Genomic DNA, 57,671 nt, shown 5'->3' on the forward strand with positions numbered 1-57,671 from the left:
GTATAGGTATAAAGGTATCTTCTTCAAGCACCTGTACTCTTAATCGGCCAACAGCCATAAAATAACTCCTTGCTATAATAATTCTTTATATTATATGCTGGAATTATTTAATGAGTTACTTGGTTTTCTAACATACATTCCCTGTACATAGTATTCCTCATATTCTTCATCTCCAAAGCCTTCTAAAACCGCTGCAGGCTCATAATCTGCATCTGTATATTTTATTTCTTCCTTCTCTTCATTTGCGTCCTCTCTTATATATGGTAAATATCTGATATTGTCAAATACCCCCTGTAGATTTAACTCTCCATACCCCCATTGTGGATTAGGGTAACTCTCTTTTTCTCTTTTAGTGGTTCCTCTGATTAAATAAGTTTTAACCTTTTGGCTGTATAAAGTGGGATCATTGCCATCTACTATTCCCCACTGAAGCATTAAAGCAATAGCACCTGCAGTAACAGCTGCCGCCACACTGGAACCGCTCACAGTGGTTGAACCTCCTCCTACAGCAGTAGTAACCGCCTCAACCCCTCCAGCACATAAATCCGGCTTTACTCTGTCATCCCTGGTATAACCTCTTCCAGAGGCAGCTACCATAACGTTATTATTTTGGTTGTAAAAGCCTATACTTATTGCTCCCCTTGATGTGGAGGGCAGAGTTAATGTAGTAAATTGGTTGGAATTTAAAAACTCTGTTCCCTCTTTTAAAAGTTCTCTTTGAGGAAGCCATGCATTATACCTTCCATCTATTATATTGTCTCCATAAAGCCTAAACTGCCATATTCCCTCTCTCACATTTACCATTCTAAGTCTTATAAGTTCATCCCCTGTAGCTTCCTCCGGCATAAAATATCTTACATTAATTATAGTTCTTTCATAAACAAATCTTACCTCTTCTGCCTCTCCCCTTTTGGCAGGAATTCTATCTATTATTTCACCGGAAGGTGAAACTATTCCTAAAGATACTCTGTCAGGTTTCTTTGCCCAAATTTCAAAAACTATAGTTTCTTCCCCTGGAGCTACCCTGAGTTCTATTACCTTAACCTCGCCGGTTTTTTCAAATTCTCCGCTTGCATGAGTATCGGAAAGTCCCTGATTTCCTGTGGGAACTGTAACAACCACGCCTACTGTTCTTACATTTTCGTCAATATATTGTGAAAGCACACTGCTTCCATCATGAGCTCCTAAGTTGCTTCCTACCGGTATCAGGATAGAAACAGGTGTCTGTAATTCTCTGGCGGTATCATAAATATATTTAAGGGCTAATACTATTGCAGTATCTCCGTATCTCACTATATTTGGATCTCTGCTTCCATAATACTCAGCGGTTTCTACATTTAACTCCTTCATTTTTACTATTATAAATCTGCTGTCCGGTGCAGCTCCCACTAAGTTTGGGTTCCGTCCCTTTCCTCCCATTAATCCCGCCATATGGGTTCCATGACCATTTAAATCCTTAGATGGTACAATGCTATATGGATCTCCGCCGCTTCTGGCAGTTTTTATCGCTTCATTTATCTGCTCTCTTGTATATTCAGTGCCAAAGGGTATATCCTTTGGCGGACTTCCCGTAGTTATATTTTGATCCCATAATCTTATGATTTTTGAGGTATCATCTTCATACATAAATTCTAGGTTCATATAATCTATACCTGTATCCAGTATTCCAAGCAGTACTCCTTGCCCTGTAAGAGTGAGGTATGGGTTATTGTGAAATTGCAAAATATGAGCAGTTTCCAAGGGAGAGATTTCACATAAGGTATAAATGCTTCCTGGATCTATATAGATTATCTCTTTTATTTTCTGTACTGCCTCTTCCTCTCTGCCTCTTAATATTGAAACTACCGCAAATCTGTCATCTACTATAAAGCCGCTGCCTAGTCCTGAAGCTTCTAAAGCCTGGATAATATTGCCCTGATATTCCGCCAAATAATTTGCATATTGAGGATTTAAATACTTTTCCCCCGCTGTCGTCTGTCTCTTATAAATTAATTTGCCATTAACATCATCTTCTCCATGGATAAGATTGTTTCGGCTTCCGGTGCCGAGCTTAACAGCGTTTATAGCATTCAAAGCACAGATTGTACCATATCCCCAGATAGGATTAGGATAATCCTCATTGGTTCTTAGCCTCCTTGCCCCTCTTAAAAGATAATATTTCAGCCTTTCTCCATATAAAAAGGGATCATTGCCCAATACCAAACCCCACTGCATTAATAGGGCGCATATTCCCGACACATGAGGCGCAGCCATGGACGTACCGGTTTTAGACCCAAAGCTTCCTCCCGGAAGAGTTGAGATTATATTTTCTCCCGGAGCCACAACATCCGGTTTAATGAAGCCATTCCCATATATACCTCTTCCTGAAAAAGGAGAAATAGTATAGTGAACAGGATTATAACTCCCCACAGATATAACATTTGCCACGGTAGCAGGTATTCCCAAGGTATTATACACATCAGGCTGCAAAAATCTCGTTTTTGGCTGTAGTCTTTCAGCTATGGGAAGCCACATATCAAATCTGCCTAAATAATCATTTCTCACTGATAGATTTATATTCCATTGACCTTCAGTTATAAAATTTTCATTTGAAACTAAGGTAAGTATTATTTCTCCGTCTAAATTAAAAGGCTTTGGGCCTGTATAATAAAAAAGCAGAGTATCCGGGCCTATGGGAATCTCTCTGTAGCCTTGATTCACCAGTATTTCTCCGCTTCTATTTCCTGCAGGATTTGTGATTTCTATACTTAAATCTGTCAACAGAGGTTTATAAAGCTGTACTATTACTCCCTTTTCTCTGGGACTGACGCTTAGTCCTATATTCATTTCTCTTCTAAGATCCCCTCCGGCATGATGATCCTTGTCTCCTTCATTTCCCGCCGATACCACAAAGCTCAGACGTTCTAAGCTGCATACGGTGCTTATATACTGCTCTAAAATGGTAGAACCGTTATGAGATCCATCATTGCTGCTCCAGCTCAAATTGATAACCAGAGGGAGGTTAAGTTCCCGGGATTTATCTAATAAGAATCTTATTCCTCTCAATATTTGAGTGCTCAAGGAAAAATTTAACCCTTCAGCACCGGTTATCTTCACCATGGCAATAGAGCTTTTATAAGCTGCTCCGTAGTTTAAAACATCAATATTTCCTCCGGCACAGGCTATTCCTGCTACATGGGTACCATGTCCGGTAGAATCCCTAAAATTTATAACACTATATGGGTTTTCAGCTTTCAGCGCCTGATTAATTTGAGCTTTATTCCATACAGTTCCTCCTTGGGATAAATCGTACAGATATTCTATTCTTGTTTCTCCTGTTTCTGTTCTGAAGGCGTTTAAGGTATAATCGATACCTGTGTCTATAAATCCAATTAAAATTCCTTCGCCGCTTAACTTATCTCTCTGCCATACCTCAATAACGCATGCTGCTCTGTTGCTTGCAACATTTGAGGTGTACACAACCTTAGGAACTTCTAAGTAATGTATTCCTGTAACCTTGGATATATCTTTAATTTTATCCACAGGCAGCGTAACAATTCCAAAGCCAAAGCCTAGATTTTCGAAGGTTCCTCCTATGTTATCCACAGCTTGTCGCACATTGTCCACATTTTCCCCAAATATCACTTCTAATTCAACTTTATCTGTTAAAAACTGTGAGTTGTTTGATAAATCAGCAATTTTATTAAATAGGTTAGGGGGAACGTTTGTAAGAAGATTTAGCAGGGCATCTCCCTCCATATTTAACCTCCCTGTTTTAATGGTTAACATCATGAATATGTTATTAATGCTATATATTATTCTAAAACTCGGCTATTGCTACACTTTGTTATATTAGGAAGGTCACTTGTAAATCTTCAAAACTCAATGCCTTCAAAAGAAAAAAGATGAACTTCTGCCTGGGCTTCCATTCATCTTTAAATCTTATTATTTTAAATTATAGCGTGATTTCCAGCTTAATAAGCTTCCCTATAACCTTTATCTCTTTAATGGATGCGGTTTCTGTTTTTACACTGCCGCTGTTGCTTATGATTAAAGCTTTTGTATTATCAAGCTTTTTAATCTGCCTAACCATTCTATTATTATTATATTCTATAAAGTATATAGAGCTTTTATCTAATTCCTTTACGCTGTGAACAAGGGCTATGTCCCCTTTTGCTATTCTATATCCTATCATATCATCATCTTCTATTTTTAAATAAAAAACCTTATCTGCAGGATAACCTTCTATTTTATTTGAATATACAGGAAGCTGCTTGGTTTCCTTTGGGGAATTAAAGGAATAATCATAAACCGGAACATTTTTAAGCACAGATCCGAAAGCCTGATTCCAAATCTCCTGAGTTCCCTCCTGAGGCTTTCCTGATTTAAAAGAAGGTACCTCTGGTTTTTTTGCCTCTCTTTCTTCTTTTAAATCATCATCTGCAGCAACCATGCTCACATCGTTTAAATCTACCTTTAAAGCTTTTGAAATCCTGTTAATCATATTTTCATTCATTATTTTTCTTCCAAGTTCTACATCAGCAATAAAGCTTTCTGCTACCCCAAGCTTCTTAGCCAGCTGCTTCTGGCTAACATTAGCGCTTATTCGTGCTTCTTTAACTCTTTCTCCAACTCTGCTCATTCCCATGTTTCCTTTCTGGTTTTTGTCAGGTTCCATTTTGTCAGGTGCCTGGCACCTGACAAAGGACATATTGGTAGCTTTTTCCAAGTGCCTGGCACCTGACAAGTGACATCTTTTCTACCTTGGTCTATTTTGTTTAAACCATTCTCTTTCTTCAATAAGGTGTTCTATTAAATAGTCAAAGGTCCAGTTTGCTGAGGTAGGTGTTACCACAGCAAGTATACCTTCTCTTCCTATTGAAGCCCTCACTGATTTTATGGCTTTATCCAATTCTTCATCAGGAAAATTATTAAAGAGTACAACCTTTTCCTGAGGTATTTTTTTATCGTGAATTTCAAACTTCAGTCCTTCAATTATCTGACCGATTTTCATACTAGCCATTTCTGTCGTTATTTCTTTCACCTGAAAATTTGTCATTTTTAAGGATTCCAATTCTTCGCTGCTTAGGCCATATGCCAGCATCATCTTATTATTATCCAACATTTTCACTCCTTAACTGCATTATATTATCTCATTAACTTAACAGGCTCAGGATACTCCTTATCAAAGGTCTCCACAGTAACGCTTTCCATGATTTCATCTTCATAAGGCTTATCATTATAATCTCTCTCAGAGTTTACTATTCTATCAGCAATCTCCATTCCTTCTGTAACCTTTCCGAAAGCAGCATACTGCTTATCAAGATGAGGGGCATCTTCAACCATTATAAAGAACTGGCTTCCTGCTGAATCCGGATCCATAGCTCTAGCCATGGATATAACTCCTCTTGTATGCTTTAAATCGTTTTTAAATCCATTTGCTGCAAATTCTCCTCTGATGGCATATCCTGGATTTCCCATACCGCTTCCCTGAGGGCATCCCCCCTGTATCATAAAACCTGGTATAACCCTATGAAAAATAAGACCGTTATAGAATCCCTTTTTAACTAAACTAATAAAATTATTTACTGTATTTTCAGCTATTTGAGGGTATAGCTCTATTTTTATCTCTCCACCCTGTTTCATTTTAATGGTTACTATAGGATTCATTTTCCTACCTCCTTAAATTTAAACACATATTATTATAATTTTATCCCAAAGGATTTACTCTAATACCAACCCATAATTTGTTATATAATGATTATATCTGATTTTAATATCTTTGAAAACCTTCGTACGACTTTATTATATATAAAACAAAGCTGGATGAAAGCTATTTCACCCAGCGTGTTAAGATATATTATTCATTTTTGAAAAATTCATTTATATAACCATCCTTTTTTATGGTTCCTCTGTAAATAGATAATTGTCAAATTTAATTTTTTAGATATTAATTAGTAAAACTTGTACCTAAAACTACTCTGTTGTAGTTATTAATATTTGATAAATTTTTAACATTTATATGCCTAAAAATATAATCTCTTCCCTGAGTATTTATTAATTCACTGAATAAGCAGCATAAAAATGTAGTAGGAACCTTGTCTATATCTGAGAAATCCAGCTGTATATCTTGTCCAATATTATCTAATATGAAACCTCTTAATAATATAGCATCCTCTACAGCAAAACTTTCTCCTAGAAAATCCTTAACTTTAACATTTAACATATCTTATACACTCCTTATCAATTTATAATTGAAGTAATTTTCATACAATTTACTTTCTACTATAAATATATCACCCTGCAAAGACATTGTCAATAGTTTAACAAACTATTTTCCAAAAATAAAAAGATATTTACTGTTTTTGTTTATGCTACCATTAAAACTCTATATAAATAAGCATAGCACCGCATCAGAATGCTAGTTTCAAAATACCCTTCAAGTTTTTTATTAACCATTACCCACTTTAATATAGGATAATTTTACCCTTCTGAAGGGTATGATTATGATTATTTATTATGAATGCCTAAAAGTTTATAGCTTAAATCAATCATTTTTTCTGTTTCCAGGGAATTATATATTTCTATTTTCCCCTGGGTATCAGAATCATTTAGCATACCCTGCTCTAAAAGTTTTCTATGAAGCTCTTTGGCAGTTCCTTCACTGCCATCTATGATTTTTACCGATTCACCTGCTATATCTTGAATTTTATCCTTAATAAAGGGATAGTGGGTACATCCTAAGACTATTGAAGAAATCTCTTCTTCCTTATAAGGTGCTAGTTTAGTATGAAGGTATTGAATAAGCTCCTCACTGTCTAAATCTCCACTTTCTATAAACTCCACAAGTCCCGGACATGGTAAGGGAATTATACTGCTGGTTTTACAAAATTTCTTCATCAGCTCGTTAAATTTCTTCTCCTTTAAAGTCACGCTAGTGGCCATTATAATTATTTTCCCTTGATTATATAAAGTAACCGCTGGCTTCAAAGCAGGTTCAATGCCTATAATGGGAATATTTTTATATCTTTCTCTCAGGTTCATTATAGCTGCGCTGGTGGCAGTATTGCACGCTATTACCACAGCCTTTACATTCCTTTTTAATAAAAACTCTACAGCTGAAACGGTGAGTTCCCTTACTTCTTCCGTTGTCTTTCCTCCATAAGGAGCATTTTTAGAGTCCCCAAAATATATATAATTTTCATTTGGCAATATTTCTATAGCCTTTTTTAATACACTTAAGCCTCCTACACCGGAATCAAAAAACCGATAGGATTATGAACATCCATTTTCATTATTATCACTCCATATAACTTATGTGTTTCCTATAATAATTAATTTTATTACTTTTCATCTTATAATTCTATATTTATTTAACTTTATTAAATAAATATAGCCTGCAATTGTTTACACAAAATTTAAAATGATATTAAACTTCAAATTTATGAAAAATGCTTCACTTTCATTGACACCTTAAATAAATGTATTATAAAATTTTTTTATGATTTATTTATGATAATTTTAATTTTCAGTATTTCTGCCTATTTTATATGGAAAGGATGTGACAAGTCTTATAATTTTCACAGGTTGTAAGGCTGTATATTATGTACGAAGAAATCATTTATACCATTCCCAAATCATTGCACAATAAAGAAGATTTAACAAAGGTTTTATCAGCTCACCCTGAAATTAAATTTGTTTCATTAGTAGGTGTTGATCTTGCCGGAAACGATACTGATGAAAAAATCCCTATGAAATCTTTCTTAGATGATTTAGATACATTTCTTACCGGTCCCGCCATCCAGACAGACGGTTCCTCTGTTTCCCTTCCGGGAATAGCAAGTCTAAATAATGCAAAAATCGACATGGCTGCTGACGTTAACTGCAACTGGTTCGTAGATTATAATTATGATCATGTAGATCCTGAAACCTCTAAGCCTGTTGGTACTCTAAGAATACCTTGCTTTCTTTATCATGAAAACAAAGCGGTAGACTCCAGGCATATATTGAGATCCTCAATAAGTACCTATAAAGATTCACTCCTTCAGCTTTTTAAAAGCTATCCTGAAGTATTATCTTCTTACGGTGTGTCCTTAGAGGATATAGAGGATATAGTGGCCACTGCAGCTACGGAATTAGAATTTTGGGTAAAAACACCTAATGATAAGGCTGAAACAGAAGAGCTTTCTACCTCTCAAGTATTAAAAGAACAGTATTGGACCCGAACAAAAGGCTCCGTAAGGACTGCTTTAGAGCAATGCATACTTTTAATGGACAAATACGGTTTTGAGCCTGAAATGGGTCATAAGGAAGTTGGCGGGGTTACTGCAAAATTAGATGAATCCGGAAGATATAATCACATCATGGAGCAGCTTGAAATAGATTGGAAATTCTCTGAAGCTACTCAAGCGGCAGATAATGAGCTTTTTGTAAGAACATTAGTTAAAGAAACTTTTAGGAGAAACGGTTTAGAGGTTACTTTTTTAGCAAAGCCTATAGATGGAGTTGCAGGAAACGGCGAACATGTTCATCTTGGTATGGCATTGAAACTTAAAAGCGGAAAAATTGTTAATCTCTTTACCGCAGTAAAAGATCATTATCTTAGCATTATAGGCTACGGCTCAATAATGGGTCTTTTAAAGAACTATGAAGTTATAAATCCCTTTATCTCTGCAACTAATGATTCTCTAAGAAGATTAAAGCCTGGGTTTGAGGCTCCGGTGTGTATAGTTACCTCCTTAGGTCTTACCACCCATCTTCCTTCACGAAACAGGACGATTTTAGCTGGACTTATAAGAGATTTAAACAATCCTTTAGCTACAAGATTTGAACTAAGGTCTCCAAATCCACACACAAACACCTATCTTGCCATGGCTGCATGCTACATAACCATGCTGGATGGCGTGTATTACGCTATTACAAACAATAAAACTGAAGATGAGCTATTAAATGAGTTATCTAAAAATCCTGGAGAGGAAGCTGGTTACCTTGAAACCTCAAGGTCTTACAGAACGGAATTAGATGTATTCGAAGATTTCACTGAAGAAGAAAGAAATAATTTCTTTGGAAAAGCACCAGCTACAGTATATGAAAATCTCACTGCCTTCGATAGATATCCTGACAAGCTTCAGGTGTTAAAAAGAGGCTCGGTGTTTACTGACAAAATTATAAATTCCTTTAGAACCACCGCTACAAACAGGTGGCTTACAGAGATTTCTAACAGAATTTTAAATAATTACATTGATGAAATCAGATCCTATAAGGCTCTCCATTCACTGGATAAGGCTTTAGACTTGGATATCTCCAGTTGGATGGCAATAAATGAACTTCGCCACTACATCATGAAGGATTCATACACTACTAAGAGCCTCTTCACAAAAATAAAGGAGGCTGCTGCTTCAGAAAACTACCACAAGGTTTCAGAGCTACAGCTGGAACTGGATGAAAAGATGACAATCCTCAGGAAGCTTTATGTATCCTACAAAAAGAATTTATTAGATATATAAGTTTTGAAAAATTTATTTTATTTAAATTTAAATCAGAAAATTCTCCGGAATTTCTATAATTAATTTACAAAAAAGAAAACTCCTTGCAGTAGTTTTCTTTTTTTTGCAATGGTAATTTAAAATTATATTCTCAAAGTTTGTCACTTGTCACGTGCCTGGCACCGTTTTTCATATACTGTAAGAAAGAGAAAATAGAGGTGTATATCATGGATTTCAGGCGCTCTTTATCCTCCATAGGAAGAGCATTAAAAAATAGCGGCGAAAGAACTTGGAAAAAATCTACAGTTTTACTGGATGTTTCACGAATAAATATATTGATAGCTTCTAAGGAAAAAGATATTGAAGATATATATATTATCATTGGAAAGAATATTTATGAGAAATATGGCAAAGATTTTAATAAGCACAAAGACTTAAGAGAATTAAATGATTTAAAAGAATTATTTACTGAGATAGCTATCATAGAAAAAGAAATTAAAAAACTTAAGAAAAAAATTTCCCATATTAAAGACCAGAGAATATGCCCTTATTGCGGCGAAATCACAGAAAATAAATCTAAATTCTGCTTAAAATGTGATAAGATGTTGTGATTTTCTTCTATTTTATCGGATTTTTAGAGATTATTTTCACAAAAGATAGTATAATTTTTATGAGGTGTATTGTATGAGACTAGTCCCCATAGAAAGTATCCGAGAAGGCAGTTATCTTGCACGCAGTATATTTGACGAAAATGGAAGAATACTTCTTAAAGAAGGAATCAAGCTCACTTCTGCCATATTAAATCGTCTTAAATGTATTCATATTTATTCTTTATATATTAAAGATGAATATAGTGAAATAGAAATTGAAGATATAATCAGGCCGGAACTTAGGCAAAAATCTATCAAGACTATAAAAGAAACCTTTTCAAGCATTGAAAGACTTCAGGATAGGCTCCACAGTAATAGCATCCCTAAAAGCAAACAATTTTCCTTATTAAAACAAAGAGAAGAATATTTTTCTTCTATTTATAAATTAGCTGAAGATCTCATCGAAAACGTTCTCTTAACTAAATCCATTATGGTTAATCTGGTAGATATTAAAAGCATGGATAGCTATACCTATCAGCATTGTGTAAATGTGGCGGTATTATCATTAGTTTTAGGCATAGGGCTCCAGCTTAATAAATATGAATTGAGAGATTTGTGCGTTGGTGCTCTCATACATGATATAGGTAAGGTCTTTGTATCCAAAGACATTATTTTGAAAGAAGGTCCCTTAACTAACGAGGAATATATAGAAGTAAAAAAACATCCCCTAAAGGGTTATGAATACTTAAGAAACATTTACAGCATAACAAGTGCGGCAAGAATGGTAGTGCTCCAGCATCATGAAAGACAGGACGGAAAAGGATACCCTGAAGGTATCAGAGGAGATAAGATAAATAGACTGGCAAAAATCGTTGCTATCGCAGATGTATATGATGCCCTTACTTCTGATCGTCCTTATAGAAGAGCATTACTTCCCAATGAAGCCCTGGAATTTATAATGGCTAATTGTGATAGTATGTTTGATTATAATTATGTTTATGCCTTTTCAAAGATAATAATCCCCTATCCCAGAGGAACTATAGTTAAATTAAGCAACGGAGATATAGGGGTTGTGGAGGAGACTCCTTTGAATTATCCCTTGAGGCCGGATATTAAAATAATTAAAAGCTCAGATAAATCTAAGATAGGTTCTCTTCTAAATCTGGTAAAAGAACTTTCAGTAGTTATTTCTGATATAGAGTATAATTTTTAGGGTAGATATTAATATCTACCCTAAAAGATTACAGCTACTGCAAGTCTATGGGATGAACACACCCACATATATTAAATTTACCCTTAAATATTAAATTATTATATTTATAAATACTGTATTTACATAAACTGATAGGATATTATAAAGAATTAAGAGCAATGGAATTTCTGCTCAATATTTCATAGGAGTAAAATCTATTATTAGTAAACGGATTGGAGCGTATTATCTCTTCAGCTTCTGTTAAGTCTCTTGCCTGGAATATCATAGTCCCGCCATTCTTGTCCAGTCTTCCGGCACATGCTAGATATTTATTATAAATTGAATTTCTCATGTCATTAACTTTTTTGTCTTTAATTATGTCACTAGAAGTTCTGTCCATCTTATAATTAATCTTAACAAATATACCACCGGATTTTTTCATCTACGGTTCCTCCTCGTTATTTTAGAAGTTCACTATAATCTATTAATTATTACGAATTATTATTACAATTTTTAATATTTTCCCTGAACATCTGTTTGTTATATTTATATAATACCGAACGTATGTTTTTTTGTCAACATTTTATTAATAAAAACTGTACTTATATATAGCTTTATTATTATAATATAATAAAGCAGGGAAAGGTGGTGAGAATATAAAAAGAAATATTTTATTGCTGGTATGTTTACTTATTGTTTTCACATTTTCAGGATGTTCCTTTAAAAAGTCTTACCATAGCGCTTATCAAACTGAAGATAAAACCGCTACGGTGAAGGAAAAAATTAAACAGGATATAGAAGTTGGAACCATTTTTAAAGATATTGTTTATAAAACCGTTGATGATTTGGAACTAAAATTGGATTTATATACCCCATTAAAAGTATTACATAATACTTCACCAGTGGTTATGTATGTTCATGGGGGTAATTGGTTTTCCGGGGATAAGTCATTGCCTCATAATTTAGAGCCTGTTATAAATCAGGTCAGGGAAAGCGGCTATACAGTTATAAGCATCGAATACAGACTGGTTAATGACGAAATAAAATACCCTGTTCCTGTTATGGACACGAAGGATGCACTTAGATGGGTTTATAAAAATTCAGATAAATATAACCTGGATACCGATAATATAGGAATTTTAGGAGTATCCTCAGGAGCTCATTTAGCTATGCTTTCCGCTTACAGCAAAAGCACTGATTTTATAGGCAGCAAAGAGCTTTCAAGCTATCCTTCTGATGTTAAATATGTGGTTGACTTTTTCGGACCTACCAAATTTGATGCCGATACCCAGCAATATTCAAAAAGTTCTGTTGAGCATCTTATGGGACCCTTTGCTAAAGATACAGAGAAACTTAAAGAAGCAAGTCCTATAAATTATATAAATTCAGCTTCTCCCCCTACTCTCATAGTCCATGGAGCTAAAGATACCGTAGTTCCTATACAGCAGTCTCAGGATTTATATTCTAAAGCAAGCTCTTTAGGATCAAAAGTGGACATGATACTCGTGGATAACGGAGAACATAACTTATCCGGAGCAAGTGCTATGGATATTCTTAAGACCCTTAAGTCGGTTTTTGACTTTATAAGCACAAATACCGCTAAATAGAATTTCACTGGCATTGTTATAAAAAAGGATAAAAGCTCATCTCTCTTCATAGGAGATGAGCTTTTTTGCATCTAATTTATTTATGATGATTTAATGAATCAATTGTTATATTTAAAATTAAAACTCTTTCTTATCCGCGTTTGTCAGGTATATAAAAGAATACACTGCTGTAATAATAAAAATTATAGAATTTATAAGGCTGTATCTTAGCAAAAAACCCTTATATGCAGCATTAATAAAACACAGCACACCGGTAGGTCCGGCTATGCCATATATACCTGCAGTTTTATTATGATAGCACAGGAAGGAGCTTAACAGTACCATACTGCAGAATATACAGTACATCACTGACTGTACTTCGGTATAATAAATATCTTTAAGGAATCCGGTTCTTATTAAACAGCTTAATATTATTAATATAGGAGTAATTAAATAAAGGTAAAGAAATCTTCTTATAAAAGCTTTGGTGAAAGAGTTTTTTCTCATAATAGCCCGCCTGACTATAGCTAATTAACAAGCCTCTTTTGGGAATTTTTAATTATCTCTTCTGGATAGCCAAGATATTTGAGAAGCTTAATAGCATTTCTTGTAGGAGATACCCCTTTCTTAAGCTTGTAATCGAAACTTATTCCCTCAGCATCATCCACTTCCTCACTGAAATAGTAAGGAACATAGCAATCTGAGGTCAATTCTGTAAGCTCCAGATCATGGGTAGCTACTATAGCATATGCATTATGCTTCATAATATAATTAAGTATCTCTGCTGAAGCTGCAATCCTTTCTGCAGGGTTTGTGCCTCTGAAAATCTCATCTATAATACATAGACATCTTATATTTCCCTTTACTTTATTTATTATTCTAAGTACAGCCTCTGCTTCACCTAAATAGTAGCTTTTCCCCTGAGAAATATCATCTCTAGGGCTTATAGAAGATACTATCTCCAAAATATCTGATTCATATTCCTCTGCTGTGACAAAATCTAAAGTTTGTGCCGTTATGGCATTAATTCCTATAGTTCTTAAAAATGTAGATTTCCCTGACATGTTTGATCCTGTAAGGATTATACCCTTGCTGTTTATTTCTATTGAGTTTGGTACCCCGCCTATAATTAGAGGATTAACCGCTTCCCTCAGCCTAAACCTGCCGTCTTTAGTAAACTGAGGAGCCGCATAATAATCTAAAGTATTTTTATAAACAGAGGTGGAAATTAAAGCATCTATTTCTCCTATGATATTGTAAATGCTTTTTAAATTCTTTTGAGATTTTTCTATTTTGTTCATTACTTTATAATAGCTTCTTACCTGAACAAGAAGCATAATATTAATATAATCTCCTATTACATCCAAACCCTCTGTTCTTCCTATAGAAGATGAATTTTCTAATATAGTATCACAGGTCTTTTTGTTTCTAAGGAGCTCCTCTCTATATTCTTTTAGCTCCTCCATGTCAAATTTACAAAAGGAGGTGACAAAGGTGGCAATGGAAGATAAATAGTTTATAGAAAGCACTCTTTCGTTTATTTTCTTGTTTATCCTCTTGTGCACAGACATGTTTATTATAAACATCAGCATAAAGGCAAATACAGCTTTATTTCCATATAAAAATATAAGTCCCCCGGAAAGCAATAGCAAAAAGGCAAGTATATCAAAAATAAACTTACTCATATATTTATGTTCACTTTCATAAATAAACTCCGCTATGTCTCCTTCATGCTGCCTCCCCAAAAGAGCTAAGGCTTTTCTTATCTTTTCCCTTGAATCCTCGTCCTTTTGAAAAAATTCTATTATCCTTCCTCTTTTACCAATTTCAACAGCGCTGGTCAAAGGCATTCTCAGCATTTCATAAAGCTTCTGCTCTCCAGGGGTTGTTAAGGTAAAGTCCACTTCCTTATAGAAACTGTCCATCTCCAAATCTCCCCAGGTCTGATCATCTATGACCACATTCTTGCCCTCATGGGTGTTTTTATCATAATTAAAAAGCTTGCTAATAGTTTTAAAGTTTCTCTTTCTGTTTTTCATTTCTTCTAAAGAAAGTTGAAGGCTGCTTAATTTAGCTTTTCTATTTTGATAATTTATAATTACTATAACGGACATAACTGCTGCAAAAAATACCGCACCATAATGCCATCCCTCACTGAACAAATAGTTTCCCACACCTATCTCCCCCTAAACATTTTACTTATCCCCAAGAATGTCACTTGTCAGGTGCCAGTCACTTGGGAATAATTGTATATACATATATAATTAAAATTATACACTTTACTTTAAGGTTCATCAATATAACCAGAAAAATCCGGGAAGGTTTGGGTTTAAGCCCTATCCTTTCCGGATTTTTAAGGTTTAAGTGGTTTGTTAATAAAGATTTATTCTTAAAGGTTTTTAAGGGTTATATATAGCTTAGTTCTCTAAAAAACCTATTTCTTAATAAACTTATCCATTTACAATTTCTCCACCGTTTACGTGGATTACCTGACCTGATATATAAGAAGCAGCATCTGAAGCTAAGAATACATAAGCCTGTGCAACCTCAACAGGCTGTCCTGCTCTCTTCAAAGGTACATCCTTACCGAAGCTTGATACCTTTTCCTCGTCAAAGGATGCTGGTATAAGAGGTGTCCAAATTGGACCTGGAGCCACCCCGTTTACTCTTATTTTTTTGCTGGCCAGCTGTCCTGAAAGGGATCTTGTAAAGGCTAAAATTGCACCTTTTGTGGAGGAGTAATCCAAGAGAGCCGGGCTACCTCTGTAGGCCGTTACTGATGTAGTATTTATAATGCTGCTGCCCTCCTTAAGATGAGGCAATACAGCCTTTGTTATATAAAAAGTTCCGAAGACGTTAGTCTTGAAGGTTCTTTCCAACTGCTCTTTTGAAATATCAACTATACTCTGCTGCTCATGCTGTTCCGCAGCATTATTAACAAGTATATCGATATGTCCATATTCTTTCACTACTTTATCCACTGCTTCTCTGCAGAAGTCTTCATCTCCTATATCACCTGATATCAGAAGGCATTTCTTACCTACTTCCTCTATATGCTTTTTAGTTTCCTCAGCATCGGATTTTTCATCTAGGTATAAAACGGCGATATCTGCTCCTTCATAAGCAAATGCTACTGCCACTGCTCTTCCTATTCCGCTGTCTGCTCCTGTAAGAAGTGCCACCTTTCCCTGAAGTCTCCCTGAGCTTTTATTATAATTTATATCTTCAAATATTGGTTCCGGATGCATTTTATTTTCTATCCCCGGCTGCTTTTCCTGTTTCTGAGGAGGCTGACTCGTAGGGAATTTTTGTGAAGTCTCCTTATTCATCGCTATCTCTCCTTTCTTCATAAAAACACTATATTTTAGTATTTTGTTTTCTGTAATGTAATATACAGCAATTAAGCTTACATATATTTTATATGAGTGTAATTAATATTCGATATACAATCTGTTTCCTTTCTGTATAGATTTCCTATACTTTTTATAAATTCTTAATAGAATATTTTTAAATGGAGAGAATGCTATGAGTAAAGTAGTGAAAAAGCCGTATATAATCAGAGAAAAGATATTATTTATAATTTTGCTTCTGATAATTTCCGTTTTTAGATTTATTGAAATAAATTCTTCCAAAAGCATATTAAATAACCAACCCACTTCTATAACCCCTTCTTCTAACATCATTGAAAATTCAAATACTGCCGGCTCAAGGGAAGAAACTGCCGAACCCGTCCCTGAAAAACGTTTTAAAAACATCTATACTATAAAACAGATACTTAATGAAAACTTAGATTATAAAGCCTTTCTTACCTTTGACGATGGTCCAAGCCGTAATACTGAAGAGATATTAAAAATATTAAAAAAATATAATATAAAAGCAACCTTCTTTATAGTAGGTAAAGCTGCAGAAAATCAAAGGCATTTGGTTAAAAAAATTCATTCTCAGGGACATTCTATAGGAAACCACAGCTACAGCCACAATGTTCACTATAAAAGCTTTTCTCCGGAGAAATTTTTGGAGGATATAAATAAAAACGATATGCTTCTTAAGGATATACTGGGTAAGGATTTTAAAACAAACTTAGTAAGATTTCCGGGAGGTTCTTTTAATCTGCCAAGTTACAAAAACAAATTAAAATCTGCAGGCTATGAAGATATTAATTGGAATGCCTCAAACGGAGACACTGCTTCTATAAGAGTTCCTACAGAAGTACTTTTAAATAATATATATACTGAAACAGAAGCTATAAATCGCAGGAAGCAAGGCCACAGCCTTGTAATTTTGATGCATGACTTACCTACTAAGGAAACTACGGTAGAAACTCTTCCCAAAATAATAGAATATTTGAAAAATAAAGGATATGAATTTTGTATAATTAGTGAAAATAATTAACTTTATGTATATTCTGTCTTATTATGTTGATTGGTTTACTGCTCAATGCTATAATTTCCATATAATTTTAGTACGGTTTAAAGTACTTAAATTACACGGGGAATTATGTAACGACATTTTTATTTATGTAATTTAATATGTCGTCTTGTGTCAGGCATGAGGGAGATTTAAGGGGAAAGATAGCTATGTCTTTTTCTATATTTTTTTCTCATGTCTTTTATTTTTTTCTGCTTTTGGGAATGATAAGCATATGTCATTTCTTAAAGTCATTAATATAAAATTTAACTTAATAAATAAGGAGGTTTTAACATGGCATCATCACGTAAAGGATTTGGTATGCTTCAAAAAATCGGAAGATCCTTAATGCTGCCTGTTGCCCTTTTACCTGCTGCCGGGATACTTCTGGCCTTTGGTAATCTGTTTCAAAATGAAGCTTTTCTGGCAAAGGTACCAGCATTAAATGTATTTTGGTTTCAGCAGATTGCAAGGGTAATTGAACAGTCCGGAGGAATAATATTTGATAATCTTCCGCTTTTATTTGCTGTAGGAGTTGCGGTAGGCTTTGCTGAGGGTGAGGGAACCGCAGGACTTGCAGCTATTGTAGGATTTTTCATAATGAATGTAACTATGGGTCTGGTTGCCGGGGTTACCCCTGAGGTTATAAAGGGAAACCCAGCTTATGCCAGTGTGCTTGGAATACCTACCCTTCAAACCGGGGTATTCGGAGGTATCATCATAGGAGTTATTGCAGCTCTTTTATATAAAAGATTCTATAATATTGAGCTCCCCTCTTATCTTGGATTTTTTGCTGGTAAGAGGTTCGTGCCAATAGTAACTGCCGGAGTTTCAGTGCTTATAGGCTTGGCTATGGTAGTTGTATGGCCTCCTATTCAGAATGCTCTCTTCGTCTTCTCAAGAAGTATGATAGATACTAACAGAACTATTGCAGCATTTATATTCGGAGTAATAGAAAGGTCCTTAATTCCTTTCGGGCTTCACCATATTTTCTATAATCCCTTCTGGTATCAGTTTGGAGAATATGTAAACAAAGCTGGAGAACTAATTTTAGGCGATCAAAAGATATTTTTTGCCCAGCTTAAGGACGGGGTTCCCTTTACTGCAGGTACCTTTATGACAGGAAAGTTTCCTTTTATGATGTTTGGTCTTCCTGCTGCAGCATTAGCTATGTATCATGAAGCAAAGCCTGAAAACAAAAAGATTGTAGGAGGACTTCTGGGTTCAGCAGCCTTAACCTCTTTTCTTACAGGAATTACTGAACCAATTGAGTTTTCCTTCCTATTTGTGGCTCCTGTATTATTTGCTATACATACAGTCTTCGCAGGTCTGTCTTTCATGATTATGCAGATATTAAATGTTAAGATAGGAATGACCTTTTCAGGAGGAGTGATAGACTATATCCTCTTTGGAGTGGTCCCTAACAGAACAGCCTGGTGGCTGGTTATTCCTGTAGGTCTTGTCTTTGCAGCGATTTACTATTTTGGATTCAGATTTGCCATAAGAAAGCTTAATTTGAAAACTCCAGGAAGAGAAGATGCCGCTGAAGGAACAAAATCAAATAAATCTCAGAAAGGCTCTAGCATTGCAGTAAATATATTAAATGCCTTGGGAGGGGAAGAAAATATTAAAAATCTGGACGCTTGTATTACAAGGCTGAGAGTTACTGTAAACAATTCTAAAAATGTAGATAAAGAAGAGCTTAAGCGTTTAGGAGCTTCCGGAGTCCTTGAGGTTGGAAATAACATTCAGGCTATATTCGGCCCTAAATCAGACAATTTAAAAACCCAAATAAAAGAAGTTATGGCAGGAAATATTCCAAAGGAACCGATAGAAAGCCCTGAAGAGGAAGCCGATGCTGTTTTAAGTGGTGTTCCGGAAAAAATAGCACTACCCTTAAGTGGTAAGATAATTGATTTATCAGAAGTTCCTGATGAGGTATTTTCTCAAAAGATGATGGGCGACGGCTTTGCTGTAAATCCTGAGGAGGGATTAGTGGTTTCTCCGGTAAACGGAAGGATAACCACCTTATTCCCAACCAAGCATGCAATAGGAATAACCTCAGATACCGGATTAGAACTGCTGATTCATATAGGAATGGATACCGTCAATTTAAAAGGCGAAGGCTTCCAGGCTCTGGTATCTCAGGATGATGCAGTGGAGGTGGGTCAGCCTCTTATGAAATTTGATATAGGTTTACTCTCATCCAAGGTTCCTTCTGTTATTACACCAGTGGTATTTACAAACCTTTCAGAAAATCAGATTTTAGATATAAAGTTTGGTAGTACCGGTAAAGCCGGTGATGTAGGCTTTATAGAAGTTAAAAATAAATAGTTTTAGTTAAATTCTTTATATTAAAAACGTCAAGAATGTCCCGTGTATGACACGTGACATTCTTGACGTTCTTCATATTAAAATATAATATTTTTTACTTTGTTAATATTATAGGTTCATTGTTATGAACTACCACTGTGTGCTCAAACTGTGATACCCAGCTTCCATCGGGAGTTACCAGAGTCCAGCCGTCTTCAAGCTCCTGTATGTGCTCCGCCTTAGTGGAAATAAAGGTCTCAATAGCTAAAACCATGCCGTTTACCATCAGCTCATCATTTTCCTTATGATAAAAGTTAAATATATATTGAGGTTCATCATGAAGCTTTTTTCCTATTCCATGCCCTGTAAGATCCCTTATCACTGTAAATCCATTGTTTCTTGCTTCATTAAATATCGCTCTTCCTATCTGATTTACTTTGCTTCCGGACTTAGCTTTTGCTATACCCTTATAAAGAGCATCCTCAGAACATTTTAACAGTTTTTTTATCTTGTCGGGAGCTTCACCCACAATTGCTGTGCTCCTGTATCAGAATAATAGCCATCTAAAACCGCTGATACATCTACGTTAACCAAATCTCCCTCCTTTATTACTCTGGAGCCTGGTATTCCATGAGCCACCTCATCATTTATGCTTATGCAGGTATAGCCTGGATACTGGTATTCTGTTATAGGAGCAGATTTAGCACCGTAGGAATCTAAAACCTCTTTGGCTATCATATCCAGTTCCTTAGTGGTAACTCCGGGCTTAATAGCCTTAAGCATTTCTTCTCTTGCCAGCGCTACAACCCTTCCTATTTTCTTTAATCCTTCCAATTCTGCTTCATTTTGAATTATCATGATATCCCTTCTTTACTGAATTTATTTATTGATTTTGATTATATCTATTGAGTTTATGCTGTGATTGTATTAATTAATTATATAGTTTACAAAAAATTATTTTACTTAATTAGCGCTCAACACTCTATATAACAGCACTTGTGCTTCTACTTATCTATATTATCACTTTATAGTATTTCTCTCAACCTAACAAAATTTTCATATATTAATGTATAATTTTTTGTTTTTTACCCATTACTATTAGTATATAAATCATACGACTTAAGGAGGACTATAAATGAAAAACCTATTATCTTTAGCATTGGTAATTTTGTTGTCTTTAGGAGCAGCTGGCTGTACCTGTGGCAGCAGTAATCAAGGCAACACAAATACCGGTGGCAATCAGGGAAATACTTCAGGAAATCAAGGAACCACTACATCAGGAAACTATAAGGACGGAACCTATACCGGAAAAGGCGACCCTTGGGAATTCGGTTCTGAAGAAGCTGTAGTAGAAGTTAAAAACGGCAAAATAGCCTCAATAAACTTAAAAAGACTAGATAAAAATGGAACTGAGGTTAATTATGAAGATTGGAAAGGCCAAGAGGTAAACGGAAAGGTTTATCCAAATTTAAAACAATATAGAATAGATATGGCAAATAAAATGATAGAAAAACAAAGCTCTGAAGCAGATACTATCTCCGGTGCTACAGTGAGCACAAAAAACTGGAAGGTAGCTGTAGACCGCGCTCTTCAGCAGGCTAAAAAATAGTCTCTGCTTATAAATAACAACCAATAAAACATGATTTCTATAACCGTATATTAAATTATAATTAAAAGGCCATGAGAAAGAATAACTTCTTATCTTATGGCCTTTAACTCATATATTTTTTATATTAAAATCCTAGTTTAAATCTTTAATAGTCTTTTTTCAGCTTGAGACTTTCTTTTTATCTTGATTCTGAAGGCAAAATATACTGCAAGAAGCAGAGCCGTTATTCTTTGATCATAGCTTTTTTAATCACTCAATGGACTGAATATTTGAATTACAAAGCTCATCTAATTTAATCAATATATTTCTGTACTTTTTGTCTATGAAACTATTGTCATACAGTTCCTTATAGCTCACCTTTTCTATATCCCATGCTAATATCTCTGTATAATGACTTACATACAGCTTTTTTACAAAGCTTTTATAGCCTTCAATAAGCCTTTTTTCATAATCCTCTTCTGCATATTCATGTTTATTTTGCAGGGTTATGTGATTTATAGTTTCAATGATTCCAAAGAGCTGATAGATGTAGCTTAATTCCTCTAACTCATAGCTGTGGCTTAATGCTGCTATAACTGCTGAGTACCTTTTGTTCAGAGGTATTAAGATCTTGTATACCTCCCCGCCGCTTTCATATTTATTCATTGTCCTTATGCTTTGATAAAGAGCTGTGCATATATCCAGCCTTATTATATTGGCATATTCGCAGAGCTTCTTATGCTGAAACATTTTTTCATATTTTATGTTTTCATATAATATTTTCTTTTGTTCAGCAAGGTTTATTTTGGTGTTTTTCATGGTTATTATCCATGTGCAGTAAGCTCCTAAAAGGGATCCTATAATAATAGCTCCTGCAGATATGAAGGTATTCAATATTGGAGCAGGCATATTTTTAAACAATCCTCCCTCTCCTTTCAAGGTTATACTAATCAAAGTAAAATTATTTTATCAATAAGAGGGAGTAATTATTCTTAAATTATATTATCTGCTCTGCTAAGATAATTTCATAAACACAACTAATCGGAGGATTATTATTAAATTATATTATCCTTGCAAACTTTAACTTACCTACCTGCAGCACATCCTGGGAGTTTAATTGGGATTTATCTGAAGCCTTTTCACCATTTATCTTAACTCCACCCTGTTTTATAAGCCTCTTTGCTTCACTTTTACTAGGAGCAAAGCCTATTTCAACTATTATGGAGGCTAAATCCTTAGAGGTATCTGCATGAAACTCTTCTATATTTTCAGGAAGAGCTTTTCTTTGAAATATATTTTTAAAGTTTTCTTCTGCTTGCTCAGCCTCTTCTCTGCTGTGATATAGTGTTACAAGCTCTTTGGCTAAAAGCATTTTAATGTTCCTTGGATTTTCTCCATTATCCAGCCTGCTCTTTATAGCTTCTACTTCATCAGGGTGAATGTCTGTAGCTAATTCGAAGTATTTTATCATCAGCTCATCAGGTATGGACATGGCTTTTCCATATATATCCTGAGCGCTTTCCATTATACCGATGTAATTTCCAAGGCTTTTGCTCATTTTTTCTTTGCCGTCCAATCCTTCTAAAAGAGGCATGAATATTGCCACCTGAGGTTCTTTTTCAAAGTCCTTCTGCATAGTTCTTCCCATCAAAATGTTAAACCTCTGATCTGTTCCTCCAAGCTCAATGTCTGCTTCAACGGCTAATGAGTCATAAGCCTGCATAAGAGGGTAAAAGAATTCGTGTATTCCTATGCTTAAATTATTCTCAAATCTGTTTTTAAAATCTTCCCTCTCCAGCATCCTTGCTACTGTGTATTTAGAAGTTAATTCTATTATGTCCCTGAAGTTTAAAGTCTCAAGCCACTCACTGTTAAATCTTACCTCAGTTTTACTTAAGTCTAAAATTCTGAATATCTGCTCTTCATAGGTCTTAGCATTGATAAGCACCTGTTCCTTTGTAAGCTGCTTTCTTGCTTTGGATTTACCCGTTGGATCTCCTATCATTCCGGTAAAGTCCCCGATTATTATAACCGCTCTATGACCTAAGTCCTGAAGCTGCTTGATTTTTCTCAGTACTACAGCATGGCCTAAATGTATATCCGGCGCTGAAGGATCTAAGCCAAGCTTTACTGTTAAAGGTTTATTTTCTTCCACAGATTTATGAAGTTTCTTTTTAAGATCCTCCAGGCTTATTATCTCATCTGCTCCTTTTCCTATAATCTTAATTTGCTCTTCCACTGATTTCATTTATACTTCCTCCTTAGAAACTTAATTTTATTTAATAAATCAAAAAAGCCCTCATCCTCTGGCATAAAAGCCAGAGGACGAGAGCATATAATCCCGTGTTACCACCTCAATTTATTGATGCTTCGCAGCACCAACCTCTTCAAGTACGATGCTTACGCATGATACTCTAGCATTATAAGGGATGCAGGGAACCCATAGCAGCCTACTTGTCTTAAAGACTTTTGGTACTTCACTCGAAGCTGTATTCAAAACATTCTCTTTTCTTCCTTTCACCAGCCGGAAGCTCTCTGTAAAAGATAAATATTTCTACTCTTTCTTGTCATCGTGTTTAACTTTATTAGATTATTTATGATTATAGAACCCTATTTCCATTCTGTCAACCTGATTTTTCGAAATTTTTATCAAATGAAACTTTTAAAAACACTCATTCTATAGTAATATCTACAAAATCCTCGCCTAGTCTTCAAATATATCAACAACTTGTCCATCTACTTCTCCTAAGTCTAAACCCAGGAGTTTTGCAAAGGTAGGACCTTCATCTACTATACACATGTCCTCAATATGTACTCCTTGTTTTACTCCTTTTCCCGCAGCTATAAACACAGTTCTATAATCCTCTTTGTCAGGATCAAAGCCATGCATGCCGACGTAGTATTCAGAATCATAAGGATCGAAATCATTAAGATCAACCTTCTCCACCACCTGAGGTCTATTCCAGTGATAGCTGAAATAATATCCTATTTTTGCTTCCACCATGAATTCAAAATCACCAGTAACCCTTTTATTCTTTAATTCTTCCTTAGTATAAATCTTTTCCACCCCTGAGCTTTTATCTTGGATTAAAGCTTCTATTATTTTCACAACCTTTTCTCTGGCTTCATCATCCTGAGAGTCTTTTAAAAATATCTGGGCAGATCCGTCGCAGTGGCTGCAGTAAGCTCTCCATGCAGTAATTTCATCTTTAGAATTCACCTCTATAAGTCCCGCTTCCCTAAAGGCCGAATTTAAAGATATTCTGTGGTCTACATCTATAAAGGCATGATCCCCCAGTACAACAAAGGTAGATTTATCATATATTCCAGCCTGCCTCGCAGCTTCTATAATCTCACCTATAGCCTTATCAGTATCTATTAATGACTGCTTTACATAGTTATGAAAGGCTCCATACTTGTGCCTCCAGTGATCAACATCAGTAAGGTGAACCATCATTAAGTTTGGCTTTTTTCTTTTTATCATATATTTAGCTGCTTTAACAGTAAAAGTATTTAAATAAGGCTGCTTTTTCCCCTTAAGAACCTTTCCGTATAAAGCTGCAGCCTCTAACGCAAACTTAGGTGTTCCGTACTTCAAAATCAAAGGTACCTGGCTTTCTCCTTCTTTAATGGGCCATATTTCAGGAATGTTATATTGTATATTTGCCCCTGCCATAACAGGCCAGAAAAGGGAGCCTACTTTAAAACCTTTCTTTACTGCCAGATCATAAAGCTTAACGCTTTTATTATCCCTGCAGTACCAGTTCCATTCCGGTGATTTTATTCCAGGCTGAAACTTTTCGTTATTATAAACCCCATGCTTATCGGGATAATTCCCTGTAATAATACTGGAATGGCAGGCGTAGGTAACGGAGGGATAAATGCTCTTAACCTTTTCAGAATACGCACCTTCAGAGATTAACTTTTTTATATTAGGCAGCTCATTCAGCATTTCCAAATCTCTGCTGTGAAATCCATCTAAGGAAATTATTATAAGATGCTCTGTTAATGCTTCCTTTAACGCCTTCTTATTCTTTATATCTTTATTAATTTTATATGCTGCTCCTGCGGCCACTGCTGCTCCTGCCGCCGCTGCAAGAACCTTTTTTCTATCCGACATATATTCACCTCAAAATTATTATTTAAATAAAATTATAAATATGGTGCCAGGCACCTGACAAGTGACAAATTATTAAATTAATAATAATTACATATTCATTATATAATTAAATTTATTAAATAGCATTCCAAATAATGGTGTGGTTAAGAAGAATACAGCATAAAATAAAAACCGTCCTTTGCAGGACAGCTTTTATGCAGATAGAACCGTATCCATTATTTTAATTGTTGGATAGCCTATACAAACACTATACACATGGAAGCAGGCAAATAATACAAGCATCACTATTAAGGCCATCTGAACAGCTTTAAAAGCTCCCTGCCGGTTTTCCGGTTTCACAAAGAGGCAGGAAAAAGCCAGTGCCGCCATAGTCAGCCATGCAAAATATCCTGAAATGCTTCCTGCACCGGCAAGATAATATCCATGTATAAAGCCGGTTATAAGAGCCAGTATTCCAGTAATCTTATGAACTTCCTTCATAACCTTGACGGTTTTTTCTTTGCCGATAATTTTAAAGATATAATAGGATACAGATATCATAGCAAAAAGAAATGAAGCTGCCCCCAAGATTTTCAAAAGAGTCAGTGACATATACCCTCCTAAAAATAATATTGATATTAATTATATATTCAGGCATGTCCAATTTAATTCTTGAAGCATAAAAAATATAAAGGTTATAAAGCTTATCTCAATAAAGCTCTATAACCCCTAATTAATAGGTAAATTACCATTCAAGGTTGTAACCTTTAATTAATAAGTGAACTATTATAAAAGGTAACAGCCTTGAATTAATATATAAATCACTATACCAGGTGCTTGTTAAACCATTCTATAGCTTCTTCCACCATTGCAATGGTGACATAGTGGTTTAATCTTGGATATCTTACGAATTTTATATTCTCCGAAGCAGCCTTATAAGTATTCAATATTTCCTTATAAAAATATTCCTGGCTTTCTATAGAAACCACTGCATCCGCTTCTCCATGAAGCATCAATACCGCTCTGTCCTTGAATTTGTCTTTATTATTTACAGGATCATAGCTTTTTAGCTCCTCCAGATGTTCTTTTGGCACAGTAAATCCGCTGTTAAGGGAGGTAAGAAATATATTTTCCGCCTTTTCATAAGCAAAGGAACCATTGATATTAACTATAGCCTTCACTTCCGGATGTTTTATGAATATACCTGCAGCACTAAAGCCTCCCATGGAATGTCCTATAACTCCGATGTTTTTTTCATCTCCTCCTAAGCTCCTTACAGCCTCGCAGAGTAGGGTTTCTGATTCTTTTATATTGTTAAAAACTATATTCCAGAAATATTTTGCGGCATTATTGGGATCTTCATAATCAATACTTCCTCTTTCTCCATGATATGCAGCATCAGGAATAATTACCATATATCCATATAAAGCTAAGGTTTCTCCCAGCATGGTATGATTCTCCTTTTTAGAAGACCAGCCGTGATATAAAAGGATAGTTTTAAGCTTTCCTTCAGCTTCTCTTGGCTTTATAACTATACAGGGTATTCCGGAAAGAATAATTTTTTCAATATTCAAGTATTCATTATTAAGCAATTTCTATGTCCTCCTTAAAGCTTAGAATCCTCTACTGAGTCCAGATATTCCTTTATTGGACCCATAACGCTGTGAATACACCCATCTTTAAAAGGTGAAATTAAATTTGCAAGCTCTACCAGCTCCAGGAAGGATCTGCTTCCTCCTGCCTTGCATAAGGTTAAATAATCATTCCATGCAGCGTCTCTGTTTTCCCTGGATTTTTTCCAGAATTGTAAGGAACATATTTGAGCCAGGGTATAATCAATATAGTAAAAAGGAGTTCCAAATATATGCCCCTGTTGATACCAGAAGCCTCCTCTTTCTAAATAGTCATTGCCGTCATAATCTCTGTGAGGAAGGTACTTTTTCTCAATTTTTCTCCATTTTGCCTTTCTTTCTGCAGGGGTCATGTCAGGATTTTCATATACCTCATGTTGGAATTCGTCCACGGTAACCCCGTAAGGAATAAAGGTTAAGGCGCTCATTAAATGATTAAACTTATATTTTTCAGTATCCTCCTTGAAAAATAAATCCATCCAGGGCCAGGTAAAGAACTCCATGCTCATGGAATGTATTTCACAGGCTTCGAAGGTTGGGAAGTGATATTCAGGAAGCTCATAATCTCTGCTGCTGTAAACCTGGAAGGCGTGACCAGCTTCATGGGTAAGGACATCTATATCTCCTGAAGTACCATTAAAGTTTGAAAATATAAAAGGTGATCTATAGTCAGCTATATAAGTACAGTATCCGCCGCCGGCTTTTCCTTTTTTATTCACTAAATCCATAAGCTCATTGTCTACCATAAAGTTAAAGAATTCTTCAGTTTCCGGTGACAGCTCTGAATACATCTTTGCTCCATTTTCTATTATCCATTCCGGATTACCCTTTGGAATAGCATTACCGCTGTTAAAGGCCAGAGCTTCATCATAAAAATACAACTTATCAAGCCCAAGTCTCTTTCTCTGTCTTTCTCTTAATGCAGTTGCTTCCGGAACTATATTTTCTAAAACCTGCTTTCTGAAGCCTTTAACCATTTCCGCATCATAGTCTGCTCTCTTCATCCTAGCATAGGCAAGTTCTACAAAGTTTTTATATCCAAGCTTCTTGGCTATTTTAGTTCTTACTTTTACAAGCTCATCATAAATTCTATCAAGGTCAGCCTCTTTTTCCTTAAAGAATCCATATTTTGCTTCCATGGCTTTTTTTCTTACCTCTCTATCCTTTGATTGAAGGAAAGGGTTAATCCGGAAAGGTTTCTTTCTTCACCCATAAAGTCAATCTTAGCTGAAGCGATAAGCTTTGTATATTCGCTGGAAAGCTTGTTTTCTGCCTGAAGGTCTTCTATAATCTCAGGCTTAAAGGTGTTGATCGTAAGCTCTGCAATGTTAAAAACCTGCTTTCCCCATCTTTCTTCAAGCTTATCTCTAAACTTAGAATTTACAATGCTTTTATAATACTCTGAAACCATACCCTCATATATAGGCATAACCTCATCAAGATAGTTTTGCTCATCTTCATAAAATTTATCTGTAGTATCTATAGTATGTCTTATGCCTATTATTTCCGCCATAGTTTCTATTCCGCTTCTCAGAGCGTTTATTTCCTCCATAATCTCGCTCTGCTTTTCAAAGGTAGAAGCACTGTTAAAATCCTTTAAAAGCCTGTTAAAGCTTTCTTCCAAGGCTTTAATGTCCGGTCTTTCATATCCAAGTTCACTGAATTTCATTTTATCGCCTCCTAAATTTATATATACTATAAATTATAGGTCTACTTGATTAATTTTACAATTGTGAATTATCAGTTATTAAATGTCACTTGTCAGGTGCCTGGCACCTGATATTTTCAGCATGTTTTTACTTCCCAAGTAGGTAGCCAAAAAGTAAGAACCATATATTAATATTATAAAGACAGAAATGCTGATGACGTTAGACAATATATTCATTTCTCCAAACTGCTGAACTACATCGATTATCACTTTAACTCCTACTATTGAATGAACAACAGCAAGACTTAGCGGCATCATAAAGTAAATTGCAATCTGAGTAAAAATAGATCTGTTAATCATTTTTTCTTCTACCCCTATCTTTCTGAGAAGTATATACCTTTCAATATTATCTGCAGCTTCTGACAGCTGTTGAAGGGCAAGCACTGCAGCACTGGTGATTAAAAATACTATACCAATATAAATAGATATATATGAAAGCATTATCTTCAAACCTGCGGATTGCTCATAAACCTGAAGCTTAGTAAAATAGTTGAATTTTACTCTACTCTTTTCCATTTCCCGTATAAACATTTCTTCATATTCATTATTTTTTTCTTTATAATTAACGGCAAGATGCTCGCTTACCGTGTTTAGTCCTGAAACCACTGAGTCCTGTACTACTATAGTACCAAAGTTCATCTTCATAGAACTGGTCATAATAGTATTATCCTGAATCTTTTCTTCCTTTGCCTTCAGCACTTTCCCGTTTATCTTTAGCTCTCCGATGTTTTTTAAAAAATAGTTTAAAGGCTTTTCCATCTCGCTAAAATCAGAATTTATTATAAACTGATTATTCTCAAGAGATACTGAAGATTTGCCCTGCATTTCAAGAAGCTTATTGTAATGTGAAAGTTTCATTATGCCCACTTCTAAGGTCATAAGCTTTTCAAGAAAATATTGATTTTTTATATCTTCAGTATCTCCCTTTAATAGTTTTCCATATGTGATACTTTTATCAGTATAATTAGCTGCACTAACATAGTCCTTTGCAATATTTTCAATGTTTATATTTTCTTTCTTAAAGGCTTCATATATACCTTTTACTGGAGTCCCTTCTCTGCTGATATATTCAACGCTTGCATCATAGGGTGTAACAGCCTCCAAATCACCGGTTAAAACCTCTGCCATACCCATACCGGTGGAAATAGTTCCTATAGTTATAAGAAGCATTATACAGATTATAGTCATAGATATATATGTGGTATTGATTTTGCTGTTAATCTGACGAAGAACAAACATATTTAAATTTTTAAGATAGAGCTTTTTATTTGACTGTATAACCTTTAACAAAAAACCTGACAGTGACATAAAGAACAGCAGGGTTCCCAAGGAGCCTAGCAATATTGACATAGTAAATTCCATATCCACCGTCATCATTTTATTTTTTATGATTAAATAATAAGCAGCACCTAGACAGGCTATACCTATAATAAACAATATAACGGAGATCCAAAGCTTTCTTATTTTAAGTCTTTCATTTTTCCTGTTTGCATTTATAAGATCTATAAGCTTGTATTTTGATATAGCTATAGTGTTAAATATCATAATAAATATAAACATTATTCCAAAGTACATTATGGATTTCCACAAAGCTTCCTGAGAAAATATAAACTCAAAGGTTTTTAACTTCACCTCAAAAATCTTAGCTGTAATTAAAGCCAATCCTTGAGAAGCAAAAATTCCTAAAGTAAGTCCCACAGCCAGGGACACCAGTCCTATAAAGAATGTTTCAACCATAAGAATCCGCGATATATGGCTTTTATCCATTCCCAAAGTCATATATATTCCCAGTTCTCTTTTTCTTCTTTTGATTAAAAACCTATTGGCATAAATTATTAAAAAGCCAAGTACCACAGATATGAAAACAGAAATATATCCAATGGTTTTAGATAAATTTTTCAGTATCTGCCTTTGAGAAGTAGATATCTGAAGCATGGCCTGTTGAGATTCTATAGAGTTAAAAACATAAAATATACAAACACCAAAGGTTAAGGTCACAAAATAAATAGCATAATCTCTTATACTTCTTTTAACGTTTCTTAAGGATAGTTTATAATACATTGCTGTTGTCACCTCCTAATAGAGTCACAACTTCGATTATCTTATTAAAAAATTCCTTGCGGGAATCCTTTCCTTTAATTATCTCATTAAATATTTTCCCATCCTTAATGAAGAGAATTCTCTTGCAGTAACTTGCTGTAAAGGCATCATGAGTTACCATAAGAATCGTGGCATGGAATTCTTCATTTAACTTTGCAAAGCTTTCTAAAAGCATTCTGGAGGATTTTGAATCCAAGGCTCCCGTTGGCTCATCTGCTAATATCAAAGAAGGATTAGTAACTATTGCTCTTGCACTGGCTACCCTCTGTTTTTCTCCTCCTGATATCTCATAAGGATACTTATTTAAAACATTTGTTATTCCAAGCCTTTCCGCTACAACCTTTATCCTACTGTTTATTTCTCCTGCGGGAACTTTTAGTATAGTCAAAGCTAATGCTATATTTTCAAAGGCAGTTAATGTATCTAAAAGGTTAAAATCCTGAAAAATAAACCCAAGCTCCTCCCGTCTGAATCTGGACAGCTTTTTAGAATTCATTTCCGTTATATCCTTTTCACCGATGTAAATATGCCCTGAGGTTACTGTGTCTATGGTAGAGATGCAGTTCAGCAGGGTGGTCTTTCCGCTTCCTGAAGCTCCCATTATTCCTATATACTCTCCCTTTTCCACCTGAAAGCTGATATTATCTACTGCTTTAGTAAGGTTTCCTTTATTTCCGTAATATTTTTCTATGTTTTCCACTTTTAAAACTGTACTCATTTTAATTCCTCCCTGTGATTAACTATCTATAGTCTAACTTCTTAAAAAATCCACTGCCATAGCTTTAAGTTACATGAACCTTACAAATTCGTAATATAAAAAGGCGTGTTAGTCCACGCCTATGCATACATATTGCTTTTGGGAAATACTATTTCCACCATAGTTCCTCGATTTTCTTTGGATTGAAGTTGTATATTAAGACCAAGCTTATCACAAAGCTTCCTGCATAAGTACAGTCCTAATCCTGTAGATTTGGCAGATCTTCTTCCGTTTTCCCCGGTAAACCCTTTATCGAAGACTTTATTTAAATCTTTTTCAGGAATTCCTATTCCATTATCCTCCAGTAATAATGAAATACTGTTATCCTTTTCTAAGGCTCTTATCCTTATTTTTCGTCTTTCTGAAGGTATTATTCCTTCCTTTTCAGCGATTTTCATATATTTTATAGAATTGCTCAAAAGCTGACCTAGTATAAAATCAATCCACTTAACATCCGTAAACACAAAAACATCTAAATTTTCTGTTTCAATACTGATTTTTTCTTCTATTAATGTCTTAGAATTCTTCCTTATAACAGCATTAACTATATCCCTCAGACTTGATTTTTTAATTATATAATCCTTCTCCACTGTATTGCTTCTAGAATAATATAAAACTTGTTCAACAAAGCCTTCTATTTTAACAAGCTCTTCATTTAGACTTGAAGAAACAGTGCTTTTATTGTTTTCCAGTATAAGCCTGCTGGAGGCTATGGGGGTTTTTATTTCATGCACCCAGGTTTCAATATATTCTCTGTATTCCTGAGTACTAATTTTATATTTTGCAATTTCATCATTCATGGATTTATTACTTTCCTTAAGACATTCATGCAAAATCCTTCCCTCTAGAAACGCAGGAGGCTCTATAACTTCCTGAAGTAGATACTTCTTATCCAGATTCTTCATACTTTTTTCTAAGTTTCTATAAAAGCTATACTTGCTGGTAAACTCAATAATCAAAGCAGAAGAAAAAGCTGTAAAATACACTGCTGATACAAAGAATATAGTATAAAAATTAAGATTTAAAAGATATAAAAGCATACTTACAAAAATAAGTGCACCTATATTTATAAAAATCCCTATAGATTTCTCCTTTAAAAAGTCCCATAAACTCATACTAAATATCCCTGTCCTCGTTTTGTTATAAGATAATTATAAACTCCTATTTCCTCCAATTTCTTTCTAAGTCTGTTAATATTCACCGTTAATGTATTGTCATCTACGAATTCATCAGACTGCCAGAGATCATTCATGATTTCGTCCCTGGGCAGAATAACTCCGCTATTTTTTATGAGAAGATTAAGTATTCTAAGCTCATTTTTGGTAAGCTCTACCTCTTTACCTTCATAACTTGCTGTACTTTTAGACAAATCTAATGTTACACCTTTATGAGTAAGAGTTTTTATAGTATCCATATTATAGGCTCTCTTAAGCAGTGAAGAAATCCTGGCAAGAAGTATTTGAGTATTGTAAGGCTTAGTTATAAAGTCATCTGCACCAAGATTCATGCTCATAAGCTCATCCATTTCGCTATCCCTGCTGGTTACCACAATTATAGGTATATGAGATTTTTTTCGAATCTCCCTGCATACATGATAACCATCAAAAAAAGGCAGATTAATATCAAGTAATACAAGCTGAGCATCGCTCTTCAGCACTTCCTCTACAATATTTTCAAATTCTTTAGATTCTATACACTTATATCCATATCTCTTAAGAAGAGTCATCAATTCAGTTTTAATTTTCAAATCGTCTTCCACAACAAAAATAGTCTGCATAACTACCTCCATTACCTCTTTATCCAACTTAATATTTACTTTACAAAATCATTATATAATAACCTCTAAACAGAATACAGTCCATATAAGCTATTACTAAGAATGTCACTTGTCAGGTGCCTGGCACCTAGTTGTAAATATTCCGTTTACAACAGCGGTTTCACTGATATTATCGGATTACAAATAGTATAATATTTTCAATAACACATTAAATAAGGAGGTTTTTCCATATGAATATAAATGCTATTGGTGCTTTATTTATTCTTTTTGTCATACTTTCTTTATTTGGAGCTGCAGGTACACTTCTCCTGTTTACGGTTAAAAGCGAAAAAGCATCAGATATTTTAATGATTGTTATGGCTTTATTTGCTATACTTATAGCCTTTTTATCCTCCAGCGGCCAGCCTGATAATTATGTTCTGCAAAGGATAATAGCCTGGGGTATAGGACTTTTAAGCCTAGGCGGATTAATCTTTAGATTTATCTTTAAGAAACCTCAGTTCATTGATAAATTACTTATAGCCTTATCAGTAATAGTAGGATTGTTGTATCTATTTTCTTAAAGGTACTGCATAAGCTTTTATGGAATTATTATTTATAAAAGCGCTATATCTTTCCCTATATAACTTAATCAAATATGTTATTCTTATAATTGAGTTTATAGCAGTACTATCCCCCTTCTTTCGCAGCTTTCAATTATATCTTCAGGCCATATTCCAGCCTGAACCTCTCCTATATGAGCCTTTCTTAGAAAGAACATGCATATCCTGGATTGCCCTATTCCTCCCCCTATGGTATAAGGAAGCTTACCCTCAAGAACTGCTTTATGATATTCTAAAGCAGCCCTGTCTTCACAGCCTGAAGCCTTCAGCTGGGATCTAAGGACCTTCTCATCAACCCTTACTCCCATGGAGGAAACTTCAAAGGCTTTCTTAAGCACAGGATTCCAGAATATTATATCTCCGTTTAAGCTCCAATCATCATAGTCCGGAGCTCTTCCATCGTGCTTTTCTCCTGAGTCCAGCACTTCTCCTATCTTCATTATGAATACAGCTCCCTGTTCCTCTGCTATTTTGTCCTCTCGCTCCTTTGAAGTAATAGAAGGATATCTATCTTCTAATTCCTGAGAGGTTATGAAAAATATCTTTCTAGGAAGTATTTCTTCAAACTGGGGATACAATTCAGTGACAAGAGCTTCTGTAGACTTAAAAACTTCATATATTCTGTTAACTGTCTTTATTAATATTTCTTCATTTCTCTCTTCTTTATCTATTACCTTTTCCCAATCCCATTGATCCACATATAAAGAATGAGTATCATCTAAATCTTCATCCCTTCTTATGGCATTCATGTCTGTATAAAGACCTTCCCCTGCTTTAAACTTATACCTTCCTAAAGCAATTCTCTTCCATTTTGCAAGGGATTGTACGACCTCAATAGCTCCTTCTTCTATGGATTTAGCATCAAAAGCAACAGGCCTTTCTACTCCATTTAGGTTATCATTAAGACCTTTTCCGCTTCTTACGAGTATAGGAGCAGATACTCTAATTAAATTTAATTTTTTTGAAAGCTCATCTTCAAAATAGTCCTTAATCACTTTTATAGCTATTTCCGTCTCAATTAAATTAAGGGTAGGACTATATCCTTCGGTTATTGTCTTCATATGTTTTTCCACATCTCATCTCTCCCTGCTATGAATTACTATATTTTAAAAATAAAAAAACCCTTCATCCTGTAAGGGACGAAAGGCTGTTTCTTTCCGCGGTACCACCCTGATTAGCATAAAGAGCTCACTTAACACAGTACGGAAGCTAAGTTCGATACTGGTCAGCTTTTAACAGTGCTGCTCCGTCTGAGTCTACTTTCCTTTAGGATTTCGGTCAGATACTTAGAGATGTTCTTCACTTTAAATTCCATTACCGGTCTTTCACCCTCACCGGCTCGCTTAAATTTCCCTTAAAGCTACTCTTCTCTTCATAGTATTTATACTGTTTATGGCTTTTAATAATTATTTTCATTCTATAAAACCAGGAATTTTATTTAACATTCGCATAAGTTAATGGTTTCCTATCATTATATTTCATCACTTTAATACAGTCAAGTGAATCTTTTCTTAAGATTTTATCTATATTGACAAGGGAATTTTATAATATTATAATTTTGTTACCGATAAACTAAATATAATTATTTACTACTGTGTATGCAGTTCAGAACCATGGCTTTAGCAGCAGCTGGTGCCATGGTCTTTTTTTATATATATGGCTATAAATTTACTATGGGTATTATATAGGGGCTTCCATTTGAAGTGTTTCTTATTATATCTACATCTATATCATACACTCTTTTTATATTTGATTTGGTTATTACCTTTGAAGGCTCCCCTTTATCAATTATGCTTCCCTTTTCTACAAGTATTATTTCATCGCTGTATAGGGAGGCAAGGTTCAAATCATGCATAACTGCTATGACAGTAACATCTTTTTTAAGGCTTTTAAATATATTTAAGAAACCAAGCTGATGCTGAATATCCAAATGAGAAGTAGGTTCATCCAATAAAATAATATCTGTATCCTGACATAAGGCTCTGGCAGCTATAACCCTCTGCTGCTCTCCACCGCTTAGGCTGGTTATCAGCTTATCCTTTATCTCCCAGGTGGAGGTAAGCCTCATAACCCTTTCTGCTATATCTTTATCCTCTTCGTTATAGTCTTCAAATCTCCTTTTAAAAGGAGTTCTTCCCATAAGCACTATATCATAGGCTGTAAATTCATACTCTATATTTATATTCTGAGGCACTACTGCCAATTTTTTAGATATTTCTTTATTGGATATTTTAAATATATCCTTATTTTCTATAAATACCGTACCTTTTACTACAGATAACATTTTGCTTATATTTTTAAGCAGGGTTGTTTTTCCAGAGCCGTTAGGCCCGATTATAGAATAGAACTTTCCCTTTTCAAAGTTAATGCTTATGTCTTTAAGTACAGGATTACTTCCGTAGCTAAAGAATAGTTTATTTATCTGTACAGATGCTTCCATAGCTACACCACCCTCTTTTTATACTTTAAAAATAAGAATATGAAATATGGTGATCCGATGAGTGCTGTTACTGCACCTACCGGAAGTTCTGCTGAAGGAAGTACGCTTCTTGCCAGAGTATCTGAAAATAAGAGGAACATAGCTCCCCCTAAGGCTGAAAAAGGGATAAGGTGCTTATGATTAGGTCCAAGCATCATCCTAAGCATATGAGGTATCAAAAGCCCAACAAAACCTATCACCCCGGAAAAGGCAACACAGGCAGCCACTATTAATGAGGAAACTACCACTATTATCTTTTTAACCTTCTCAACTTCTATCCCCATGCTTTTAGCGGACTCGTCTCCTGTAAGCATTAGATTTAAATCCCTGTAAAATAGATATATTATGAATATTCCTATGAGTATAAAAGGAGTTGTTACTATTATCTGCCTCCAATTAGAGGTATTTAAGTCTCCTAAAGTCCAAAAAACTATCTTTTCCACCTTGTTGTGGTTAAATACCATAAGTATGGATAAAGCTGAGGAAAGGAGAAAACTTACCGCTATTCCTGCTAAAAGAAGGTTTATAGTAGGTATCTTATTTCCTACCCTTGCAATATTATATACAAGAAAAGCTGTAAAAAGGGATCCGGCAAAAGCAAAAACCGTAACCATACTGAAAGAAAATAAACTTTCTCCAACTTTAAGAACTATGGCCAAAGCGGCTCCCAAGGCTCCTCCGGAAGATATCCCAAGCACATAGGGATCTGCCATAGGATTTTTAAATACCGCCTGAAATGCCACTCCTACCACTGCAAGACCTGCTCCTACCATCGCTGCCATGATTATTCTGGGAAGTCTTATTTTATATATGATTAAGGAATGAGCACCAGAAACCTGTGCATTTATTTCCTCACTAAATAGGCCCAGGGGCTTTATAAGAGCTATAAAAGCCTGCTTAAAGCTTATATCCGCAGTCCCTAAGGCAATAGAGGTTACTATCATTATAAAAAATATAAATAAAAGCACTAAAAAAAACTTTTTTCTGTTGCTCTGAATCAGCTTAATCATATAAATTCCTCATTTTCTATATTAAATATACTTATTATTTAAATTCTTCAGGATGAATTATTTTAGCTAAAGCTTCTACTCCTTCTGCTAACCTTGGTCCCTGTCTATCCAGAAGATTGTTATCTATAACAAAGACTTTATTATTTTTAACAGCATTTAAATCTTTATAACCCTCTGTAGTTAAGAATTCTGCCTTAAAATACTCAGGAAGTATTATTATTTCAGGATTCTTTTCAATGAGCTTTTCTTTGCTGTACTTCCAGCCTGTAGTATCTTTAGCAATGTTATCTCCGCCAGCCATGGTAATCATCTGATGTATATAGGTTTCTCCGGTACTTGTAAAATCCCCGCCATTTCCAAAGCCTACTACGTAATAAACGGATGGAGCCTTCTTATCTTTAACCTTTTCGTTAACCTTTTGAACCTTTTCCTTGATTCCTTTAACTACTTCATCGGATTTTTCAGAAGCATTTAATATTTTTCCTAAAGTATTCATAGATTCATATACACCGTCAAATTTATCATCACTATATAATGATACTACTTTTATACCTAATTCCTGAAACTTTTTAGCCACATCTTCTTTAAAATGAGTTGAAGCTATTACTAAATCAGGTTTTAATTCAACTATTTTTTCTATATCAGGCTTTTGAAGTGTTCCAATGTCCTGAACTTTTTTTGCTTCTTCAGGGAAGTCGCAGTATGTAGTTCTTCCTACAAGTTTATCGCCTTTTCCTAAAGCAAAGATCATTTCTGTTATATTAGGTGCTACAGATACAATTTTCTCAGGCTCCTTTTCTATTTTAATCTCAGTTCCCCTTGAATCCTTTATGGTTAAAGGATAGGAAGCTGCAGGCTTATTATTATCCTTTGGAGCTTCTGCAGGCTTAGTGCCGCAGGCAGATAATAATAACGTAAAAATTAATGAAAAAGTAATTATTAAATTCTTGCTGATTCTTTTCATGATTTAATCTCCTTTATTAATATATTTTTATATAAAATTTTTTATATCATTGACTTATCCCTTATATCCACCAGTTTTTCTGATTCCTCTTCCTGAATTCCTACTTCATTAAAGGATGCCATATGACCTGTCATATATAAAGCCGCCTCGATAATATTAAAAGCTAAGGGGCATCCGCTTCCTTCTCCAAGTCTCATATTTAAATCCAGCATCGGTGTCATTTTAATTTCTTTAAACAAGCTTTCTACAGCAATTTCTTCTGATTTATGAGATGCAAACATATAATCAAGAACTTCTTCTTTTAATTTGTAAGCACACAAGGCTGCTGCTCCTGAGATCAATCCATCTATTACTATAGCAACTTTATTTTTCGCTGCTCCCAAAAAGCATCCGCACATTCCTGCTATGTCCAAGCCTCCCACCTTTGATAAAACATCTATAACATCATTTTTATCAGGCTTATTAATATCAAGGCTCCTTTGTATAACCTCCATTTTGTTTTGGAACTGTTGAAGTGTAAGACCTGCTCCCATTCCAACTACGTCTTCAACCTTTAAATCTAAAAGTGAAGCAATAACCGCTGCACTGCTGGAGGTATTTCCAATCCCCATCTCTCCGGTTCCTATGAGGTCATACCCCTCCTTTACCAGATTATCCACTATTTCAATACCTGCTTCTATTGCTTTAATAGCCTCTTCCCTGCTCATTGCAGGGCCTATGCTCATATTCTTAGTACCCTTCATTATTTTTCTTGAAATTATTTTAGGATGGTTTATTTCATCCTTCACTCCGATATCCACTATAGTGAGGTCGGCTCCTGCAAATTCTGCAAGCACTCCTACCCCTGTAGTCATTTTAGGGAAGCAGTAAGTCATAAGTGTAGTTATACTCTGAGGGGCTGCACTTACACCTTCATCACAAACTCCGTTGTCTGCACACATTACCACCACTGTTTTCTTGTTAACCTTATTTATAGTCTTACCTGTAATACCTGCAAACTTCGCCCCTATCTCCTCCAGCTTTCCAAGGCTTCCAATGGGTTTTGCCAGGTTATCTATGTGCTGCTTTGCTTTCATTACAGCTTCTTTGTCTGAATGTGTAATTTCTTTTAAGGTTTCATCTAAAAGCATAATTTATATCTCCTTTTATAATTTTATATAAAGTTATTTAACGCATTAATGAGTTTATAATTTTTCTCCCTGTCTTTAACGGCAATTCTTATAAATCTGGAATCAAGACCTTTATAGCTTCTGCATCTCCTTATCAATATTCCTTCCTTCAGGCATTTTTGAAAAATGTCTTCATCCGTTGAACCCTTAAGCTTAATTAAAAGATAATTTGCCCGGCTTTTATATACCTTTTCTATATATGGAATTTTTTGAAGCTCAGTACTTAGATAGCCTCTTTCCTCTTGAATAAGCTCAACGGTTTTTTACTTATATTCCTTATCTTTAAATATGTATTTCAAAGCACCCTCTGCAAAGGAATTAACATTCCAGGGAAGCTGTTTTTTTCTTATTTCTTCTGCGGCACCACTATTGCTCATAACTGCATATCCAAATCTTATTCCCGGAAGAGCAAAAAACTTAGTTACAGCTCTTATAACTATTAGGCAGGAATATTCCATGGCTTCCTTTAAAAAGCTGTTTTCACTGCAGCCTGTAAACTCTATAAAAGCTTCATCTATTATTATGAGCTTACTGTTTTTCTCACAGTAATCCAAAATATCCGAAAAAGCCTTTTTATTTATAATTCCTCCATTAGGATTGTTTGGATTACCTATTATAAGGCCCTGACACTGTTTCATACTTTCTAAAATATCCTTATAATCGTATTCCATATCAGCGGTTAAATAGCTGTATTTCACCTCTACATGATGCTTTAATGCAGAACCTTCGTACTCACCAAAGGAAGGAACTGCTATACATAGCTTTTTTATAAGAGATAAAGAAAGGTCTATAAGCTCCGCAGCTCCATTGCCTAAAAGTATTTCCTCTCCCTCTTGGGGAAGATTCAGGTATTCTGACAGCCTTTTCTTGGATTCCCGATATTTAAGATCAGGATAATTCACTGCTTCCTCTAATATTTTATGGATATTATCCTTAAATTCCTGAGGAATTCCCAAAGGATTAATATTGGAGCTGAAGTCTAAAAGCTCTCTGCCCTTAAGCCTTCCCTCACTGTATATATCCCCTCCATGCTCTATTATGGTTTTTTCCATAGTTTTCTCCTTTTATAAAATCAAAAATATGAAAGCTTCTGATATTAATAAAAATAAAAGTTCTGTAATGAACATCAGCTTATTACTCATTTTTATATCTTGAAGGCTCAGAGGTCTTACAGCATCTCCAAGAGTAGGCTTTTCTACAGGGGTTCCGAAATATATATTTGTTCCTCCAAGCTCTATGCCTAAAGCACCGGCTGCAGCTGCTTCAGGATATGCACAATTAGGACTTTTATGATTATTCCTGTCCCTGAGCATAATCTTAAAACTTTTGAATATACTCCCCCCTATAAAAGGGGCTGAAATACACATTAAAGCACCGGTTACTCTTGATGGGATATAATTAAAAACATCATCTGTCTTGGCAGGAAAAAACCCCATGTATAAGTATTTATCATTCATATAGCCAAGCATTGAGTCCATGGTATTTACAGCCTTATAGGCCATAGCCAAAGGTGCTCCCCCTAGCAAGGCATAAAATAATGGTGCTATGACTCCGTCTGAAGCATTTTCCGCTACAGTTTCCACCGCTGCCCTTATTATCGACTTAGAAGAAAGTCCCCTTGTTTCTCTTCCTACGATGTAAGAAAGCTTTATTCTTGCATCTTCTAGATCTTCTTTAACCAAAGCTCCCTGTACCTTCATGCTTTCCTTATACAGGCTTTTTGCCGCAAGGACAGTCCAGAGAAATGAAATATTAACCAAGTGAAATAATATCTTATAGGGAAATAATAAATATAAAATTACAAAGGGAATGGAAAAACTTAATATAATCATGATGAGAACAATAAAACCTCCATAAGCTTTAAGGGCTTTATTGTCCTTTGCCCTAGCTCTTAATTTATTTTCCAGATTATTTATAAGCTTTCCCATATATATCACCGGATGAGGAAATCCATAAGGGTCTCCTATAATAAAATCAAGAAGTACAGCAATAAAGGTATCTATTGAGTTACTAATAAAAAAGCTCTCCATTATTTAATACCCATAATTCCGTAAATAGCATCTATATCCACATTTTCCCTCACTATGTCCGCTAATTTATTTATTTCATCATCTCTTATACTTTCATAAGGCTTAGATGCTTTCAGCTTTAATCCTTTATCTTTTCTTATTCTGTTCAATATATATTCCCTAAAATCTGTAGAATCAAATATTCCATGGATGTAGCTTCCTATGACATTTCCTCTTTCATTAAAGGTGCCATCGCTTTTAAGCTCACCGCTGCTGCCTCCCTTAATTTCACTTAAGGTGATAAAATTCCTTAAGCCAGGCTCCTTTATGGTAGTTCCCATATGGATTTCATAACCATATATTCTTCCACTGCTGCCCATATGGCTAAATTCACCCTTTACTCTGGTCATCACCTTTTCTGCCTCTAAAGCGGTAGTGATATTCAGTAAGCCCAGACCTTCTATGGATATATTGCTGCTTTCCACCTTTAAAGGGTCCTCTATTGTCCTTCCAAGCATTTGGTATCCACCACATATACCTATGATAAAACCGCTGGAGGAATATGACTTTATCTTCTCCTCTAAGCCGGCATTTCTTATGGTAATTAAGTCCGCAATGGTATTTTTGCTTCCGGGGATTATAAGCAAATCAGGCTTTCCAAACTCCTCTTTTGTATAAATAAATCTTACGCTGACATCCTCCTCAGTTCTCAAAGCATCTACATCGGTAAAATTTGATATATGAGGAAGCATAAGCACGGCTATATCTATAGGGGCATTTACCCTTCTGTTAATCTCCATCCTTGAGCCGTCTTCATCCTCCAATATATGAGTAAAATAAGGAACTACCCCTAGGCAGGGGGTTTGTATTATGTCCTCTATACTGTCAATTCCCGGCTGAAGAAGCTTTTTGTCACCTCGAAACTTATTTATAATCGTTCCCTTTACCCTGGCTTTTTCTTCTTGATTTAAAAGCAGCATAGTTCCTGCCAATGCTGCAAAAACCCCTCCCTTATCGATATCTCCTACCAATAATACCGGTGCATCTATAAGGTCAGCCAAGCCCATATTAACAATATCCTTATCCCTTAAATTAATTTCTGCCGGACTTCCTGCTCCCTCTATAACTATTATGTCAAAGCTTTTTTCCAGTTCCTGAAACTGTCCTTTGAGCATTTCTTTAAACTGAGGTTTAAGATTGTGATATTCCTCTGCATTATAGTTTCCATATACCTTTCCATTGACAATAACCTGACTTTTGGTATCTGAGGAGGGCTTTAACAAAATAGGATTCATATAAGACTGCGGCTCTAATCCTGCAGCATAAGCCTGAAGCACTTGAGCCCTGCCCATTTCCTTTCCGTCCAGGGTTATATAGGAGTTAAGAGACATATTTTGAGATTTATACGGACATACACTGTAACCATCCTGCATAAATATCCTGCATAACGCTGCGGTTAAGAGACTTTTCCCCACTGAGGAGGCGGTACCTTGTATCATTATCTTAGCCATGATATCTCCCCTTATTTTTAATTAGGCAACCATTTTTCAATGAAAATTTCCTTCTAAATAAATAAAAGCAGCATGCTTTTAGCACGCTGCTATTAGAATTCTAAATACAATAATAACTATCAATATCTAGATGAAAGCAGAAATTCTCCGCTTTATTCTAACAGCTTTCCCACCGAAAGCACATTAAAAAAAATTCTCAACAGGCAGGTCTCCTGGCTTATGATTCATCCTTCCCTTTACCCTTCCTCCACATTAAGGAGTGGTTAATTAAAGGTCAGTCATCAAATACAGTAGCGGGGGCTGCTGCGGGTTCTAACCGCATTCCCTTTTCACCTTTTTAAAAGGCACCTGATTGGTGCCAGGCACGTGACAAGTGACAAATGAATTTGTCACTTGTCACGTGCCTGGCACTTTTATTATAGATTAATATTGGAAATAATTCAATAAAAATAAATCTATTAAATGGAAGAAATTATAATAAGTGCTGTAAGCACTGATAATTCGTTTACCGCACCTAAGGAGTCTCCGGTAATTCCATTGATTTTGCTGTTGCATAACGCATTGAAACTCAAGGTTACAGTGATTACCCCTGCGGTTAATACCACCGCTTTAATGGGATCTGCTATAAGTGCTACTGCAGCAAAAGGCAGCAGGAAATTAATAATTACCTGCAGTAAACTCACATTGTTTATAAACAAATTACCAAGACCTCCGGTCTTTGCAGGTCTGCCAATTAATGAAATCAGAAGCATTGAGGCTCTGCTCAGCATGGGTATAACTATTATCATCAATGAAAGGGTATTGGAGGCAGCTATGAATTTATAGCTCTCAAACTTTATCAATATATTAATGACAATTCCTATACAGGCAAAGGTTCCTATACGGCTGTCCTTCATAATCTCTATTATCTTATCCTTACCTTTTGCAGCAAAATAACCGTCGCAGGTATCTCCGAATCCATCAATATGGAATCCTCCGGTTATAAAAATTTCCGCTAAAATGATTAATATGGATATAACGTAGGCTGGAAACAATTTTCTAAATATCAAGTAAAGAAGGTATTGAATACCTCCTACTATTAAACCTATTAAAGCAAAGAAGCCGGCTCCTCTTCTGAAATCTTCCTTTTGACAGGGAAGTGACCTCTTTACAGGAATCCTCGTTATCATCTGAACCATGAGTAAAAAACTTTCAAAATACCTCTTCATAATGTCCACCTACTTAAGCTTCAAAGGGATTCCGCAGGCTGTGAAATATACTTCATCGCTTAATTGTCCTAATACCTGATTAACCCTTCCCAGAATGTCTGCAAAGATTCTTCCCAGTCTGTATTCCGACACAAGTCCCCAACCCACTTCATTAGTAACTATAATAAGCTTTTTATCGCTGCTTTTTACCGCTTTTACAAGCTCCATAAACTCAAGGATTATTTCTTCCTCCAATTCTTTAATCTCTTCTCTTGTAATTTTCTCTACATCGGAATATTTATCAAAGATTAAATTTGTAACCATGGTTCCGGCACACTCTAATATGATTTTATCCTTATTTAATTTTTCTACCGCTTCTTTAAGGCCTTTATATCCTTCATATGTATCCCAATTTGGGTTTCTTGTCTCCCTATGCTTTCTAACCCTTTCCTCCATTTCTCTGTCCACAACCTTGGCAGTAGCTATGTATAATACATCATTACTGCCTCTGAAGTATTTTTCCGCAAAAGAACTCTTTCCGCTTCTCGTTCCTCCTGTAACTAAAACTATCTTTCCCATAAAAACAACCTTTCCTCCTAATAAACCCTGAGCTTATATCTTCTCGATGATCCAATTATTATATTCAAAGCTTAATATGCTTAATCCTCCGTTATATGAGGCAAACTTCCAATACAAATCTATATTACCGTCTAGTATATAGCAGTACATAAGTCTAATTATACCACCATGAGTAACTATGAGTACATTTTCCCCAGGATTATTCTCAAGTTCCTTCATAAAGCTTGTTACCCTCTCGAAGGCTTGTACAACACTCTCTCCCTGAGGTATTATATACTCCTTCCAGGATTTTTGCCATTCTTCACATTCTTCAGGATATTTCTTTTGTATTTCATCATAAGTTTTATTATCAAATATTCCAAAGTTTAGTTCATTAAGCCTTTCATCCTGAATTTTATCCACGGTGCTGCATATTATATCCGCGGTGTCCTTGCACCGGTGAGTGCAGCTTAAATAAATTTTCTGAAAGGTAGTACCCCTTAAATCCTCTTTTAATTTCTCTGCCTGCTTTATCCCTTTATCTGTGAGCTGCGCTTCATACAAGCCGCAGTATCTCTTCTCCACATTGCTTATAGTTTCCCCATGTCTTACTAAAAATATCTTCATAACTATTCCCCTTTAATGTACTCTGTTTAAATTTATTTTACACTAAATATTAAAAAAATAGACTGAAAGCTACACTTTAATTTATATTATTTCTTCTTCACCCATACGGATAAAGAGCCTCCGTTTACGGTAAAACAGCCATTACCTTCTTCATCAATAGTTATAACTTCTTCCCTGTTTCCTAAAAAATCCATCCAGCATTCCCCTGCTCTATGCTTTCCTACATTCATCACCTTTTCTCCTTCATCACCATTGCTCATTATAACCGCTGCTCCTGAGTCCTCAAATTCCTCCTCCCCCATCCTTACCCATCCAATTACATTGGGATGATTCAGATAATCTTCCTGAAGTCCATAAGTGTAGTGCTTTCGAAGCTCCAAAAGCTTATAAAGCATTTCTCTTTTGCCTTCAATAGGCTCCTCTCCTGATATTCCATAATAGTCTCCGTAAAATACGCAGGGATACCCATCTTTCCTGAGAAGTATCAGGGCATAAGCTAAGGGTTTGAACCAATCCTCTACCCAGGACTCTAAAGACTGTCCAGGCTGTGAATCATGGTTGTCTACAAAGGTTACAGCATGAAGAGGATTATTTTCCACCAATGTACCATTAAAAATAGTGCTGAAATCGTAGTTTCTGCCTTCTTCTGCTGCCAGGCAGAAATTATAGTGTAAAGCCACGTCGAATAAATCCAGCCCATAATCCACATTATCTAAATGCTGCTGAAGAACACCAAGTTCTCCCCTCCAGTATTCTCCCACAGCATAAATTTCTTCTTTTTCAGTATTTTCCCTTACATACTTTAAAAAGTCCTTAATAAACCAATCATTTATATGTTTAATGGCATCTAGCCTGAAACCATCCAGATTAAGCTCGTTAACAACCCAGACTCCCCAATTTATGACCTCCTTATAAACCTCCGGATGCTTATAATCTATATCTGCAAACATCAAATAATCATAATTTCCAAACTCATCGTCTACCTCATCTCCCCAGCCTTTGTTTTCACCTATTATCTTGTATATGGAGGATTTATCATTTTCAGCATTATAATCCGTACCGGTAAAATGGGTCCAATTCCATTTAAAATCTGAATACTTTTCACCTCTGCCGGAAAAATCAAACTTTGTCCAACCTTCTATTTCATAAGGCTTACTTAAAACTTCTTCCCTATTGTCTACGGCAACCTCCTGAGCCATAAATCTTTCTGTGCCGTCAGCTCCGGCTTTATGATTTAAAACAACGTCGAGATAAACCTGAATACCATTATTGTGAAGCTCTTCAATAGCCTCTATAAGCTCTTCTTTTGTTCCGTATTTAGTTCTTACAGTTCCCTTTTGATTGAATTCGCCTAAATCATAAAGGTCATATATTCCATACCCTGCATCCTCTTGTGTAAGTGCCTTAGTTGCCGGAGGAATCCAAACTGCAGAAACTCCTATTTCCGCTAAATGCTCCGCTTCATTCTTAAGTCCTTTCCAGTGATTACCATCATTAGGTACGTGCCATTCAAAAAATTGAAATAAAGTGTGATTAGCCATAAATAAACCTCCTTATGAAACAGCGTCACAAAAATAATAGTTTTATAAATGTATGATAAATAAGTTATATGAAATAATCAGCTTCTTAAATATATTAATTAAGAATAATACCTTATTCTATATCAAAGATGGTTAAAATGGTTAGTTATAATAAAAAATTTACACATGTATAAAAAATGTTACAATTTAAAGCCTTAATTTCTTAGATAATTTCCAAATACATTAACAATTCTTTAACTTTGGTTGTTGTAACCTTTTTGTGCTTGTAGAGGAATAACATTTCTCATATAATAACATTAATCATTTGAAAAGAGGGGATAGTATGAAATATAATATAAAGATATTTAGTGATTTTACATGTCCTTTCTGTTATTTAGGAAAAGGTATCGTCCGTGAACTTAAGAAAAATTTTATTATAGAAGATGAGTGGCTTGGATTTGAAGTGAATCCCGGCATTCCTGAAGATGGAATACCCTTATCACAATACTTTAAAGGGTTAGATACAAAGGATGTTCTTACTCCATTGAAAAAAAGAGCCAAACAATTCGGACTGCCCTTCCATGATGTAGAATACTTATATGATACCTCTTTAGCCTTAAAGGCTGCAGAGTATGCCAAAGAACAGCATAAATATGATGAATTTTCACTGGAAGTTTTTAAAGCATATTTTTCAGATGGGCTTAATATAAGCAAAGAAGAGGTTTTAAAGGAAATAGCAGAAAAGGCAGGACTTGATTCAACAGAAATGCTGATAAAAATAGAAACTGATGAATACCAAAGAAAAATAGATGAAAACCAGAATAAAGCCTCTATACATAATGTACAGAGCGTACCTACATTTATCATAAATGATGAGTATAAATTAACCGGAGCACAGCCTTTAGAGGTTTTCGAAGGCTTGCTGCTGGAAATATACAACAATAAGGCTTTTAACAAAAAAGATTAATATTAAATTCTTTAAGCTGTGAGAAGATTATATTTCTCACAGCTTTTTTGTTGTCCAAATTACACACTTTTGAATATTATGAATTAGTAAGAAAGGAGAGGATACAATGCCCAGTTTTGATGAATATGTGCTTAACATTAAAGCGCCTAAACAAAAAGAAAAGCAGGCGGTAGCTTTATCTGAGAAACCTGTCTCTCCTGAATTAGAAGCAACTTCAGGAGCAGAGGAGGTTCTGAAGCCTTTAAATCCTCAGAATAATATTAAATCTGACGTTATATTAAATTTAGATAAATTCCAAAATTCAAATTCTATTTTCGGGATTGTAAGTAAAGAAGACGGCAGTGCTCTAATGGATGCTTCTGTTGATCTTATGACTTTCACAAAGGAGGGATTAAAATCACTTAAAAGCACTTCTACAAGCGACCAGGGACAATACTTATTTTCTCAGCTTAATAATGGAGAATATCTAGTTCAGGTTTGTAAACCAGGATATATTACAGCAAACAGTGCTCAAATTACTTTAAGAGGTAATCAGAGCCTCTCAGAAAACATTCTCCTTAAAATAGATTCCAAAGCTTATACTGCTGATCTGGGAGGGAAAATTACTGATGGGGAAACCGGCCTTCCCATTGATAATATAATAGTAGCACTATATTCTATAATAAACAGCAGAGAAATACTTATAAAATCAACCCTGACAAATAATCAGGGGATGTACAGCTTCTCACTGCTTCCTCCGGGAGATTACAGGATAAAAGCTGCCTCTTTCAGAAAGGATGATGCTTGATCATGAGCAAAAAGAATTATTATCTTGGCAGCAGTGAAATTTTTTCCCTAAAACCCGGTGAAAACTACAACTGCAGCCTAACCCTCGAAGAATGTAAAACTAAATATAACACTATAGTTGTAGGCCGGGTGCTGCAGGGGGTAAATCCTTTGGAGGAAGCCCTTATCTTAATAACAAATAAAGAATCGAAGGTGCTTTATGAGACATATTCAGACTCCAACGGCATATTTTTGTTCAAAGAAATAGTTCCTAAAGGGGATTATAGGATTGTTGCCTCCTGCCCTTGCTATAAGACCTCAGAGCCTCAAAACGTCTCTATAGTAGAAAATACCCCTGTAAAAGTATATTTCAATTTAAAGGAGGATGCCTCCAGTGCTCGGGGAATTATTTACGGTACTGTAAAGGAAGCATTTACCGGAAATGCAGTGGTAAATGCTAGAATATATTTAAATTATAAAAATAGAAATATAAAATCCTCCGATAGTATTTCTAATTCTAAAGGAGAATACATCATTTACAATATACTTCCCGGTGAATATATTCTTCAGGCCGAATTTGAAAATTATCAGCCTTCACCTCCTATCAGCATAAAAATTGAGGAAAAGAATAAAATCCCCGTAGATATAATATTAAATAATAGTCCCGGCGTTACCGGCAGTATAACTGATGTAATAAAAGGTCCTCTACCACAGGAAAGCGCTGTGCCAGTATTTTTATATGAGCTAAGGGACAATAAAGAAATATTAAAAGAGATTCAAACCACCAATAGCGAAGGTCTATATGTATTTTCAAATTTAGGTCCCGGAATATACAAAGTAAAAGCAAACCTATTAACTCAAGGAGAATACGAAAAGGAATTTACCCTGTAAGTAACGGCAACTACGAAATGCCTCTACCACAGAGGAGTAGTAAAAAGAACTTAACCTATAATAAATAAAGAGATTAACCTTAATAATAAAAGAGATGCTGCTATCTAGTGAACTTAACAGAGCACTATATACAGCATCTCTTTTATTATTTAAAATTAGCTTTTATCTTCTTCCCTTGGCTTTTCCTTTTCCACTGTTTCCTTTATTTTTCTTACTATTCCTATCTTCATCATCATCCTCTTCATCATCATCCTCATCCTCTGACTTAGAAGAGGTCTTAACCACTACTTTCACTTCCTCCTTTGCCTTAACCTCGCCGCTGGCATTTCCATCAGCCTTATTTTCTGCAGGCGGAGCAGCCTCTTCACCGGCATTTACTTTTTCTTCAGACTTATCTTCCTCAGGCGGAGCAGTTTCTTCCTTTGCTGCTACCGAAGCTGCATTAACAGAAGTATTTTGCACCGGAGCTTTAGAGGAATCAGAATATTTATTTCTGCTTATATTAGATATAAGTGCTATTGATGAAGCGGACAGTATCAGTGTAATGAGAATTATAGTTCCTATGATCTTTTTAGCATATTTATTTGAATTGACATTTCCTTTAAATGAGTTAATATTTCCGGAGATTTGTGCTCCTACCTGGGTATCTGCATTTGCCTCATCTATATTTTGAGGAATTCTATAAAACTTTATGGTATTGCCTCCATCCATACTGTTAGCTTTAGATAAAACTGCATAATCCTCTGTAAAATCCCTGGCAGAAAGTAAATCCCCCTTAAATTCTTCTATAGATTTATATCTATCCCTTGGGTTTATCTGTAGAGATTTTCTTATAATATATTTATATTTGCTGTTCATATCTTCAGGATAAGTAGAGTCCTTAACAGGTTCCAATATGTTAGAGGGACTTTTACCAAAGAACATAAAGTACATCACTGCACCTAAACCATATATGTCCGTAGAGGTAGTAGTTTGCTCTTCTCCATACTGCTCAGGAGCTGCATATCCAAGTGATCCCATATAAACTGTATCTTTCATTTCTTCAGGCCTATATTCTCTGGAAATTCCAAAGTCTACAAGTACAATTTCTCCATTTGGTTTAAGCATTATATTAGAAGGCTTTAAGTCTCTGTATATTATTGGAGGATTAAGATTATGAAGATAACTTAAAATATCACTTAAATCTAAAATTATTCTTTCAATTTCTAATTCCCCTAGTTTACCATTATCGATCTTATTTTTTAAAGTTTCTCCTTTTATATAATCTTCAATCATATATAAGGTATCCCCTTCTTCATAGGTATCAAGTATATTGGGAATCCCTTTGTGCCTTAAATCTTTTAATATTCCTGGTTCTGCTAAATAATGTTCGTTTTCTTTATTTAAAGCTTTAACCGCCACGAGCTTTCCTGTACCGCTGCAGCTGCAAAGATATACCGTTCCCATTCCACCTTTACCCAGAAGTTTTTCAACTTTATATTTATCCCCAATCACTTGTCCGATTTTAAGCATTAAAACACCTCCTGTTACACTTAATTTCAAAACAATATAGTGTATGTTTATTTTATCTTATTTATTAGATTTTGTAAGTATTTAGAAAATAAATAATATATTAATGGTTAACTTCTGCTTAATGGTTGTGAAGCCTTAAAAAGAATTTTTAAAGGTAAATTTCACTAAAACACACTAAATATATATATTATCTTATAAAATCGGAGCAGGGATATAGCTGTATAGTGACAAAAAGAATTTATTTTTTTCACAATGTTAATATATTATATTTCAAAGATAAAAGAAAAGAGACCCAAAATGGCCTCTTTTACTTTATTTTAAACTGATTATTTATGAATAAATATTTTTTATGACATTTATTCTTTATCTTTAGCTCTCTTAAATATCTTAATTATTTCATTAGCTATTAAAGGAACTACAGCCAATGCGGAAACTATAATCCAGTCACTCATTATCAGGTCATTAACATTAAATACATTTGCAAGGAATGGAACAGTGATTACTATATCCTGAAGGAATATACCCACTGCAATAGCTCCTAAAAGATATTTATTGGTAAATAAACCTATTGAGAAAATGCTCTTCTTATCGTTTCTAAGGTTAAGTGAATGTATAAGCTGAGAAACACTTAAAACTATAAACGCCATAGTCTGTGCATGTATCAAAGCGCTACCCTTCAATACATCAGGTGATAAAGCAGCAAATCCTCTAAGTCCGGTTTCCTCTACAGCGCCTATATAGAAGGCTGCAAGGGTTAAAGCACCAATAAGTACACCATTAAATATCATAAAGGTAAGAGATCCTTTAAACAGGCTTTCTTTCGCAGATCTTGGCTTATTTTTCATAACATCCGGGTCACCTGGATCCATTCCCAAGGATAAAGCAGGAAGGGTATCAGTAATTAAGTTAACCCAAAGTATATGAATAGGCTCTAAAGGAGCTGCCCAGCCCAGGAGTATAGCAAAGAATAAAGCAGCTATTTCTCCTATGTTACAGGATAATAAGAAAGTAATTGACTTTTTGATATTAGCAAAAATGTTTCTTCCCTCTTCTACCGCCTGGATTATGGTGGAGAAGTTATCATCGGTAAGTACCATATCAGCAGCACCTTTTGCAACGTCTGTACCGGTTATACCCATAGCAACACCGATATCTGCTGCTTTAAGGGAAGGTGCATCATTAACTCCGTCTCCAGTCATGGATACTATGTTGTCATTAGCTTTGAAAGCTTTAACGATTCTAACCTTATGCTCAGGAGAAACTCTGGCAAATACTCTTAAATCCTTAACTCTGTTTGTCAATTCTTCATCAGTGATATTATCAAGTTCTGTACCTGATATACTCTGTTTTTCTTCATCTGCTATACCTAACTCCTTAGCTATTGCCAAAGCAGTCTTTTTATGGTCACCGGTTATCATTATAGTAGTGATACCTGCTTTTTTACATGTCTCTATAGAATCTTTAACCTCTTCTCTAGGAGGATCTATCATACCTACAAGTCCTATAACCACTAAGTCCTTTTCTATGTCTTCAGGCTCTATTTCATGGGTAGGAACTTCTCTGAAAGCAAATCCAAGAACTCTTAAAGCATCCTCAGACATGGAGTTAGATGCATCCATTATTTCTTTTTTAATTTCTTCTGTAAGAGGTTTTATTTCCCCATTTAGATATAAACCTTTAGATATTTGTAAAATATTATCTATTGCACCCTTAGTCATTATAAGATGCTTATCTCCATAATGATTTATGGTACTCATGAGCTTTCTGTCTGAATCGAAAGGCAGCTCATTATTTCTGTTATGCTCCTTGTTTAACGCTTCCTTTGTTATTCCATAATTTATAGCTAAATCCAAAAGTGCGATTTCTGTAGGGTCTCCGGTTTTGGAATCCTTATTTGAAGTAGCATCGTTACACAGGGTCATATTTTCTAAAAATAGTTTTTCTACATCGTCATTTATATCAACTTCGCCGCTGTTTTTAAGCTTTCCGTTAACATATACCTTTGTAACTGTCATTTTGTTTTGAGTAAGGGTACCTGTCTTATCTGAACATACTACATTAACAGCTCCTAAGGTTTCCACTGCAGGAAGCTTTCTTACTATGGCATTATGCTTAACCATTCTCTGTACGCCGATAGCAAGGACTATAGCAACAATAGCAGGAAGTCCTTCAGGGATTGCAGCAACTGCCAGTGATATAGCTGTAAGGAACATTTCAAAAAGATCTCTCTTTTGAATGATTGCTATACCAAACATCAATACACAAATAACTAAGGCAGCAATTCCAAGAAGCTTACCTATTTCAGCAAGTTTCTTTTGAAGAGGAGTCTGTTCATCAACATTCTGCTCCAGCATCTTAGCGATTTTACCTATTTGAGTTCCCATTCCTGTAGCTATGGCTATACCTTCTCCACGTCCATAAGTAACTAATGTGGACATGAATGCCATATTTTTTTGATCTCCCAAAGCAACATCAGTATCATTTAAAACCATTCCTGCATCTTTATCTACAGGTACAGATTCTCCGGTTAATGCTGATTCTTCCACCTTAAGGTTTGCAGAGCTTATAAGTCTTAAATCACAGGGTACATATCTTCCAGCATCCAGTATTACTATATCTCCTGGAACGATATTTTTTGAATCCACCTCAAAGGTATCTCCATTTCTTCTTACGTAAGCTTTTGGAGTGGACATTTGCTTTAATGCTTCCATAGCCTTTTCAGCCTTGGATTCCTGAGCTACTCCAATCACCGCATTCAATACTATTACTATGGTGATTATTATCGCTTCGTTTATCTCTCCGGTAAAGCCTGAAATTAATGCAGCTACCACCAGAATATAGATTAAAGGGTCGTTTAACTGAGCGATAAAAAGTTGAAGTATTGACTTTTTCTTTTGAGTAGTAAGCTGGTTTTCACCATACTTTTCCAACCTGGCATTTACTTCTTCTGTAGATAGTCCTGTTTGCGGATCAACGTTAAACTCTTTAAGTGCTTTATCTACATTTTCGTTGTAATACATGAACTTATCCTCCTTATTAGAACATTTTAAGCATACCTTATAAAAATTATTAATGACAACAAAAAGACCTTTGCACTGAAACTCCCAGCGCAAAGGTCTTGCATCTTAGTAATCATCCGGGATTAATCCGTAGTGACGAATGATTAACGCAGTGAGCGTATGCTACTCCCCTTATAGATTTATTTTACAGCATTTATAGTGCATGTCAATATGCATTATGCTTAATTAACAAATTTTATAAACTAAGTTAATTAACTATTAAAAGGGGAATTCTCTAGTATTTCATACACTTTTTCTGCTACACCATCTGCTGATGCTGGATTTTGCCCTGTTACAAGATTTCCAGATACTTCTACATGAGAGGTCATAGGTATAACCGCTTTATGATAATCTGCTCCTCTATTTTTAATTTCATCCTCTAAAGAAAAAGGAATATTATCCTTAGCTGCTACTATTACCTCTTCCGCATTAGAAAAGCCCGTTACACGCTTTCCCTCTAAAAGATACCTTCCGTTAGAAAGCCTTACATTTAAGAGTCCACTCTGACCGTGGCATACTGCAGCTACTATACCTCCGGCTTCGTAAATATTTTTAACTATTTCCTGAAGATTTATACTATCAGGAAAATCCATCATAGTGCCGTGTCCTCCTGCAAAGTAAACCCCATCATAATATTCCCACTGTACCTGCTCCGGTGCCAAGGAATTATTAAGCTTTTCCATGAAGGCTGCATCCTCATAATAATCCTTTGAAGGTTTAGTTAAGGTAAGAGGATTTATACTCAGCTTATCTAAAGGAACAGTTCCTCCCAAAGGACTGCATATATCCACCTGGAAACCTTTCTTAACAAAATAATCATAAAAATCTATAAGCTCACTGAGCCATAGCCCGCTTTCTCTATCATTAGGAAGCATTTTTGCGTTAGTTACCACTGTAAGCATTCTCTTTTTCATTATGAAACCTCCTGTTTCTATGATTTTAAATTTGTAAGAAGCATATCTTTAGTCAAACCACTTTTATTATATTTTTAAACAGCTTCTTTAACTATGCTTTTTAATTATCTTCTTTAAGGTCAGATATTATAAGCCATATTATTACAATACCTTATTATTATGAATATACCTTTATGGTTTTCTTATAATTGTATGAATATTTACCTAAAAAATGGGTGCACCCCTCGGGTGGGTTCCTTTTTATGGAACCACCCCAGGGGTGCACCCATTTTTTTACACCACATATTTTAGATTAAATACACCTTTTCATTTGAGGAAAATTTGATTATAATCTATATTAATTAACAATTATTATAGGTTATTCCCAGGAGAGGAGCATATATATGGACAGCGCAAAATTTAAGGCCTTTGTGGTAAAAGAAATTGAAGATAAAAAATATATAAGAGAAATAGTTGAAAAGAATATAGATGACCTTCCGGAAGGTGAAGTTCTAATGGAAGTTCAATACTCGTCATTAAACTATAAGGATGCTCTATCTGCACATGGCAATAAAGGAGTTACAAGGAATTATCCCCATACCCCAGGCATAGATGCTGCAGGCATAGTGGCAGAAAGCAGCAGTAATGCTTTTGCTAAGGGAGATAAAATTTTGATAACAGGATATGATTTAGGAATGAATACCTCCGGAGGTTTTCAGCAGTATATAAGGGTTCCATCCTCATGGGTTATTAAGCTTCCCGACAACTTAAGCCTTAAAGAAGCAATGACCTACGGCACTGCCGGTTTTACTGCGGCATTATCAGTATATAAGCTGATTTCTTCAGGAATCAAGCCTGAGGATGGTGAAATATTAGTTACCGGCTCCACAGGAGGGGTAGGAAGCATTGCCGCTGCTCTACTTGCAAATTTAGGCTATTTAGTGGTGGGGGTAACAGGAAAACAGGATAAGAGGGAAATGCTTTTAGACTTAGGTGTTTATGATGTTATTTCCAGAGAAGAAGCAGATGATAAATCAGGAAAGCCCCTTTTAAAAGGAAGGTGGGCTGGAGTAATTGATACTGTAGGAGGAAATATACTTGCCACAGCTATTAAATCCACTGAATATGGCGGTGTGGTGACCTGCTGCGGAAATGCAGCTTCAGCAGAGCTTCCAGCCAGCGTATATCCTTTTATATTGAGAGGCATTTCACTTTTAGGAGTGGATTCTGTTCAGTGCCCTATAGATTTAAGGCTGAAGATATGGGAGCTGCTTTCTTCGGACTGGAAGGTAGATATCTCCTCTAATGTAGAGGAAATCACCTTAGAGGAACTGGAGCAGAAAATAAATCTCATCCTTCAGGGTAAAATATCAGGAAGAGTTATAGTTAATCTAAAAAAATAAACATATATAATCCCATACTTCATAATTAAAGCCCTCCGCTTCAGGTTTTATAATCAATAAACCTAAAACAGGGGCTTTAATTAATTTACATCTAAAACACTAAAATCTCTTAGACTAAACCATCCCAAACAAAACGGTGTTTTCTAGATAAATGTGCATAAAAAGATCCTTTTCTAAGGCATCCAGCTTAGAATATACAAGTCTATAGGTATTACATCCATCCTCAGGAGGCGTAAAGTCCCCGGTAAGCTTCTCTATCTCTTTAAGTATATCTCCCGCTGCATCATGTTCTTCTTCCGTATCCAATATAAACTGCTGGATTTCCTCTAAACCTTCTGCATCCTTGTTTGCAAAGTATTCTGTCATAAGAGGAAAAAGATTTTCCTCCTCCTTCACAAGATGCTCCTCAAGCTCTATCTTTAAGCCGCCAAAGAGCCTATGAAGTTTTAAAAGTTCCTCGCCGTGGCTTTTAAAGTGAACCTTTAAGATTTTTGTCATTAGAAAATCTATATCCTTCAATTCCTTCTTTGTATATTGATGATGGGAATTGATTATGTGCTTAATAAGCTTCTGAGGCTCCTCCCTTCTCCAGTCCTTATATTCTGAAGCCTCTTTTACAAAACTTTCATAAGCAGAATTCATTTTTTTTAGAAATTCCTGCTCTGGAATATTCTTTTCTTTTAGCGCCTCTTTTAAAGTGTCGTGTCCTCCACAGCAATAGTCTATCTTATACTCATTAAATATTTCAGCGGAACCTGGAAATACGGAAACTATCTCTCCTAGATTCTGACCGCCTGATACCTCATATTTTACATCCATCATGATATTTATAGAGGAGGCATATAACCGTCAAAGTAAACCTCCTCCTCAGCCCTCCTTTTAATATATTTATTTCATGGTTGCATTTAAAATCCTATCTTCTTTTTCTATATTACATTCCGTTTAAAAGCAGTTCAGCGGTATACACAGAAGCTCTTTCAATCTGCTTTAAAGCATCCCCTTTAGGAGAAAATCTAATCCTTATTGGGAACATCACGTCAGTCATACCGGTGGATTTAATTATGTCAGCGGTATTTAAAAGCTTAATATCAGTTTCTCTTAAATAATCCTGCACAACCTCAATGGCTTCACCGCTCCATCCATAAGAACCGAATACTCCTCCGATTTTATCCTTAAGATCTATATTTTTAAGTTCCTTTAACAAATCCTCCAGACCTCCTATCATATCCGCATACCTTGTAGATGTTCCAAAAAATACTCCATCAGCTTCCTTTACAGCCCTTAAAGCTTCCTCTCCGGAGGCTTTATTTACATCTATTACCTCTACAGCAAT

48 protein-coding genes, 3 pseudogenes, 1 riboswitch and 2 other annotated features (1 of these 54 running past the window's edge) are annotated in these 57,671 nt (G+C 35.2%); of the genes and pseudogenes, 12 read left to right on the forward strand and 39 right to left on the reverse strand.

What is annotated here, in order from left to right:
* Positions 1-90: 90 nt before the first annotated feature.
* The 6 genes and pseudogenes from TA89_RS19075 to murI form a co-directional block, all read right to left on the reverse strand.
* A complete protein-coding gene (locus TA89_RS19075) occupies positions 91-3,738 on the reverse strand; it encodes a S8 family peptidase (protein ID WP_082023957.1) in 3,648 nt (1,215 codons plus the stop codon).
* Positions 3,739-3,934: 196 nt separating this feature from the next.
* Positions 3,935-4,621 carry an XRE family transcriptional regulator gene (locus TA89_RS13995; protein ID WP_040214365.1) on the reverse strand — a complete coding sequence of 229 codons (687 nt, stop codon included), beginning with the start codon at positions 4,619-4,621 and terminating at the stop codon, positions 3,935-3,937.
* Positions 4,622-4,738: 117 nt separating this feature from the next.
* Complete coding sequence (locus TA89_RS14000; RefSeq protein ID WP_040214267.1) at positions 4,739-5,104, reverse strand: DUF3783 domain-containing protein; 366 nt, start codon at positions 5,102-5,104, stop codon at positions 4,739-4,741.
* A gap of 23 nt (positions 5,105-5,127) precedes the next feature.
* The gene (locus TA89_RS14005; RefSeq protein ID WP_040214269.1) at positions 5,128-5,649 is read right to left on the reverse strand and encodes a peptidylprolyl isomerase; all 522 of its coding nucleotides are present in this window, start codon (positions 5,647-5,649) and stop codon (positions 5,128-5,130) included.
* Between the two features lie 280 nt (positions 5,650-5,929).
* Positions 5,930-6,205, reverse strand: coding sequence for an STAS-like domain-containing protein (locus TA89_RS14010; RefSeq protein WP_040214270.1), 276 nt, complete (start codon positions 6,203-6,205; stop codon positions 5,930-5,932).
* Between the two features lie 284 nt (positions 6,206-6,489).
* Positions 6,490-7,245: pseudogene (gene murI, locus TA89_RS14015) on the reverse strand (glutamate racemase); the annotation flags it as partial.
* A 338-nt stretch (positions 7,246-7,583) separates the two neighbouring features.
* On the opposite strand from murI, the gene TA89_RS14020 reads away from it, so the two are divergent.
* The 3 genes from TA89_RS14020 (at position 7,584) to TA89_RS14030 (ending at position 11,267) form a co-directional block, all read left to right on the forward strand.
* Positions 7,584-9,485, forward strand: a complete 1,902-nt coding sequence (locus TA89_RS14020; protein ID WP_040214271.1) for a type I glutamate--ammonia ligase — start codon at positions 7,584-7,586, stop codon at positions 9,483-9,485.
* A 206-nt stretch (positions 9,486-9,691) separates the two neighbouring features.
* Positions 9,692-10,075 (forward strand): hypothetical protein, encoded by a 384-nt coding sequence (locus tag TA89_RS14025; RefSeq protein ID WP_040214272.1) that lies wholly within the window; start codon positions 9,692-9,694, stop codon positions 10,073-10,075.
* 73 nt (positions 10,076-10,148) lie between these two features.
* Positions 10,149-11,267, forward strand: a complete 1,119-nt coding sequence (locus tag TA89_RS14030) for an HD-GYP domain-containing protein (RefSeq protein ID WP_040214273.1) — start codon at positions 10,149-10,151, stop codon at positions 11,265-11,267.
* Between the two features lie 139 nt (positions 11,268-11,406).
* Here TA89_RS14030 and TA89_RS14035 read toward each other — a convergent pair whose 3' ends face one another.
* Positions 11,407-11,688, reverse strand: coding sequence for a YciI family protein (locus TA89_RS14035; protein WP_040214274.1), 282 nt, complete (start codon positions 11,686-11,688; stop codon positions 11,407-11,409).
* A 232-nt stretch (positions 11,689-11,920) separates the two neighbouring features.
* On the opposite strand from TA89_RS14035, the gene TA89_RS14040 reads away from it, so the two are divergent.
* Positions 11,921-12,853, forward strand: coding sequence for an alpha/beta hydrolase (locus TA89_RS14040; protein ID WP_052447519.1), 933 nt, complete (start codon positions 11,921-11,923; stop codon positions 12,851-12,853).
* 117 nt (positions 12,854-12,970) lie between these two features.
* Here the strand turns inward: TA89_RS14040 and TA89_RS14045 are convergent, their stop codons facing one another.
* The 3 genes from TA89_RS14045 to TA89_RS14060 all read right to left on the reverse strand — a co-directional run bounded on the left by TA89_RS14045 (position 12,971) and on the right by TA89_RS14060 (position 16,161).
* Positions 12,971-13,339 carry a hypothetical protein gene (locus TA89_RS14045; protein ID WP_040214276.1) on the reverse strand — a complete coding sequence of 123 codons (369 nt, stop codon included), beginning with the start codon at positions 13,337-13,339 and terminating at the stop codon, positions 12,971-12,973.
* 20 nt (positions 13,340-13,359) lie between these two features.
* A complete protein-coding gene (locus TA89_RS14050; RefSeq protein ID WP_052447520.1) occupies positions 13,360-15,006 on the reverse strand; it encodes a MutS-related protein in 1,647 nt (548 codons plus the stop codon).
* Between the two features lie 276 nt (positions 15,007-15,282).
* Positions 15,283-16,161, reverse strand: coding sequence for an SDR family oxidoreductase (locus tag TA89_RS14060; protein WP_040214279.1), 879 nt, complete (start codon positions 16,159-16,161; stop codon positions 15,283-15,285).
* A 196-nt stretch (positions 16,162-16,357) separates the two neighbouring features.
* Here TA89_RS14060 and TA89_RS14065 point away from each other — a divergent pair, with 196 nt between their 5' ends.
* Positions 16,358-17,224, forward strand: a complete 867-nt coding sequence (locus tag TA89_RS14065) for a polysaccharide deacetylase family protein (protein WP_052447521.1) — start codon at positions 16,358-16,360, stop codon at positions 17,222-17,224.
* A gap of 309 nt (positions 17,225-17,533) precedes the next feature.
* A complete protein-coding gene (gene ptsG, locus TA89_RS14070; RefSeq protein ID WP_040214281.1) occupies positions 17,534-19,573 on the forward strand; it encodes a glucose-specific PTS transporter subunit IIBC in 2,040 nt (679 codons plus the stop codon).
* Positions 19,574-19,667: 94 nt separating this feature from the next.
* Here the strand turns inward: ptsG and TA89_RS19360 are convergent, their stop codons facing one another.
* Both TA89_RS19360 and TA89_RS19365 read right to left on the reverse strand, forming a co-directional pair.
* Positions 19,668-20,081, reverse strand: coding sequence for a M24 family metallopeptidase (locus TA89_RS19360; RefSeq protein WP_479723477.1), 414 nt, complete (start codon positions 20,079-20,081; stop codon positions 19,668-19,670).
* Entirely contained in the window at positions 20,057-20,410 is a 354-nt protein-coding gene (locus TA89_RS19365; protein ID WP_479723478.1) for a M24 family metallopeptidase, read from the reverse strand. Before TA89_RS19365 ends, TA89_RS19360 begins: the two co-directional genes overlap by 25 nt.
* A gap of 277 nt (positions 20,411-20,687) precedes the next feature.
* Between TA89_RS19365 and TA89_RS14080 the strand changes: the two genes are divergently transcribed.
* Positions 20,688-21,161 carry an FMN-binding protein gene (locus TA89_RS14080; RefSeq protein ID WP_040214283.1) on the forward strand — a complete coding sequence of 158 codons (474 nt, stop codon included), beginning with the start codon at positions 20,688-20,690 and terminating at the stop codon, positions 21,159-21,161.
* Positions 21,162-21,410: 249 nt separating this feature from the next.
* Here TA89_RS14080 and TA89_RS14085 read toward each other — a convergent pair whose 3' ends face one another.
* From TA89_RS14085 to TA89_RS14130, 10 genes and pseudogenes are all read right to left on the reverse strand, one after another.
* Positions 21,411-22,061, reverse strand: a complete 651-nt coding sequence (locus TA89_RS14085) for a hypothetical protein (protein ID WP_052447522.1) — start codon at positions 22,059-22,061, stop codon at positions 21,411-21,413.
* Positions 22,062-22,200: 139 nt separating this feature from the next.
* The gene (tyrS, locus tag TA89_RS14090) at positions 22,201-23,388 is read right to left on the reverse strand and encodes a tyrosine--tRNA ligase (protein ID WP_040214284.1); all 1,188 of its coding nucleotides are present in this window, start codon (positions 23,386-23,388) and stop codon (positions 22,201-22,203) included.
* Positions 23,389-23,458: 70 nt separating this feature from the next.
* Positions 23,459-23,720, reverse strand: a binding site (T-box leader).
* Between the two features lie 124 nt (positions 23,721-23,844).
* The gene (locus TA89_RS14095; protein WP_082023961.1) at positions 23,845-25,260 is read right to left on the reverse strand and encodes an alkaline phosphatase family protein; all 1,416 of its coding nucleotides are present in this window, start codon (positions 25,258-25,260) and stop codon (positions 23,845-23,847) included.
* A gap of 192 nt (positions 25,261-25,452) precedes the next feature.
* Positions 25,453-25,851, reverse strand: a complete 399-nt coding sequence (locus tag TA89_RS14100; protein ID WP_040214286.1) for a hypothetical protein — start codon at positions 25,849-25,851, stop codon at positions 25,453-25,455.
* Between the two features lie 212 nt (positions 25,852-26,063).
* On the reverse strand, positions 26,064-26,831 hold the full coding sequence (locus TA89_RS14105; protein WP_040214287.1) for an alpha/beta hydrolase family protein: 768 nt from the start codon (positions 26,829-26,831) through the stop codon (positions 26,064-26,066).
* Positions 26,832-26,845: 14 nt separating this feature from the next.
* Positions 26,846-28,539 (reverse strand): annotated as a pseudogene (locus tag TA89_RS14110) (M3 family oligoendopeptidase).
* 78 nt (positions 28,540-28,617) lie between these two features.
* Complete coding sequence (locus TA89_RS14115) at positions 28,618-30,639, reverse strand: FtsX-like permease family protein (RefSeq protein ID WP_040214289.1); 2,022 nt, start codon at positions 30,637-30,639, stop codon at positions 28,618-28,620.
* On the reverse strand, positions 30,629-31,396 hold the full coding sequence (locus tag TA89_RS14120) for an ABC transporter ATP-binding protein (RefSeq protein WP_040214291.1): 768 nt from the start codon (positions 31,394-31,396) through the stop codon (positions 30,629-30,631). The genes TA89_RS14115 and TA89_RS14120 overlap by 11 nt, the downstream gene beginning before the upstream one ends.
* 119 nt (positions 31,397-31,515) lie before the next feature.
* On the reverse strand, positions 31,516-32,550 hold the full coding sequence (locus TA89_RS14125) for a sensor histidine kinase (protein WP_040214292.1): 1,035 nt from the start codon (positions 32,548-32,550) through the stop codon (positions 31,516-31,518).
* Positions 32,547-33,212, reverse strand: a complete 666-nt coding sequence (locus tag TA89_RS14130; RefSeq protein ID WP_040214293.1) for a response regulator transcription factor — start codon at positions 33,210-33,212, stop codon at positions 32,547-32,549. Before TA89_RS14130 ends, TA89_RS14125 begins: the two co-directional genes overlap by 4 nt.
* Positions 33,213-33,442: 230 nt before the next feature.
* On the opposite strand from TA89_RS14130, the gene TA89_RS14135 reads away from it, so the two are divergent.
* Positions 33,443-33,775: a hypothetical protein gene (locus tag TA89_RS14135; RefSeq protein WP_040214295.1), complete on the forward strand. Its 333-nt coding sequence runs from the start codon at positions 33,443-33,445 to the stop codon at positions 33,773-33,775.
* A gap of 95 nt (positions 33,776-33,870) precedes the next feature.
* On the opposite strand, the gene asnA is transcribed toward TA89_RS14135, so the two are convergent.
* The 12 genes and pseudogenes from asnA to TA89_RS14195 all read right to left on the reverse strand — a co-directional run bounded on the left by asnA (position 33,871) and on the right by TA89_RS14195 (position 46,869).
* Positions 33,871-34,875 carry an aspartate--ammonia ligase gene (gene asnA / locus TA89_RS14140; RefSeq protein ID WP_040214377.1) on the reverse strand — a complete coding sequence of 335 codons (1,005 nt, stop codon included), beginning with the start codon at positions 34,873-34,875 and terminating at the stop codon, positions 33,871-33,873.
* A gap of 71 nt (positions 34,876-34,946) precedes the next feature.
* Positions 34,947-35,199, reverse strand: a binding site (T-box leader).
* A 275-nt stretch (positions 35,200-35,474) separates the two neighbouring features.
* Positions 35,475-36,254 (reverse strand): ABC transporter ATP-binding protein, encoded by a 780-nt coding sequence (locus TA89_RS14145; protein WP_040214296.1) that lies wholly within the window; start codon positions 36,252-36,254, stop codon positions 35,475-35,477.
* A gap of 2 nt (positions 36,255-36,256) precedes the next feature.
* Positions 36,257-37,303 (reverse strand): FecCD family ABC transporter permease, encoded by a 1,047-nt coding sequence (locus tag TA89_RS14150; protein WP_040214297.1) that lies wholly within the window; start codon positions 37,301-37,303, stop codon positions 36,257-36,259.
* A 34-nt stretch (positions 37,304-37,337) separates the two neighbouring features.
* A complete protein-coding gene (locus TA89_RS14155; protein WP_040214299.1) occupies positions 37,338-38,267 on the reverse strand; it encodes an ABC transporter substrate-binding protein in 930 nt (309 codons plus the stop codon).
* Between the two features lie 41 nt (positions 38,268-38,308).
* Positions 38,309-39,400 (reverse strand): nicotinate-nucleotide--dimethylbenzimidazole phosphoribosyltransferase, encoded by a 1,092-nt coding sequence (gene cobT, locus TA89_RS14160; protein ID WP_040214301.1) that lies wholly within the window; start codon positions 39,398-39,400, stop codon positions 38,309-38,311.
* Between the two features lie 20 nt (positions 39,401-39,420).
* A pseudogene (locus tag TA89_RS14165) lies at positions 39,421-40,488 on the reverse strand (pyridoxal phosphate-dependent aminotransferase).
* A gap of 12 nt (positions 40,489-40,500) precedes the next feature.
* On the reverse strand, positions 40,501-41,466 hold the full coding sequence (gene cbiB / locus TA89_RS14170; protein ID WP_040214303.1) for an adenosylcobinamide-phosphate synthase CbiB: 966 nt from the start codon (positions 41,464-41,466) through the stop codon (positions 40,501-40,503).
* A complete protein-coding gene (locus TA89_RS14175; protein WP_040214305.1) occupies positions 41,466-42,956 on the reverse strand; it encodes a cobyric acid synthase in 1,491 nt (496 codons plus the stop codon). Before TA89_RS14175 ends, cbiB begins: the two co-directional genes overlap by 1 nt.
* 185 nt (positions 42,957-43,141) lie before the next feature.
* A riboswitch (cobalamin riboswitch) is annotated at positions 43,142-43,323 on the reverse strand.
* A 91-nt stretch (positions 43,324-43,414) separates the two neighbouring features.
* A complete protein-coding gene (cobS, locus tag TA89_RS14180; RefSeq protein ID WP_040214306.1) occupies positions 43,415-44,164 on the reverse strand; it encodes an adenosylcobinamide-GDP ribazoletransferase in 750 nt (249 codons plus the stop codon).
* Positions 44,165-44,173: 9 nt separating this feature from the next.
* On the reverse strand, positions 44,174-44,722 hold the full coding sequence (cobU, locus tag TA89_RS14185; protein ID WP_040214308.1) for a bifunctional adenosylcobinamide kinase/adenosylcobinamide-phosphate guanylyltransferase: 549 nt from the start codon (positions 44,720-44,722) through the stop codon (positions 44,174-44,176).
* A gap of 33 nt (positions 44,723-44,755) precedes the next feature.
* Positions 44,756-45,328, reverse strand: a complete 573-nt coding sequence (gene cobC / locus TA89_RS14190) for an alpha-ribazole phosphatase (RefSeq protein WP_040214311.1) — start codon at positions 45,326-45,328, stop codon at positions 44,756-44,758.
* 86 nt (positions 45,329-45,414) lie between these two features.
* Positions 45,415-46,869 carry an alpha-amylase gene (locus TA89_RS14195; protein ID WP_040214312.1) on the reverse strand — a complete coding sequence of 485 codons (1,455 nt, stop codon included), beginning with the start codon at positions 46,867-46,869 and terminating at the stop codon, positions 45,415-45,417.
* Between the two features lie 322 nt (positions 46,870-47,191).
* Here TA89_RS14195 and TA89_RS14200 point away from each other — a divergent pair, with 322 nt between their 5' ends.
* The 3 genes from TA89_RS14200 to TA89_RS14210 all read left to right on the forward strand — a co-directional run bounded on the left by TA89_RS14200 (position 47,192) and on the right by TA89_RS14210 (position 49,471).
* Complete coding sequence (locus tag TA89_RS14200) at positions 47,192-47,815, forward strand: DsbA family oxidoreductase (RefSeq protein ID WP_040214314.1); 624 nt, start codon at positions 47,192-47,194, stop codon at positions 47,813-47,815.
* 106 nt (positions 47,816-47,921) lie between these two features.
* The gene (locus TA89_RS14205; protein WP_040214315.1) at positions 47,922-48,602 is read left to right on the forward strand and encodes an MSCRAMM family protein; all 681 of its coding nucleotides are present in this window, start codon (positions 47,922-47,924) and stop codon (positions 48,600-48,602) included.
* 2 nt (positions 48,603-48,604) lie between these two features.
* Positions 48,605-49,471 (forward strand): MSCRAMM family protein, encoded by an 867-nt coding sequence (locus tag TA89_RS14210; RefSeq protein ID WP_040214317.1) that lies wholly within the window; start codon positions 48,605-48,607, stop codon positions 49,469-49,471.
* Between the two features lie 162 nt (positions 49,472-49,633).
* Here TA89_RS14210 and TA89_RS17805 read toward each other — a convergent pair whose 3' ends face one another.
* From TA89_RS17805 to TA89_RS14225, 3 genes are all read right to left on the reverse strand, one after another.
* Positions 49,634-50,983 carry a serine/threonine-protein kinase gene (locus TA89_RS17805; RefSeq protein ID WP_052447523.1) on the reverse strand — a complete coding sequence of 450 codons (1,350 nt, stop codon included), beginning with the start codon at positions 50,981-50,983 and terminating at the stop codon, positions 49,634-49,636.
* A gap of 356 nt (positions 50,984-51,339) precedes the next feature.
* A complete protein-coding gene (locus TA89_RS14220; protein WP_040214318.1) occupies positions 51,340-54,003 on the reverse strand; it encodes a cation-translocating P-type ATPase in 2,664 nt (887 codons plus the stop codon).
* 251 nt (positions 54,004-54,254) lie between these two features.
* A complete protein-coding gene (locus tag TA89_RS14225) occupies positions 54,255-54,956 on the reverse strand; it encodes a type 1 glutamine amidotransferase domain-containing protein (protein ID WP_040214321.1) in 702 nt (233 codons plus the stop codon).
* 383 nt (positions 54,957-55,339) lie between these two features.
* Here TA89_RS14225 and TA89_RS14230 point away from each other — a divergent pair, with 383 nt between their 5' ends.
* Positions 55,340-56,338 (forward strand): YhdH/YhfP family quinone oxidoreductase, encoded by a 999-nt coding sequence (locus tag TA89_RS14230; RefSeq protein ID WP_040214323.1) that lies wholly within the window; start codon positions 55,340-55,342, stop codon positions 56,336-56,338.
* A gap of 114 nt (positions 56,339-56,452) precedes the next feature.
* Here the strand turns inward: TA89_RS14230 and ric are convergent, their stop codons facing one another.
* Positions 56,453-57,160, reverse strand: a complete 708-nt coding sequence (gene ric / locus TA89_RS14235) for an iron-sulfur cluster repair di-iron protein (protein ID WP_242850153.1) — start codon at positions 57,158-57,160, stop codon at positions 56,453-56,455.
* Positions 57,161-57,269: 109 nt separating this feature from the next.
* Positions 57,270-57,671, reverse strand: partial view of an FprA family A-type flavoprotein gene (locus tag TA89_RS14240; RefSeq protein WP_040214324.1) — the 3' end only. It continues 831 nt past the right edge of the window; the window shows 402 of its 1,233 coding nt (coding positions 832-1,233); the start codon falls outside the window, past its right edge; its stop codon occupies positions 57,270-57,272.

It is taken from the genome of Clostridium polynesiense (assembly GCF_000820705.1).
In the GTDB taxonomy this organism is placed as follows: domain Bacteria; phylum Bacillota; class Clostridia; order Clostridiales; family Clostridiaceae; genus Clostridium_AA; species Clostridium_AA polynesiense.

Bases quoted from the DNA above. Each gene is read 5' to 3' on its own strand.
- TA89_RS14200 (WP_040214314.1), top strand. From the start codon at position 47,192: ATGAAATATAATATAAAGATATTTAGTGATTTTACATGTCCTTTCTGT.
- ptsG (WP_040214281.1), top strand. From the start codon at position 17,534: ATGGCATCATCACGTAAAGGATTTGGTATGCTTCAAAAAATCGGAAGA.
- asnA (WP_040214377.1), bottom strand. From the start codon at position 34,875: ATGAAGACAATAACCGAAGGATATAGTCCTACCCTTAATTTAATTGAG.
- TA89_RS14000 (WP_040214267.1), bottom strand. From the start codon at position 5,104: ATGTTGGATAATAATAAGATGATGCTGGCATATGGCCTAAGCAGCGAA.
- TA89_RS14130 (WP_040214293.1), bottom strand. From the start codon at position 33,212: ATGCAGACTATTTTTGTTGTGGAAGACGATTTGAAAATTAAAACTGAA.
- TA89_RS17805 (WP_052447523.1), bottom strand. From the start codon at position 50,983: ATGCTTAAAATCGGACAAGTGATTGGGGATAAATATAAAGTTGAAAAA.
- ric (WP_242850153.1), bottom strand. From the start codon at position 57,160: ATGATGGATGTAAAATATGAGGTATCAGGCGGTCAGAATCTAGGAGAG.
- cobC (WP_040214311.1), bottom strand. From the start codon at position 45,328: ATGAAGATATTTTTAGTAAGACATGGGGAAACTATAAGCAATGTGGAG.
- TA89_RS14030 (WP_040214273.1), top strand. From the start codon at position 10,149: ATGAGACTAGTCCCCATAGAAAGTATCCGAGAAGGCAGTTATCTTGCA.
- TA89_RS14210 (WP_040214317.1), top strand. From the start codon at position 48,605: ATGAGCAAAAAGAATTATTATCTTGGCAGCAGTGAAATTTTTTCCCTA.
- TA89_RS14145 (WP_040214296.1), bottom strand. From the start codon at position 36,254: ATGGAAGCATCTGTACAGATAAATAAACTATTCTTTAGCTACGGAAGT.
- TA89_RS14005 (WP_040214269.1), bottom strand. From the start codon at position 5,649: ATGAATCCTATAGTAACCATTAAAATGAAACAGGGTGGAGAGATAAAA.
- TA89_RS19075 (WP_082023957.1), bottom strand. From the start codon at position 3,738: ATGGAGGGAGATGCCCTGCTAAATCTTCTTACAAACGTTCCCCCTAAC.
- TA89_RS14135 (WP_040214295.1), top strand. From the start codon at position 33,443: ATGAATATAAATGCTATTGGTGCTTTATTTATTCTTTTTGTCATACTT.
- cbiB (WP_040214303.1), bottom strand. From the start codon at position 41,466: ATGGAGAGCTTTTTTATTAGTAACTCAATAGATACCTTTATTGCTGTA.
- cobS (WP_040214306.1), bottom strand. From the start codon at position 44,164: ATGAAGAGGTATTTTGAAAGTTTTTTACTCATGGTTCAGATGATAACG.
- TA89_RS14120 (WP_040214291.1), bottom strand. From the start codon at position 31,396: ATGAGTACAGTTTTAAAAGTGGAAAACATAGAAAAATATTACGGAAAT.
- TA89_RS14220 (WP_040214318.1), bottom strand. From the start codon at position 54,003: ATGTATTACAACGAAAATGTAGATAAAGCACTTAAAGAGTTTAACGTT.
- TA89_RS14195 (WP_040214312.1), bottom strand. From the start codon at position 46,869: ATGGCTAATCACACTTTATTTCAATTTTTTGAATGGCACGTACCTAAT.
- TA89_RS14045 (WP_040214276.1), bottom strand. From the start codon at position 13,339: ATGAGAAAAAACTCTTTCACCAAAGCTTTTATAAGAAGATTTCTTTAC.
- tyrS (WP_040214284.1), bottom strand. From the start codon at position 23,388: ATGAAATCAGTGGAAGAGCAAATTAAGATTATAGGAAAAGGAGCAGAT.
- TA89_RS14060 (WP_040214279.1), bottom strand. From the start codon at position 16,161: ATGAATAAGGAGACTTCACAAAAATTCCCTACGAGTCAGCCTCCTCAG.
- TA89_RS14230 (WP_040214323.1), top strand. From the start codon at position 55,340: ATGGACAGCGCAAAATTTAAGGCCTTTGTGGTAAAAGAAATTGAAGAT.
- TA89_RS14065 (WP_052447521.1), top strand. From the start codon at position 16,358: ATGAGTAAAGTAGTGAAAAAGCCGTATATAATCAGAGAAAAGATATTA.
- TA89_RS14205 (WP_040214315.1), top strand. From the start codon at position 47,922: ATGCCCAGTTTTGATGAATATGTGCTTAACATTAAAGCGCCTAAACAA.
- TA89_RS14155 (WP_040214299.1), bottom strand. From the start codon at position 38,267: ATGAAAAGAATCAGCAAGAATTTAATAATTACTTTTTCATTAATTTTT.
- TA89_RS14150 (WP_040214297.1), bottom strand. From the start codon at position 37,303: ATGATTAAGCTGATTCAGAGCAACAGAAAAAAGTTTTTTTTAGTGCTT.
- TA89_RS14175 (WP_040214305.1), bottom strand. From the start codon at position 42,956: ATGGCTAAGATAATGATACAAGGTACCGCCTCCTCAGTGGGGAAAAGT.
- TA89_RS14125 (WP_040214292.1), bottom strand. From the start codon at position 32,550: ATGAGTTTATGGGACTTTTTAAAGGAGAAATCTATAGGGATTTTTATA.
- TA89_RS14010 (WP_040214270.1), bottom strand. From the start codon at position 6,205: ATGTTAAATGTTAAAGTTAAGGATTTTCTAGGAGAAAGTTTTGCTGTA.
- TA89_RS14115 (WP_040214289.1), bottom strand. From the start codon at position 30,639: ATGTATTATAAACTATCCTTAAGAAACGTTAAAAGAAGTATAAGAGAT.
- TA89_RS14020 (WP_040214271.1), top strand. From the start codon at position 7,584: ATGTACGAAGAAATCATTTATACCATTCCCAAATCATTGCACAATAAA.
- TA89_RS14025 (WP_040214272.1), top strand. From the start codon at position 9,692: ATGGATTTCAGGCGCTCTTTATCCTCCATAGGAAGAGCATTAAAAAAT.
- TA89_RS14100 (WP_040214286.1), bottom strand. From the start codon at position 25,851: ATGTCACTGACTCTTTTGAAAATCTTGGGGGCAGCTTCATTTCTTTTT.
- TA89_RS14095 (WP_082023961.1), bottom strand. From the start codon at position 25,260: ATGTCGGATAGAAAAAAGGTTCTTGCAGCGGCGGCAGGAGCAGCAGTG.
- cobU (WP_040214308.1), bottom strand. From the start codon at position 44,722: ATGGGAAAGATAGTTTTAGTTACAGGAGGAACGAGAAGCGGAAAGAGT.
- TA89_RS19365 (WP_479723478.1), bottom strand. From the start codon at position 20,410: ATGATAATTCAAAATGAAGCAGAATTGGAAGGATTAAAGAAAATAGGA.
- TA89_RS14080 (WP_040214283.1), top strand. From the start codon at position 20,688: ATGAAAAACCTATTATCTTTAGCATTGGTAATTTTGTTGTCTTTAGGA.
- TA89_RS14225 (WP_040214321.1), bottom strand. From the start codon at position 54,956: ATGAAAAAGAGAATGCTTACAGTGGTAACTAACGCAAAAATGCTTCCT.
- TA89_RS14035 (WP_040214274.1), bottom strand. From the start codon at position 11,688: ATGAAAAAATCCGGTGGTATATTTGTTAAGATTAATTATAAGATGGAC.
- TA89_RS13995 (WP_040214365.1), bottom strand. From the start codon at position 4,621: ATGAGCAGAGTTGGAGAAAGAGTTAAAGAAGCACGAATAAGCGCTAAT.